Origin of the sequence: Rickettsia endosymbiont of Cardiosporidium cionae (assembly GCF_015476335.1) — a bacterium.
Lineage (GTDB): Bacteria > Pseudomonadota > Alphaproteobacteria > Rickettsiales > Rickettsiaceae > JADHZC01.
Genome location: NZ_JADAQY010000001.1, coordinates 173,015 through 230,685 on the forward strand (window position 1 = coordinate 173,015; position 57,671 = coordinate 230,685).

A 57,671-nucleotide genomic window follows, 5' to 3' on the forward strand; every position below is an offset into this window, starting at 1 on the left:
ATTTGGTAATTGCTAAATGGTTTTTCGTAGGGGAGTTATCAATAAATTGGGCTATATATATAGATGAGTTAACTGCAATTATGTTTTTACTAATCAATTCTGTATCATTTGTTGTACATATATATTCAATCGGGTATATGAAAAATGATAAATATTTAGGCAAATTCTTGTCTTTTTTATCACTTTTTACATTTTTTATGTTATTTTTGGTATGCGCTGATAATTTTTTACAATTATTTTTAGGTTGGGAGTCAGTAGGTTTATGCTCTTATCTATTGATAGGATATGATTTTTATAAAAAATCTTCTAATAAAGCATCTATTAAAGCATTTATAGTCAATAGAATTGCTGATTTTGCTTTTATAATAGCATTAATAATAATTTACATTTATTTTAGATCATTAGACTTTCAGTATATATTTAATAATGTAACTGAAATGCAAGGATCTTATATATATTTTTTATCCTATAAATTTTACCTATTAGATGTAATATGTTTATTACTCCTAATTGCATGTATGGGAAAATCTGCACAAATATTTATGCATGTGTGGCTACCTGATGCTATGGCAGGCCCAACACCTGTATCTGCCTTAATCCATGCTGCTACCATGGTAACTGCCGGAGTGTTTTTAATTGTTAAATCCTCTTACTTATTTGAATATTCAGAATTTGTACTATACATTACTAGTATAGTCGGTTCTATTACGTGTATATTTGGCGCTTTAGTTGCGATATTTCAAAATGATATTAAAAAAATAATAGCATATTCCACATGTAGTCAACTAGGATATATGTTTCTTGCTTGTGGAGCATCTGCATATCGTGCTGCAATTTTTCATCTAGTTTCACATGGTTTTTTTAAAGCATTACTATTTTTATCTGCTGGCAATGTTATACATGCCTGTCATGAACAAGATGTTCTTAAAATGGGGGGGCTAAGATCTAGTATGAATATTACTTATACAAATTTTGTCATTGCTTCATTATCCATTATGGGTATATTCCCCATGTCTGGTTTTTATTCAAAAGATATGATTTTAGAACATAGTTTTGTAGCAAATAATAATTTTGCAAAAATATCATTTATTATAGGTATCATTGCAGCAATATTTACTGCCATTTATTCTATGAAGATTATAATTTTAGTATTCCACGGTAAAACTAAAATGGATCCACAAAAATTCAATGATATATCAGAAGTACCAAAAATTATGAATTTACCATTGATTATGTTATTACTGGGATCATCATTATTTGGTATGATGTCATTTTACTTTTTAGGGATAGATAAACAATCAGGATATTTTTTAAACTCTATCTTTATTAAAAATGATCATCATCTTAAATTTGATGAAATAGATATTATAATCAAATCACTACCTTTAATTTCTGGTATAGTAGGCATGATTATAGGAATTTTATTATATAAGAACAATCTCAACATTACCCTAGCTAAAAGATTTCGCGTTTTATCATATATAATAGAAAATAAAATGTTCTTTGATGAATTATATCAGATATTGATTATTAAAACTGTTTACATTGTGAGTAAATTAATGCATAAAATTGATAAAGAATTAATAGATAGATTTGGACCAGGAGGCATACAATGCTTGACTTGTTACTTTAGTAAACTGGTTTCAAGAATTCAAACAGGTTATATATTTCATTATGTTTTTTATATTGTGTTTTCAATTTTGCTATTTATATCTTTATTAATATTAAAATATTTAGCAATAATCGATTTTTAGCTATTGGTTACAACATGACAGATTTACCAATTCTATCTATAACAATTCTAATACCTATTGTTAGTGCTGCTTATATTGGGGTATTCATATCACAGAGTAAATCTCGCAATAGAGAAACATACGCTATTTACGTAACGATACTTAGTAATATCCTTACATTAATAACCACCATATATTTATTGATTAAATTTGACTTTAAAGAAACCACTTATCAATTTGTTGAGAAATATACATGGATTAACTCTATAGGACTAGATTTTTATATAGGGATAGATGGGCTATCAATATTTTTTGTTTTTTTAACAGCTTTATTAACTTTAATATCAGTAGTATTCAGCTTATTTGTTTCCAGGCAGTATATAAAAGAATTTCTTTTATGCTTTTTAGTTTTAGAATCCTTTTGTATAGGAACTTTTGTATCTTTAAATTTATTATTATTTTATATTTTCTTTGAAATTCTCCTTATTCCTATGTATCTTATTATAGGAATCTGGGGAGGAGAAAACCGAGTATATGCTGCAAAAAAATTTTTTATATATAGCTTTTTTGGATCTATATTTTTACTATTCAGTATAATATGCCTCTACATTAAAACTAACAGCCTGAATATTCCTGAATTATACATTCTAGCACCTAATCTTTCAATACATCTACAAAGTGTTTTATGGTCTGCGATGTTTTTATCTTTTGCTATAAAGATCCCTATTTTTCCATTACACACATGGCTATCAGATGCTCATGTAGAGGCTCCAACAGAAGGCTCCATAATGTTGGCAGGTATCTTATTGAAAATAGGGGGCTATGCAATGATAAGAATATTATTACCCATATTTTTTAAGGTATCACTAGGTTTAGGCAATGTTTTATTATGGATTAGTGCCTTTACTATTGTATATGCTGCACTAATTGCTATTCATCAGAGTGATATGAAAAAGATGATTGCTTATTCTTCAATAGTACATATGGGATATGTAACAGGAGGTATATTTAGTTTTAATGAAAGAGCCATTACAGGGGCAATATTTCAAATGATTAGTCATACTATAATATCTGCATCATTATTTCTAATAATAGGTATTTTATATGTAAGGGGTGGCAGCAAGAAAATCACTGCATATGGAGGAGTAGCTAATAGCATGCCTGTATTGGCCACTTTATTTATGGTTGTAACACTAGCATCTATAGGGTTACCTGGTTTAAGCGGTTTTATAGGAGAATTTTTAATTATTTTAGGAATGTATGAAGAAAACAACATAGCAGCTATAGTATCCGCTATAGGTATAATACTAACTGCTATATATATGTTAAACTTATATAGAAAATTAATGCTGGCTACTGATAATCAACATCAATTTCCTGATTTATATCGGAATGAACAGTTTGCACTTATATCCTTAACTATACTAATTTTGTTAATTGGTATTTGTCCTAATATAATTTTAAAATTTATCAAAAATTCAGTGATAATATTATTAAACATGAATGAAATACTTTAATTAATGTTGATCACTTTAATTTTAAATTGTGTAATTTCATGATATATGAACAATTTTTGTGTATATTACCGGAAATATTGTTATTAATATTTGCGCTATCTGTACAAATCACTTCACTATTTTATCCAAAATATTCTAGAGCTATATTAAGCATTAGTATTCAACTACTAGCACTGATAGTAGTTTATATATGTTTTTTTTATAAATGCAGTTATGGAGTAATTTTTGAAGGCTCATTTTTAGTTACTTCTAATATTTTAACAATAAAATCTATAATATTATTTCTGCTTTTAATTACGATAATTTCATATTCAGAATTCACGAAAATTTCTGGAGATAACATAAAAATAGAGTATGTTACGTTATTGCTGCTTTCAAGCTTAGGAGTGATTATTAGTATTTCTGCCTATAACCTATTGCTATTATTTTGTGGTATTGAATTACAGGCCTTATCTGGATATGTATTAGCTTCTTCTAACATTAAAAAATTAAAATCCGTTGAGGCTGGCTTGAAATATTTTGTATTAGGGTCTTTTATGAGCTGTATAATGCTATTTGGTATATCATTTATATTTGGGTTCAGTAGTAGTATAAAATATGACGAGATATATCTTTGCTTAAATAGTAGTAAATCTATCAATATAGGGCTAGTTTTTGGTATAACATTGGTTTTAATATCAATTTTATTTAAGTTTTCTGCGGCTCCTTTTCATTTTTGGACACCAGATGTATATGAAGCATCACCAATAATTTCTGTAATATATTTTTCATCTATTACCAAACTTGGGTTACTGATTGTATTAATTAATTTTATAAATTTGCTAATAACTTCTCACATTGCAGACATAGTTATGGGATTTATTAAATTATCATCTATTTTTTCTATGCTGATAGGTTCATTAGGCGCAATACAACAAAGATCTATAAAAAGGGTAATAGCCTATAGTACAATCCTAAATATAGGATATATATTAATGGCTATCTCTTTAAATTCTGCTATAGCTCAAAAATTTGCATTAAATTATATAATAATATATATAATCAGTACTACTGCTTTATTCATTTGCTTAATCTCGGTACTAGGTAAAAATATTGAGGAAGCAACTTTTGATGATTTAAACAATATCTTTAAACAAAAAAAAGTTATATCATTATCTATACTAATAATAATATTTTCAATAGTAGGTATCCCGCCATTATCCGGTTTTTTTGTAAAATATTACATATTTTATAGTGCGCTTGCAGAAGGAGAAATTACCATTATAATTTTTGCTATTATTGCTAATATAATTTCTGTATATTTTTATCTAAAACTATTGTCAAACGTTTATTTTTTAAATACAGATAAAGAATTGCCATCCATGTCTCAAAGCAAAATATTTAATATCTTTATATTATGTTCCGTATTAATATTGTTATTTGCAGGATTTTGGGTTTCATTCAATATACATTGATTAATAGCTTCAATAATATTAACAACTTAAGATTAAATAGATTTTTATCAATACTGAATATTGTTGTTTTATTTAATATTTGTGTTATATATTAATTGGTATATGTATGAACATATCGCTCTTTGGTTATTGGCTGAATTGGTCTTAGCCTTAGTATTTCTATTTCTATAGAAATACTATACTATCTTCTGCATTTGCAAGGTTAGGGGTTTATTTTGATAAGATGTTATGTTGTATTCCAGCGTTTGTGTTGAATTTAATATATTTTTAAATTATTCCACAATAAAAATACAGAATTAATATATTATCTAACTAAGGTACAAGAATCTTAAATTGCTATTTTGAATATCACTAATAGATTTAAATAATAAAATAAAAATGAGTAATATCGGAAATATAGAAATATTAAGTACAGTAGAGAGTGTATCAAGAGATAAGGGCATACCCAAGGTACAACTAATTGAATCTATAGCTCAGGCTATTGAGGCAGCAGCCTATAAAAAATATGGAAATGAATATAATCTTAAGGCTCATATCAACCATAATACAGGAGAGATTAAATTGGTACGTTTACTAGAGATAGTAGAAAATATTAATGATACATGCAAACAAATTTCTCTTCAAGAATCTTTAATGAAAAATCCTAATTCTAAATTGGGAGATATTCTTACTGAAGAAATACCATTTTTTGATTTTGGCAGAACAGCAGCACAAGCTGCAAAAAATGTAATAACAGATAAAATTAAAGAGATAGAACGTATACGTCAATATGAAGATTTCAAGCATAGAAAAGGAGATATAGTAAACGGTATTGTTAAAAGAGTAGAATTTGGAAACATAATCGTGGACTTAGGAAGAGCAGAAGCAATATTAAAAAAAGCTCAACAAATCCCTGGAGAAAAATACAAAATTAATGATAAAATAAAGGCATATTTATATGATGTTAGTCTTGAATCTAGTGGATTCCAAATATTCTTATCTAGGACAGATAATGAATTCTTAGCAAAATTGCTTAAAATGGAAGTTACAGAAATTTATGACGGCGTTGTTGAAATAAAAGCTATATCGCGAGATCCTGGCTCAAAGGCAAAAATATCTGTATTTTCTAGAGATACTCATATAGATCCATTATCCTCATGTATAGGCATTAAAGGGAAAAGAATCAAATCTGTTATTAACGAACTAAATGGTGAAAAAATCGATATAGTCACTTGGGATAACGATCTAGCTCGTTATATCATAAATTCAATGAAACCAGCTGTGGTAACAAAAATCATATTTCATGAAGACAAAAAATATGCTGAAACAGTAGTAGCAAGCGATCAATTAAGTATAGCAATAGGGCGCCAGGGACAAAATGTTAGGCTTGCTTCAAAATTAACCGGTTGTGATATAGATGTAATCACTGAAGAAGCAGAATCGAAAAAATCCACTGAGGAATTCAAGGCATTGACTGATCTATTTGTTAATGAACTTAAAATAGATTCTACTATAGCTCAGCTTTTAATCTCCCAAGGATACAATAAAATTGATTACATAGCATGGGCATCAGATGATGACTTCCTATCGATTTCTGAATTATTTGATAAAGAATTGATAAATAAAATTAGATCAAAAGCTACCAATTGCTTAGAAATAAAGCATAATCAGATACTTGATACATTAGAAAAATTAGGAGTAGAACAAGAATTAATAGATGCATTACATGATATTGATCCAGAATATATTTTGAAAATCGCAGAATACGGTATTAAGAATATAGAGGATATTAGTACTATGACTGTGAAAGCATTCAGAGATATTATACCAAAAAAAGTGATGCATTATAATGAAATAAAAGAGTTAATTAACCGTGCAAAACAGCAAGTTAATTAAAGTTAAACAAAGAGATACAATAGCTGTGCTGTGTATTTTTTATACTAATATAATATTTATAATTGTTTAGTTGTGTTAATGGATAAGGATAAAAATTCTACTGAAGACCGAAAGAAACTTACTTTGGGTAGCCATAAATTATCTTTAAATAAGAAGAATATGCTTAGTTCTAGGCTGATTTCTTCAGATTCTAAAGATAAAATGGTGATAAAGATTGCTAAAAAAGTTCAGGAATCAAAAGATATAGATTTTTATAATAAAAACAAAATAACTGATATAGAAGCAGAAAAAAATGATCTAGGGGTTTTAGCACTGCATAGAGCACAGCTAGCTAAAAAAAATATTACATCCAGCGATGAAACCTCCAATAAAGATAAAAATATATTAGAACTAGATTATTTAAATAAGCATGAATCCACAATTTTAGGAAAAAAATCTATATTAATTACAGAAGATAGTAATAGTATAACTAAAACTGATATTGATACCCCTAAGGAGATAGATAATCAAAACTTACCTTCAAATGACAAAATACAGCACAATAAAGATATATCAGAACCACCTATAGAAGCTAGTGGTAAAACAGCAAAATCTCAAAAATTATTGGATAGTAATTCTTTAGCAGATGAATTAATAGTTCAGGATAAAATTAAAACTAAAACTAAGAAATTAAAAAAGTCTCATATCATTAATATGATTGACGAAGAATCTGGAGATTTAGTAGAAAAACCCAAATCTATATCTAAATATATCAGAAGAAAAGCAAAACTTCGTAATAAAAATCAAGTAAATCCTAATTATAAACCATCTAAAATATATCGAGAAGTTATAATACCAGAACAAATAACTGTTAGTGATCTTGCTGACAGAATGTCAGAATTATCAGCAGATTTAATAAAAGAATTATTAAAACTTGGAATCACAGCAGACAATAATTACGTATTAAATGCAGAGACTGCAGAATTAATAGTATTAACATTTAAACATAAACCTAAAATAGTTTTATCATCCGATATAGAAAATATTCTGATAGAAGAAAAGGATAATGAAAACGATCTTATACCAAGAGCCCCCATTGTTACAGTCATGGGGCATGTTGATCACGGAAAAACTTCTTTGTTAGATGCACTAAAATCTACTAATGTTGCCTCAAGTGAATCCGGTGGCATAACTCAGCATATAGGGGCATACACTGTAGAATTGGCTGATAATAAAGTTATTACTTTCATTGATACTCCAGGCCATGAAGCATTTACAGATATGAGATTAAAAGGCTCATTAGCTACAGATATAGTTGTTTTAGTAATAGCATCTGATGATACAGTACGCCCTCAAACTATTGAAGCTATAAATCATGCAAAATCTGCAAATGTACCAATAATTGTAGCTATCAATAAAATTGATAAAGATAATGCCAATATTGAACATATTAAAACTGAATTATTGAATTATGAAGTGATATCAGAAGACTATGGTGGAGATATTTTAATGATCCCTGTTTCTGCAATAAAACGTATAAATCTAGATAAACTGGAAGAAGCTATTTTAATGTTAGCAGAAATACAGGAATTAAAAGCTAACCCAAGTACAATTGCTTCAGGTGTGGTTATAGAATCCAGGATGGATGAAAAAACTGGTATCTCTAGTACATTAGTAGTACAAAGAGGAACTTTAAAAAAAGGAGATATAGTATTAGCTGGCCAAAGCTATGGACGTATTAAGAATATAAAAAACGATAAAAATACTGTAATAAAATCAGTTACTCCTTCTTTAGTATGTGAAGTTTTTGGATTAAATACTTTACCAGATGCAGGAGATAAATTTAATGTAGTAAAAACTGAAAAACAAGCACGTGATATAATTGCATATAGATCAAAGCAAAAAAATATTACTACACCTCCTGTGCACAAAATCGATAACTCTTCTGATATAAATCAATTATTTATACAAACAGCATTTAACAAGAAAGTAAAAATATTACCTATAATTCTAAAAGTAGATGTTAATGGTTCATTAAATGCAATGAAATATTGCATTAACAATATTAACACACCAGGGATAGAAATAAAAATTCTATATGCAAACGTTGGCCCTATTAATTCATCAGACATAACTTTTGCATCTGTATCAAAAGCTATAATAATAGGATTTAACGTTAAAACTAATACTGAAGCTCTAATGAAAGCAACACAGTATAATATAAAAATTGTTGATTCTCCTATCATCTACAGGCTAATAGATGAGTTGAAATCTGTGATAAGCGAAATGCTAGATCCTATAAAAAGTGAAAAATACTTAGGTAGAGCAAAAATTATAGAGGTATTCACAATTTCTAAAATTGGTAAAATTGCAGGAAGTTATATTATAGACGGAGTTATAAAGCTAAATTCTAAAATAAAAATTTTACATAACAACACAGTACTACATGAAGATACAATAATAGGACTAAAACATTTTAAAGAAGATGTAAAAGAAGTAAAATCTGGCATGGAATGCGGTATATTTCTAAAAAATACTCATGATTTTACAATAGGTGATATCATTGAAGCAGTAGAAGTAATTGAAACACGTGCAGTTATAGAATGATCTTTATAATATTTTATTACTAATATACAATATTTGTTTAATACCAATGACTGATCTATATAAGCAAGATAACAAGATTGTGAATAATATCAAATTTGCTATAGTTTATTGTATACAAAAGGGAAAGAAAATCGATCCTAGATTATACAATATGCCTATCACTATTACAGATATCAGCTTTACTAAAAAATCTAATACTGTACGATGCTATTTTATGGGATTTAACACAAAATTTTCAGACGATGAACTGTTAGAAGCGTTAAATAATTCAAAAAACCAAATCAGATTCACCGTAAGTAAATTACTGAAAACTAAGACTTTTCCTAGCATAATTTTTATACATGATAATAGATTTCAGAATTTGTTTAAAATTTCCTCGGTATTATCTAAATTGGAAGCAAACTCTTAAATCTTTCAAAATTACTAAATATACTTAACATATGTTATATAATTTGAACTATAGATTATCTTTACCTACAAATATACACTTCATTGTAATAAAATTATAGACATATCTTATATATAGGTACATAATATACCGTATATGCAAAGGAATTTGTAGTTTGTTTAACTAAATTTCACAGTTTTTGATTTTGTTGTGTATTACTAATAAACCCATAACAGGGTAGGGTGTTGTGCATGAAATTTATAGAATATATTAGTTAGTAAAAAATCCATAGAATATTAATAAATTTTAAATTCTTGTAGATAAGCAAATTGATTACTCTTTTATCTTTTAATATTAAAGACAAGACTGCTTTTATTAGAAAGAACGACATGTTCAAGATGTTACACCTAAATGATGCAGAAGATTATTTATCTAGGTTAAATCAATGTTTAGTAATAAAAATTTTCTATCGGTATTATAATAATATGAGATTAATATTTATTTAATATATATGAGTCATACTCCAGTATTACTAAATGAAATACTAAAATTTATGAATCCGCAAGATAACAAAAAATATCTAGACTGTACTTTTGGATCTGGTAGCTGCACTAAAGCGATATTACATTCTGCTCAGTGTAAAGTAACAGCAATAGATAGAGACCCGTATATCAATAAATACGTACAAAATATCCAATCAGAATTTAAAGAAAGATTTCACTTCATAAATGGTAATTTTGCTCACATTAAAGACTTGGTAGCAAATAACAAATTTGATGGTGTAGTAATAGATTTAGGTATGTCATCTATGCAAATAGATTCAAATAATAGAGGATTTTCATTTTCTAAAGATAGTTTTTTAGATATGAGAATGAGCAATCAAGGTAAAACTGCATTCGAATTTGTTAATAATGCTAAAGAAGAAGAATTAGCTAATATTATCTATCAATACGGAGAAGAGGTACAATCCAAAGCGATAGCTAAAAATATTGTTACAATGAGAAAAACGACTCCTATCAGAACTACACTAGAACTTGCAAAGATCATTAGGGATTCTATGCATTATACTAAAACTAAAATAAATCCTGTAACTAAAACTTTTCAAGCAATTAGAATCCATATAAATGATGAATTACTAAATTTAAAATTATGTTTAAATAATCTTAGTGATGTTCTTAATAGTGATAGTAAAATATTAATAATTTCATTTCATTCTCTAGAAGATAAAATAGTAAAAGATTTTTTTAAAGCAAATGCTATCCGGAATATTAAAAAGTATAACATTGATAATCCATCAGAATATGATTCTGGTAAATGGCTACAAATATTAACTAAAAAACCTATTATTGCTACAAAAAGTGAAGTATCTGCAAATATTAGGTCTAGATCTGCAAAATTAAGAGTTGCACAAACATTAAGTTAAAAATAATATGCTTAGTAAAAAAATATTACTAATAATATCTATCACCACTTCAGTAATCATGTCATACATGATTTTTTTTATTAAGAGTGAAGTTATGACAATAAAGCAAGAGATTTCTATAATTAATCAGCAAATATTAAGTGAAAAAGATACAATCAATATCTTAAATGCTGAACTTTCCTACTTAATTACTCCAGAAAGATTAAGAAGATTATCAAACAAATATTTAGCATTATCTGCCCCTAATAATTTATCACAGATAATATCCGATCCTCTATCTAATAATCATATAGTAACCAAAAATTATAGGCATATTGCAAATAAGCAAAATAAAAAATGGAGATATAAATATCCTAAAGATACATCAAAATTATGTATATCAAATAAACAAAATACTAAGAAATGTATTCAATAAAAATTAGATTGATTGTGATAATTATTGTTTTTATTTTATGCTTCTTAACCATATCATTCAGATTAGTATGGCTAGTATTTTCGAACCCATTATTACAAACTTCTAATAATATTACAAAAAAATATGAAATTAATAACAGATTGAGTATAGTAGACAGAAATTCTGTACTACTCGCAACCAACATACCTGTATCTTCTGTATTTGCTAATCCTAAGAAAATAATTAATCATGAATTTACTGCAAATAAAATTGCTAATACACTATCAGATCCAGATAAAAATACAATTTTACATAATATTAGACAAAATAAAAAATTCACTTGGATTAAAAGAGATATAACCTTAAAAGAAAAAGAAATATTATCAAATCTTGCATTACCAGGTATTGAATTTGAAAATAGTAGAAAAAGAATTTATATCTATGGAAACATTATACCACATGTTATAGGATATTTAGGACGCGATCTCGATGCTTTAGCTGGAGTTGAAAAATATTTTAATAACTATCTTTCTAATAAAAAAAATATCGATACTAATAACCAAGATTCTCAATTACAATTATCTATTGATATAAGAATACAAAATATTTTAAATCAAGAACTTAATAATGTAATAAAAAAATTTGATGCAGCAGCAGCAGTCGGGATAATAGCCAACCCTAATAATGGAGAAATACTTGCTATGGTGAGTAAACCAGACTTTGATCCTAATAATTTTGTATATCATAAAAACTCTAACCAATTTTTTAATATTGCCACTCAAGGTGTATACGAAATTGGATCATGTATGAAAGCCATTACTCTATCTATAGCTATTGACACAGAAGCTGTAACTATTCACGACGTATATAACTTAGATAATATAGAAATAGATGGTTACATAATTAAGGATTATAGAGCATTTAAAGGGTGGAATACTATTCCAGAAATATTTGTAAAATCCAGTAATATTGGTATCAGCTATATTGCTTTAGATACTGGTAAAGATAATCTTTATCAATATCTTGAACAGCTTGGCTTGCTTTCTAAATTACAAATAGAATTACCAGAAATTAGTTCACCAATTTATATTAAATATAATAAATGTACTGCACTTAATCTTATCACTATGTCTTATGGTTACGGCATTGCTCAGAGTCCCTTACATTTTGTTAGATCTATGATTCCCGTAATAAATGGAGGGATACTATATCCTATGACAATTATTAAAAATGGTAATAATAATATTGCTGGAAAAAGGTTATTTAAGGAATCTACATCAAATGATATGCGCAAATTAATGAGATTAGTAGTATCACGTGGAACAGGGAAAAAAGCTGATATTAAAGGGTATTATGTAGGAGGTAAAACTGGTACTGCACACTGTGCTAATAATAAAAAATATGACAAAAATAGACTGATATCTTCATTTGTAGGAGCAATGCCCATGCATGATCCACAATATATAATATATATAGGAATATTTGAACCAAAAATCACTGAATTTTCTGGAAATTACCTAAGTGGAGGGTTTGTTGCAGCACCAGCAGCTAAAAATATTTTTGAACAAATTATCGCAATAAAAGGAATACAACCTTTAGATGATAATTATCCTACAATACAAAATTTATTAGATATCAATTATAGTACTAATAGTAATTAGTTAGTATACAATATTGAATAAGAAATTGAATAAATGCAATATTATGTGTAATATAAAGAACCAACTAAGAAAAATTTTTAGTAATTCTAAAATTAATTCTTTAGCAGAAAAAATTGAGCTGCTAAAAGCAGGAGATGTTTTTTTTGCAATCAATGGAGTTAATACTGACGGCAATAATTACATAGATAAAGCTTTACAACTTGGAGCTTCCATTATTTTTACAGATAATATTCATAATCAGGATATTAAAAAAAATATTCTTTATGTAGAAAATATAAGATTAGTATACGCCATTGCTGCAGGCATGTTTTATCCTGGATATCCAAAATATTTGGTAGCGGTCACTGGTACTGATGGTAAAACTTCTGTTACATCATATGTAAGACAAATTTTACAATTACTCAATGTAAATAGCTGTGCTATAAATACTTTAGGTGTTGAACATAACTTAAATATCCAAAATCTAAAATTTTCTAATTATCCACTTTTATCACCTGTAAAATTAAGACAGTCATTAAATATATTATATAAAAATAATATTAATTATCTATCTCTTGAAGCTAGTAGCCATGCGATCCACCAAAAAAGATTTGGAGAATTAAAGATGACTACAGCAGCATTTACTAGCTTTTCTCAAGATCATTTAGATTACCATAATAGTATGGAGGATTATTTAGCTACTAAACTTAATTTTCTTACAAATAATCTGATGGATGGTGGAAAACTAGTACTAAACTCTGATATATCACGTATAGAACAGATTAAATCTTTCTTGGACAATAAAAAAATTAGATACAATACCGTAGGTACAAAAGGAGATATCAGTATTACTAATATAGAATCTAATTTATCAGAGCAAAGTGTCACATTCACTTACAATGGCAGATCTTATAACACGAAAATTAATATCATAGGTAGATTTCAAGCTTACAATATATTGATAGCTGCAAAATTAGTTAATAATCTTGGATTTGATTTTCATAATATTTTATCTACTTTTAATATGTTATTACCAGTAACTGGCAGATTACAAAATATTACATCTAATATTAATAATAATAAAAAATTTAATATATTTGTAGATTATGCTCATACTCCAGCAGCACTACAAGCTGTACTATTAGATTTAAAAAAATATTTAGTTAATAAAGGAAAACTAAAAGTATTATTCGGCTGTGGAGGTGATAGAGATAAATCAAAGAGATGTGTTATGGGGAAAATAGCATCCCAGATAGCTGATTTAGTAATAGTAACTAATGATAATCCACGCTTTGAAGACTGTAAAACGATCAGGGAAGAAATTATTGATGGTATCAATAATAAATCTATTGTTAAAGAGTTTGATAATAGAAGAAATGCAATAATAGATACTGTAAAAAATCTCAATAATAACGATATCTTATTGATTGCAGGGAAAGGACATGAAAAATATCAAATCATTGGAAATAATAAAATTGACTTTGATGAAATATCAATAGTAAAAGAGGTGTTATCTAAATATTGTTTATAACAAAAATCATTAATAGCATCTATTTTATACACATGCAATTAATATACAATTAATATTGTATATCGCGATATACCAAAAATGCTGTAATAGCTTTTGCTTTAACTCATGAAATTATTAAGTTTGATCAACTTTTATACAATATATCTAGAATAAAAATCTACCAAAATATTTTTCACTTCATCTGGATTATTAACTTTATTAATAGTAGCTCTAAATATTGCAGAATCCTTTAATCCAGAGCTATACCAAGCCAGGTGTTTTCTAGCAATCTTAAGACCTACATCACTACCATGATATTCTATCATGGCATTATAATGATCTAAAACTATTCTAAATTGTTGATGTAATGTAGGATCTGGTTTAGAATGGCCTGTTTTAATAAAATGATCAATTTGCGATAATAGCCACGGCTTACCATAACATCCTCTACCTATCATAACACCAGCTGCCTTAGAAAGAGACAAAGCCCTTTTGGCAGTATCAAAGCACTTTATATCTCCATTGATAATTACAGGTATAGTTTTGACTTGTTCTACTACATTTTTAACAAAAGCCCAATCAGCAACACCAGAAAAAAATTGTGATCTAGTACGTGCATGAACAGTTATCATCTTAATACCAGAATTTTCAGCAATTTTTGACAATTTTACTACATTTTTATTATTCTCATCCCATCCCAATCTCATTTTTAATGTTACTGGTATATTTACTGCTTTTACAGTATTTTCAAATATCTCTGTAGCTAATTTTTCATCCTTCATTAGTGCTGAACCTGCATAACCATTGGTAATCTTTTTTGCAGGACACCCAAAATTTAAATCGATAATTTTTGCCCCTGCATCCTGATTAAGCTTTGCAGCTTCAGATATTATCTTTGCTTCACAACCAGCTAATTGTACACAGGCAGCTGAATCTTCTTCTTTTATTATAGCGGCCTTTTTTAAAGCTTTTGAAGCATTATTTATCATAGCTCTACTTGCAACCATTTCAGAAACTACTAAACCTGCCCCAATTTTTTTTACTAACATTCTGTAAGGTAAATCTGTTATGCCAGACATAGGAGCCAATATCACAGGGCTAGAAAGTACTAAATTTGCAATTCTAATCACATAATTCCCAATTTTCTTATATGCTCTATATTTTTTAATCTATACGCATATTATATTACAAAACCAAATATAGCTATTAATAAAATTTATATATCCGAATAATATTATATATGATAAACTGGTTTATTAGACTGGTTGTATCAAGATTTTTTATGAGTTTATGTCAGATAATTTTTTGAAGAATAATATTATAAAAATTAGTGTACTACATTATACGACTTTGGCTACCACCATATGTGTTTTCATATCTGTTTACTATATTGAATATATTAAACAGATTGCTTCATGCGTTTTATGTATCTACCAGAGAATACCGTATATAGCTTTACTAATATTTTCTATACAAATATTAGCAAAATATTATAATGGAAAGATCAGTGTTAGCAAAAAACAAACTATAGATAATGTGATACTACTACATATCTGTGTAATATTGGTACTAATATCCGCTATAATGCTTGCAGGATACCATTTAGCTGTAGAGCAGGGCATAATTAACCATTCTTGCGGATCTATGTTGATCAATCATAATTTATTCCAGACAAAAAATATATTAGAAAATATATTAGAAGAAAGACAGATTATTAGTTGTAATATACCCGGATTATTTATTTTTGGTTTATCTTTAACAGCTTGGAATTTTATTATAAATCTACTACTAGTTATACCATATATATATATTACTTATCACTTGTATAATAAAAAATATAAATAATAAATATTTGAGATGCCTAAGCCATTTTTTAATGTTCAAAATAAATTAGAAAAAATAATCCGAGTGAATCATGCAGGAGAATTTGGAGCTCAGAAAATTTATTTAGGACAACTACAAAATATTAAAGGAAAAGAAAATCAAGAAACCATTCAGCATATGTTAGAACAAGAAATACAGCATCTTGAGTATTTTAGATCACAAATAGAACTACAAAAAGTTAGACCAACTATTATGATAGGGATTTGGTCAAAAATAGGTTACTATGCAGGGATGATTACTGGAGCATTAGGTGTAAAATTATCAATGATTCTAACAGAATCGGTAGAGAGTGTTATTGAAAAACACTATAAATCACAATTAAATTCATTAAATACATTACATTTAAAAAATTCAGAACTCTATTCTAAAATAAAAATATTTAGAGAGGAAGAAATAGAACATAAAGATTTGTCACTAGAATTTAATACTGAAAAAAGTCTGATTTTTAGTATGTTAAGTAAATTTATAGAAAAATCTTGTAATGTAGCAATATTTATTAGTAAGAATTTTTAATATATTAAAATCAATAATTTTAGGATAAAACATATGAAATTATTTTTAATGAGACATGCAGATGCCAAATGTTTAGATAATAATAAAGCAGATTCTGAACGTATATTAACAAAAAATGGTGTATTAGAAGCTACTCAGGCTGGAAATTTTCTAAAAAATTATTCACTAGATAAAATACTGGTTTCTTATATAACAAGAGCATTACAAACATATTCTGTAATAACTTACGTAACAGGAGATATAAATACAGAAATAGTTAAAAGTTTATATAGCAATGATTTGAAAAATATAGTAGAGCTTATTAAAAAACAGAATGATAAAAATAAGCACATATTAATTATAGGGCATAACCCTAGTATACATTATTTTGTACAGATATTATCAGATAAGTATTCTAAATATTACAGCATTTTAAATACTATGATGCCAAATTCAAGGATTGTAGCAGTAAATTTGTTTATAGATAGTTGGGTTGATTTTTCTTTAGAAGTAAAAAGAGAAATAATAACAGTATTCACTCCTAAAGTTCAAAAATGTACATAGAATTTTCTAATATCTTACCTTCAAAAACTACATTTAGATAACTAATATAATTGAAATTAAATGGAAAAACAAATTGTAGATGTATTACAAAATCTTAAATCCTGGCCCTTTATCGAAGCAAAAAAAATATTACTGCGTATAAAAAATACTGTTCCAGATAAAGGTTATGTTTTGTTTGAGACAGGTTATGGACCTTCTGGATTGCCTCATATCGGGACATTCACTGAAGTACTCAGAACTACCATGGTAATGGAAGCATTTAAAAAAATTTCTGATATACCCACTAAACTAGTATGCTTTTCTGATGATTTAGATGCCTTAAGAAAGGTTCCTGATAATTTACCAAATCAGGATATGTTAACTAGCAAATTAGGGTTACCACTCACATCTATACCTGATCCCTTTGAAAAAAAGGGCAGCTACGGAGAATATATGAATGCTAAGCTTTGTAATTTTCTAGATCATTTTGGATTTGAATATGTATTTTACAGCGCTACAGAACTTTATAATTCTGGTGAATTTGATAAAATGATACTCGTAGTACTAGAAAAATATGAACAAATTATGAATATCATGTTACCTACACTAAGAGAAGAAAGGAGAAAAACATATTCACCGTTCATGCCTATATGCCCAAAAACCGGGTTGGTATTACAGGTTAAAACAGAACATATTGATTATAATAATAAAACTATATTATATAAAGATAATAATGGAGAATTAATAGAAACACAAGTAACTAAAGGAAAATGTAAATTACAATGGAAAGTAGATTTCGCAATGAGATGGGCTCATCTTGCGGTAGATTATGAAATCTATGGTAAAGAACATAGACCGAACACATTAATATATCAAAACTTATGCAAATTACTAGGAGGAGTTCCACCTATATTGCTATTTTACGAATTATTTCTAGATAGTAATGGAGAGAAAATTTCAAAATCTAAAGGTAACAGCATAGCTCTAGAACAACTAATAAAATACGCCCCAGTTGAAGCTATATCTTTATTCGTATACCATTCTCCTAATAGAGCAAAAAAAATAGACTGGAGTATAATACCAAAATCTATTGACGAATATTTATTACTAAATGAACAATTTCACGGTACAAATACTGATTTAGTACAAAAATTAGATAATCCAATATTTCATGTACACAAAAATAATATACCAAAAGTAAATTCTTTTGGTCTTAGTTTTAGCTTATTATTAAATTTAATTTCTGCCTGCAATATTTCTGATAAAAATATCCTATGGAATTATATTAGCAAATATAATAGTAAAGTAACAAAAAGCAATGGTGATTATATTAGTAAATTACTTGATGTAGCAATTAGTTTTTATTTTGATATTATTAAAGATCAAAATAAATCTTATATTGCAGATGATAAAACAAAAACTGTGTTATATAAAATTGCTAACAGCCTTGCTACTTTAGAAAACAAAACAGTCACTGCGGAGTATATCCAAAATATAATATATGATATAGGTATGAATAGCGATTACCCAAAACTTTCAGAATATTTCAAAGCATTATACAGAATTTTACTTGGGCAAGATATGGGCCCCAGATTCGGATCTCTTATCCTATTGTTAGGGATAAATAATACAATAGAATTAATAAATTCTAAGCTAAAAATCTAGGCTAAAAGATAGATAATTAATCATAAATTAAGTTATACAAAAATATTATAGAGTATGAATTATACGAAAGTCATTTCTGATGTTTTTGTATTTATATTTTCCATAATATACATTATATATTTATTATACTGATGTTAAATAACATCAAATAACCTTGGTATTAGCAAGATTTTAATATAAAACCAGATTACAAATTTTTTTAGGAACTATTATAATTTTTTTAATTTTCGGTCCATCAACAAGGTGTTTTTTAACTATATCAAGATTTAAAACAGTTTGCTTTATTACTTCCTCTGTAGAACTAATATCGAAATTACAAGTTGTTCTTAACTTTCCATTAATTTGTACTGCCAAAACATATAAATTAGATTTTATTTTAACTGGATCATATTTTGGCCATAATTGATCTGTAAGATAACTACTACTACCAGTCAATTGCCATAATTCTTCTGTGATATGTGGCACAAAGGGATTCAAAAGCTGTATCAAGATTTTAATAGACTGCTTTAATAGATCCCTACTGACATCAAGCTTTACCAATGATTCAGAAATAGAGTTAAATAATATACGAATTTGTGCCAAGGCTTTATTTAAATGTATATTTTCTATATATTCTGTAACATTCTTTATTGTTAAATTAACTATAGAATCTAATTGTTTATCACTAATATTTTGCGTTGATAAAGTTTTATCAAAAAAAATGATATTGGTAATATTAAATAATTTTTGTATAAATTTTTGTATTGCCACTACTGATTTTTGTGACCATAAGATATCGTTATTTATAGGAGTATCTGATAATAAAAACATTCTTACTACATCTGCTCCATATTGATTAATGGTGGAATCTAAATCTATAACATTAAGTTTGGATTTACTCATTTTTTCTATTTTGCCCTCTATAACTCTTAATCCTGACTTAATATGCACTAACTCTCCATTATGCTTTACTACATCTGAAGGATACACCCAATTATTATTAGAATCCTTATAAGTATTAGATAATACCATTCCTTGAGTAGTCAAAGATATAAAAGGTTCTCTTACCTTAATATACCCAATATCACACATTACCTTAGTAAAAAATCTCGAATATAAAAGATGTAACACTGCATGCTCTATACCGCCTATATATTTATCTACAGGGAACCAATAATCTACCTCTGATGTATCTAGCATAGAATTATGTTGAGGAGAACAAAACCTTAGAAAATACCATGAGGAATCAAAAAAAGTATCAAATGTATCAGTTTCACGTCTAGCATTTTTATCATAGCATTTAGGACAACTTACATATTTCCATGAAGGATGGTTATCAAGCGGATTACCATGACCATCCAACTTAATATCATAAGGGAGCTCAACTGGTAAATCCTTAATTGGTACTGGGACAATTCCACAAAAATCACAATATATAATAGGAATTGGTGTCCCCCAGTATCTCTGCCTTGAAACTAACCAATCACGCAGCTTATAATATGTAGCTTTTTTACCTATTCCTAATTCTTCTATTTTCTGTATTAATACGGATCTAGCTTCAATTAAAGATAATTTATTGATAAAACCAGAATTTATTAAATAAGAATTGTCATCATCATATTTAACAAAAGGCAATGTTAAAGGATCATTATCACTATCAATAGCAGAAATTACTTGTTTGATATCTATATTAAGATCACCCAATTTATTGATAATACATGCTAATTCATAATCCCTTGTATCATGTGCAGAGCAACCAAAAATAGCTCCAGTACCGTAATCCATCAACACATAATTTGCAATCATAATTGGTAGTTTTATACTATTATCAAAAGGATGTATAGCATATAGCCCAGTAAATACTGCATTTACTTGCTGTTTATTAGCATGGTTCATTTCCAACAATTCTTTCATGGTATCTTTTATAAATTGATCTATAATAGATTTGATGACACCGTCCGATTGTTCATAGACTTGTTGAATAAATGGGTGATTATAAGCTATAGCTACAAAGCTGGCTCCAAATATTGTTTCTGGCTTAGTAGAAAACACTTTAACTGTTTTTCCAGAAAATTTTTCTATATTAAATTCTAATTCAACCCCTTCTGACTTCCCTATCCAGTTTTTTTGCATATTTTTAACATTATCAGGCCATTGTGTTAACGTTTCAAGATCTACTAATAATTCTTCTGCATAATCAGTAATCTTAACTAACCACTGTTTTAAGTGTTTTTTTTCTACTCTAACTCCTGATCTCCACCCCATACCATCTACTACTTGCTCATTAGCAAGTACTGTATTATCTACAGGATCCCAATTCACTAAGACATATTTTTGATATGCCAAGCCTCTTTTGTATAATTCCAAGAAAAATTCCTGCTCGTATTGATAATAATCACTATCAGAGGTAGATAGCTCCCTACTCCAATCATATGAAAGCCCTATTTTTTTTAATTGTGACTTCATAGATTCAATATTACTATAGGTCCATCCTTTAGGGTGAGATTGATTCAAAATAGCAGCATTTTCTGCAGGTAATCCAAATGCATCCCAGCCCATAGGATATAATACGTTATACCCGCAAGATCTCATAAATCTTGCTATTACGTCACCGATTGCATAATTCCTCACATGTCCTACATGAATTTTCCCTGAAGGGTAAGGAAACATTTCTAAAATATAAGATTTTTTCTTACTAAAATCTCTACTAGCCTTAAAAGCATTATTGTATTGCCACAACTTCTGCCATTTTTCTTCAATAGACTTAATATCTAAACTCATACAACTAAATATTTAATAGATCTGAATTAAGCAATACAGCTTAAAAGAATTTATTTATAAAACAGTATAACCCACTGTTATAAAGTATAATTATAAGCAATAATACTGACTTAAAATCATAAAAAACAAATAGTAGAAATCACTATTTAGTTTGTTGATTTATCAGTGTCCTTATCTTTATCAGTGTCCTTATCTTTATCTTTAGCGACTTTACTGATTAGTTTATTTAAATCAATCAATGAACCGGTAGAATCAAAAAAACTCTCTATTGGGGATTTAGGATATTCACTGCCAAAGCTGGTAAAACTACCAAGAGCAAAACATCCTACAAAAAAAACGTAAAAGAAAAATTTATACATAACAATAAAGTAAAAAATTAAAATAAACAAAAATACACAGCAGATTGCTATCACCTATAAATGAAATTGCATTTCACTTAAATATTTATAACCAAAATTAAAAATTTGTTATTTATAAACAAATATTATATATTTATCTATCTAGAAATCTAGAAAAGAATGTATTTTTGTTGTATAAAAATCGATATTCAAGAATTTGTTACTACAACTACATAATGAGATATACTAATTAGCATTAATTTTTATTATTAAACAGTCTTAAAGATGCTCAAAAACTACTTTACAAAAAAATATAACTTTGATGAATATCAAAACGAAATCAAAGACTTTTGGCAACAAAATAAACTGTATGAATGGGATCCAAACAATACTGATAAAGATAAGACATATATAGTAGATACCCCACCCCCTAATGTATCAGGAAAGCTACATATAGGGCATGTTTATAGCTATTCACATAGTGATTTCATAGTAAGATATAAACGTATGCAGGGCATGAATGTGTTTTATCCTATGGGATATGACGATAACGGGTTACCAACAGAACGTTTAGTAGAAAAGGTAAAACAAATTAAGGCATCAAAAGTAGATACATCAGAATTTATTAAAAATTGTAAGGAAGTCATTATAGAAGAAGAAAAGAAATTTTATAATATTTTTAATAAAATTGGATTATCCCTTGATTGGCAAAATGAATATAAAACAATCAGTCCTTTGGCTAAAAAAATATCACAAATGTCCTTTCTAGACTTAGTGAAAAAACAGCAAGTCTATAGAGCAACTCAACCAATACTATGGGATACAATTGATCAAACAGCTTTATCTCAAGCAGAAATAGTAGAAAAAGAAGAATCTACATTGATGAATTATATAACATTCCAAACTACATATAATATAGATATAGTAATAGCAACTACCAGACCAGAGTTGCTACCTGCATGTGCTGCAATATTTATTCATCCAGATGATAATAGATTCAAACATTTAATTGGATATGAAGCTATTACTCCATTATTCAAAGTAAAAATACCTATCTTATCAGACGAGTTAGTGGAACAAAATAAAGGTACAGGAATTGTAATGTGCTGTAGCTTTGGAGATCAACTAGATCTAATTTGGTATAGGAAACATAATTTAATAAGTCAACAAATTATCAATAAATACGGTATAATAGAAGAATTACAGTTTAATTCTAATTCATTAGATCCAGCAATTGCCCAAAAATATATGAAACCACTTGCAGGACTTAAGGTATTGGAAGCAAGGGATCAGATTATTAAATTACTATACAACAGTAACTTAATAGTAAAACAAGAAAAAATAATTCATAAACTCAAAGTAGCAGAAAGATCAGGAGGAACCTTAGAATTTTTGAATACACCACAGTGGTTCCTAAAAACTATAGCTCATAAGGAGGCTATTTTAAAAAAAATTGATGAGATTAACTGGTATCCACAAGAAATGAAAGTTAAATTACAAACTTGGGTTAAATCTTTATCTTGGGATTGGTGCATTAGTAGACAAAGATATTTTGGAGTCAATTTTCCTGTGTGGTATTCAAAAAGAACAGGAGAAGCTAATAAAGTAATATTTGCGGAAATGAATCAGTTGCCGATAGACCCCAGCTATGATTTACCTTCAGGTTATACCAGAGAAGAAGTAATAGCAGATGTACACGTCATGGATACTTGGGCTACTAGCTCTTTATCTCCTCAAATAAATTCACATGGAGTTTCTAGCAATATCTTTATTGATAAAGAACGTCACCAAAAGATATTTCCAGCTGATTTAAGAGTACAGGCGCATGATATAATCAGAACATGGGCATTTTATACGATATTAAAATCCTACTTACATCAAGAATCCATTCCATGGAAAAATATCGTAATAAGCGGTTGGTGTTTAGCAGAGGATAAAAGTAAGATGTCAAAATCTAAGGGCAATATCATTACTCCTGATAAATTACTTGAGGATTTCGGAGCTGATCCAATAAGATATTGGGCAGCAAAACCAAAATTAGGTTCAGATGCAACTTACTCCCTAGATACAATAAAAATTGGTAAAAAACTAGTAAATAAATTATGGAATGCAGCATCTTTAATCAATAGCTATATTATTAATATAAATCAAGAATTTGATCTGACATTATTAATACAGAATATTTATTGTGAAATTGACAAATATTTAATATTTAAATTACAAAAATTAATACAAGATACCACTGAAGAATTTGAAAAATTTCAGTATTCATCAGCTCTAAATTTGGTAGAACATTTTTTTTGGCAAATATTTTGTGATCAATATTTAGAAATTACTAAAATAAGATCTTACAACCAAAATAACTCAAATATACTAGCAGCTAAAAGTGCTGTATGTACCCTCCTCTACTCTTTTGAAATATTACTTAAATTATTTGCACCATTTCTCCCTTATATTACTGAAATAATATACCAAAAATTATTTAGTAAAAATCTTGAATCAATACATGCTAAAAACACATGGCCTGAAAATGAAACAATTATAACTTTTAAAGAAATAAAATTAGTAGAATCTGAGTATTTAATCAAAATATTAGAATTAGTTCGTAAATTAAGATCAAAACTTAATTTATCTATGAATAGTCTGATAAAAAAAATTCAAATATTTGATAACAAAAATCATGATATCTCAATGACGGATGACTTACTATCAGATTTACAAAATGTTACTTCCAGCAGTAATATAGAATTTATACATGATACTCCAAATATAGAAATAAAAAACGAGAAAGCTTTTATTACAGAAGATAATATGCATATAAAATTCATTTTTTAGATATGACTAAAAATTACTTTCAGTTATTTGATTTAGAGAATTTGTTTGATATAGATAGAGAAAAACTAAACAAAAAATATAAAGAATTGCAGAAACAATATCACCCAGATCAAATACAAAAAAAACCTCAGCAAAAAATAGATACCACCATTACATCATCATACATTAACAATGCTTATAATATATTGAAGGATAACTACCTTAGAGCAAAATATTTACTCGAAATTAGTGGATACGCATTAGATGATTCATCTTTAAATAATAGATTGACTAATGATGAATTGGAGTCTATCTTGAATGAGTTTGAGTATATAGATACCAATGAAAATAAAATCCTACTACAATATAAATTAAATGAATATCTTAATAATAAAGAGTTATTATTGAATGAGCTTGCAAGATTATTTACTCTCACTAGAGATTTCAGTAAAGCACAATATCTTACAATAAGGCTTAATTTTATTAATAAAATGATTGCAAAAACTAAAGATAAAATCAATCAATGAGAATAAAAATAAAATAATATGCAAATACTAGATATTGAAGATAAAATTAATCAGGGGTTAGTAGATAAAAATATAGTAGCTATTGATTTTGGTACATCCAATTCTTTAGCAGCTATAGCTAAAAATGATAAAGTGATAATAATAAAAGACCATTTAGAAAGAGAAATTATTCCTTCTATTATCACACTAAATAACAGTAAAGTAATTATTGGAGATAGAGATCAAAAAAAATTTACTATAAGATCTATTAAAAGATTATTAGCAAAATCTTATGCAGAAATATTGGAAAATCCATTACTAAAAAATAATATTACTAATGATTTAACAATCAAGAATGAAAAACTTCCTAAAATTTGTTGGATAAATAATCAATATACTGATTTTACTACCATTGCTGCTAATATTTTTGCCTATTTAAAAGCATCTGCAGAACTACAGCTAAACTCTAAAATAATATATTCAGTAGTATCAGTACCAGCTTACTTCAACGATAATGCAAAAGGACAAATATTGTTAGCTGCAAAAATTGCTGGATTTGAAGTTATCAGATTAATAATGGAACCAACAGCTGCTGCATATGCATATAACTTCCATAAGCTAAAAAATGGACAATATTTAGTTTATGACCTAGGAGGAGGAACATTTGATATATCAATATTACAAATGGAAAATGATGTATTGCAAGTGCTAGCTGTAAAAGGAGATAACATGATTGGAGGAGATAATATTGATCAAATATTGCTTGAATATTTATTGCAAGAAAAAAAGATTTCTAAAAACACTAGTGGATTACTAAATATTATTAAAAATATTAAGGAATTACTTTCAAAGGATATTAAAGTAGATTTCATTATTGATAGTATAAATTATGTTATATCCAGAGAAGAATTTGAACAAATCATAATGAGTCTTATATTAAAGACTATTAAAATAGTTCAAGATTTAATAATAGAAACACAGATATCTAAATTTGATGGTATAATTTTAGTTGGAGGTTCAAGTAAAATTCCTTTAATATCTACAGAATTAAAAAAAATATTACAAGATACTACGATATATTCTTACATTGATCCAGATAAAGCGGTAGTAATTGGAGCTGCATTACAAGCGCAAAATTTATCTGAGCCCAATAAAGATTTTACAAACCGAGCTTTACTAATAGATGTAGTACCATTATCACTGGGTATAGAACTTTATGGAGGAATTACTGAAAAAATTATTCCGCGTAATTCCCCTATCCCATGTACAGTAATGAAAGAATTTACAACTTATGTTGACAATCAATCTGCAATAAAAATACATATACTACAAGGAGAAAGTGAAATGGTAGAAAATTGTAGATCATTAGCATTATTTGAGTTAAATAATCTTTCACAATCAAAAGCAGGAGAATTAAGATTAGAAGTGACTTTTACTATTGATGTAAATGGAATTTTGTCTGTTACAGCTAGAGAAAAACACTCATCTAAACTTCATAACATAGATATTAAACCCAGTTATGGCTTAAATCAATGTGATATCGAAACTGATATACAAAATGCCTATAAAAATTTGCATATAGATTTTAAATCCAAAATGCTTGTAGAAACCAAAATAAATGCAAGATATCTAATAAATGACATCCAAAGATTTTTACAAAAAAAATCTGATCCCTTAATAAATGATCAACAAAATGAAATTCTAAATGTTATAAAATTATTAGAACAACATATAGAACTCAACAAGTATAATGAGATAATTTTCTATACTCAAAAATTACGAGACTTAGTATCTCAGCTAATAAAAAATTAGCATTTATTTATAATAAAGTAAATATCATGTCAGAGGAAAAAATTAGAGTAACTTTTATTACAAAAAAAAATGAAGAAAAAACAGTAGATGCTATGGTAGGATTATCAATTTTAGAAGTAGCACATATGAATGATATAGATCTAGAAGGAGCATGTGAGGGATCATTAGCATGTGCTACATGCCATGTAATTCTAGAAGAAGAAACTTATAATAATCTAACACCGCCAGAAGAAGAAGAAGAAGATATGCTAGACTTAGCATTTGGGCTAACTCAGACCTCAAGATTAGGATGCCAAATTATTCTGACTAAAGAGCTTGATGGTATAAAAATTAGGTTGCCTGCTTTAACAAGGAATATTAATATATAGAATATTAATCACTGAATAATGAAATAAATGAATTGTTTACATATCTTTACCATTATAAGATTCATTTCACATGTTTGATAACTCATTTAGTGAAATACCTGAACTGATCTATAAAGGATTAAATCAAGCCCAAATTGATGCTATTTTTCATACTGAAGGGCCTTTACTGGTGCTAGCAGCTGCAGGAACAGGTAAGACTACTGTTCTTACCAATAGAATTGCATACATCATTTATAAAAAATTAGCATTTCCACAAAATATTTTAGCTGTAACCTTCACTAATAAAGCAAGTAAAGAAATGCAATATAGGTTATCAAAATTTGGTATCATTAAAGATTTTTGTTCATATACATTTCATTCAATAGCTAATAAGATTTTAAGATCTTATATCAATAACTTAGAACTAAAAATAGATAATAATTTTAGTATCATTGGCATATCGGAACAAATAAGCTGCATTAAAAAACTGATGATTGATAGCAATATCAATATACAACTCTACCATCCAAAAATCATTAATTCAATTATTGCAGGTTGGAAAGATAGAGATCTATCAGAAACAGATACAAAAAATCTAGACTCAACCGTATCGCAAATTGCACAAAATATTTATCCAAAATATCAAAATATATTAAAAAACTCCAATTTGCTAGATTTTGGTGACCTATTAATATATTGTTTGGAACTATTTAGAAATAAACCAAAAATATTATCTTATTTTCAACAAAAATTTCAGTATATTTTAATAGATGAGTACCAAGATACAAATATTGTACAGTATAATATAGCCAAAATGATAGGAACTAAAAATAGCAATATCTGTTGCGTTGGAGATGATGATCAATCCATTTATACTTGGAGAGGAGCAGAACCAAGTTATATATTAAAATTTGGGCAAGATTTTCCAGATGCTAGAATTATTAAATTGGAACAAAATTATAGGTCAACAAAATTTATTTTAAATGCTGCATCCAATATAATACAAAATAATAAATCCAGGCACGACAAAGCGTTATGGACAAAAAAACAATATGGAGAGAAAATTAAAATTATTGGATGTACAAATGAAGTCGATGAATCATTTTGTATAGCAAAGATTATATCAAAAACTATGGGAGATAAAAAATATAACGCATACCAAATTGCGGTATTGGTAAGGGCTAGCTTCCAAACCAGAGCACTAGAAGAAACATTTGTTGAATGTAAAATACCATACAAAATAGTAGGTGGAGTAAAATTTTATGAAAGAGCTGAAATTAAAGATATTATCTCTTATATACAACTTGCTATAAATTATAATAATGACATAGCATTCGAAAGGATTATCAACATTCCTAAGAGATCTATAGGAAATTCAACAATTAAAAAAATTAGAGATTTTTCTTCTATTAATAATCTTTCGATGTTTTGTTCTATAGAAGAAATGTTTAATAAGGGATATTTTAAAAGCAAACTCCAAAAATATATTTCAGAATTTATTCAACTAATACAAAAAATAAAAAATCAATATAATGATATTGAAATTAAACCTATTAAAGTCACTAATGATTTATTAATAGAATCCGGATATCTTGAATATATTAAGAAATCCGATGATATAAACTCAACATCAAAAATTGAAAATATCGAAGAAATGTTAAAAGTAATTGATGAATTTGATAATATTTATCAATTTATAGAACATATTTCTCTTTTCACAGATACAGATCTAACAACCGATATATTAGGTACTGTAACAGTGATGACAATGCACGCCGCTAAAGGGTTAGAATTTGATCTAGTATTTCTAGCAGGTTGGGAAGAATTGATTTTTCCACATAAAAAAGCTTTAAATACAAAATATAATCAAGAAAAAGCACTAGAAGAAGAACGAAGGCTAGCATATGTAGCAATTACTAGAGCTAAAAAAAATTTATATATTACATATACTCAAAATAGAAAAATATTTGGTGAAACAATACAACTACTACCTTCAAGATTTATACAGGAAATTTCTGACCAAGATGCAGATTTTCACTCTTCTGATGAATATCTATATGAAGTATTAAACTTCAAAAAGCCACAATATAGTGACTATTATAATGATTTAAGAAGTAGAAAAAAACATAAAAATCACTTGCAATACGGTTTGACTGAACCAACTCCAGCAATATTAGAAGAAAAAAATGCTGGAAAAAAAGTTAAACATCCTAAATTTGGCAACGGCATTATAGTAAAACGATCTGGACAAAATTTAGATATTGTATTCGAAAAGATTGGCTTTAAAACCATTAAAGAAAGTTTTGTAACACTAATATAAAATCTGATAGATCATCTGTGTTGGAAAGTTTAATAATAGAAATTACACAAACTAATTAGATCTGTAATGTATAACCAACTAAAAAATTTTATTATATTATGTGTTCATGGATGAAAATAAATTTTATTTAGTGAATAAATATTTACAATCCATACAATGAGTATTGTAACAAATGCTACTAATAAATAAGAAATCAAAGAATCAAATGTACTTGAAGGTATAAAAAAGAATATAGATGCTTGAATAAAAGCTCCCAAACCCTTCCCCAATTTTAATCCTATAATTTCTGCAGCAGCCTTACCTTTAGTTTTTAACTCCAATGATAATGGTATATAGAGCATTTCTTTAGTAGAATCAAATAATGAATATTTACTAGATTTACTTAATATATTTTGTATTGCACCTACTATTACAGCTAAATAAATCAATATCAATTTATTTTCGACTTCAGTAAAATACTGTTCAAAAATAATCAAAATAAAGAATAAAGAACCTGTAACTCCTATAACTATGGGAGTGATTAATGCTGAAGTTATCCACTTAAAATGTCTTAAAATATTACTACCTATTATCATAAAAAAAATAGAAGAAAACCCCATATATATATTAAAATTACCCATAAAATTTGTATAATCAATACCATTATTATAAATAATTTTAATTTTATTCTTCCAAGGCCCCTCCAGGATATTAATTATCAATCCATAACAAATAATGAGCAGTGAAATATTAAATAAATATTTGGTTTTTAATATTAAATATAAGCTATCCTTAAAAGATAATTTTGTCCTAGTTATCGCAATATCTTTTTTTATAGAGTAATTACTGCTCTTAGAAATAACATAACTATTAATATATTTATAAATAATCATAATTAATATATTGAGTATTATTACTGTATAAATAATAGGACGCAATACATTTTCGTAATAACAGATCCTATGTAATTTTAAATCAATTTTTCCTACTATAAGTTCATGATTAACATAATTATTGGAGAATAATACTAAACAATATCCTGATAAAATTAATCCTATACTACCAATTATATTTAAATGTGGATAAAATCTTTTTGATGTTTCTATATCAAAAATATGATTTGCATATTGCCAAAATAGTAAATTAATAATCACTGCATTCCATAGTTCTGCAAATACGTAAAAAACAGCATATGTCCATTTTTCAAGAATTAAGATGGTCCACCTAAAATTAGGATAGCAAGCTAATAGAGAACTTATTTTTTCTTGGCTTGGATGATAAATATCTTGATTAGGGTATAAAACATATATAAATATGAAAAATACCAATATAAAAAATGATATCATTATATAAAACATACTTGCATAACTAAAAATATTACTCATTCTAATGTAAAATAATGTAAAAATCACAGTAGTTGGCAATACCAAAAAAAGTTTTAAAAAGCTTATAGCTTCTGAGCCTATAGAAGTAACAATCAGACTATCTTTAATAGAACGCAATGAAGAAAAGCAGAAAAGCATGGATATCATCATCATTGCCATTGGCATAAATAATCTTAGTTCATGTTTATATATAGGCCACAGTAAATCTCTGATAGTAAGCATAAAATCAGACAAGGATTTTTTAGACATTAATTAATTATTAATTTTTATATTGATTGATAATTCTATATGAATATTAAACTCTATATTTTTTTTGAGTCTTTATAATTGTAGAATGTTGAAAATTCTGGTTGGTACAATAAATTAACACTACCAACGGCTCCGTTACGATGCTTAGCTATAATAATTTCAGCAGTATTGTGATATTTTTCCATTTTATCAAGCCATTTTTCATGATCTTCTGTACTACAATTTGGTTCAGAAATATTTTTATTATAATAGCACTCCCTATAGATAAACAATACTACATCGGCATCTTGTTCAATTGCTCCTGAATCCCTAAGATCAGAAAGCATGGGGCGTTTATCTTGCCTTTGCTCTACAGACCTTGAAAGTTGAGATAATACAATAATAGGGATAGAAAGATCTTTAGCTATAGCTTTTAATCCTTGAGTAATATCAGAAATTTCTAACACTCTGCTATTATAAGATGTGTTACTTTGCATTAATTGTAAGTAATCTATAACTAAAAATCTTAAATTATACTGACGTTTAAACTTTTTTACCTTAGCTCTTAAAGAATTAATTGATAATGATCCTGTATCATCTATAAAAAATGGTGTATCTCTAATTCCTACTGAAGATTTAGTTAAAATATTAAAATCTGATTCATTGATTTTACCATTACGTAAATTATCAGAATTAATTTGAGTAGATATCGATAAAATTTTAGTAGCAATTTGAATTAAGGACATTTCTAGTGAAAAAAAAACTACTGATGGCAATGCAGAATCTTGAGTATCTTGAGTATCTTGGACTAGCTCCTTACAGGCATTTAATGCTAAATTAAGAGCAAAAGAAGTTTTTCCCATACCTGGCCTACCGGCAAGTACTATAAGATCAGAATCATGAAATCCAGATAAAATAGCATCAAGCACTGCAAACCCTGTAGAAATACCAGAAATATGCTTAGAATCAGACATAGCCTTAGTAATATTATCCAGAGCTTTATTTACCGCTACATCTATAGATTGCAATTGCTTGAAATTTGTTCCTGTACTAGCTAAATTATATAGCACATTTTCGGCTTTAGCTAGTTGATCTAAAGCTGAATCCTCTAAAGTAGAATTATAAGCGTCATTCACTATTTCTTCCCCTACAGATATCAGACTCCTTTTAATTGCTAAATCATATATTATTTTAGCATAATCATAAGGATTAATTACTAACATAGCAGATGTAGTCAATTTTAATAGATATTCAGAACCATTCACTAACTGATATAGTGGATCCTTACTTAAAAAAGATTGAAGAGTAATATCTGTTACTAACAATTCTTGTTGAAGAATTTTTTGTATCGCTGTATAAATTTTTTGGTGTATTTTTTCAAAAAAATGTTCTGCAACTAAAAAGTGACTTACCTTATATAGCAAATCTGACCTTATAATAATAGCTCCGAGTAGCATCTGCTCTGCTTGTAAATTATAAGGTAGAACTCTTTGTAACTCATTAACTTTAAATTGTTCAGAACCCACTACAATAACCCAATAAATATTTACTTAACTCTACTCTACATTAAACAATATTTGTTATAAACAAATATATATTTATATAGTATAAATATATCTTGATTACTCACAAGAGCGAATCAATTTTTCTGCTTCTAATGCTGCCATACAACCTGTAGCTGCAGCAGTAACAGCTTGTCTATATATTTTATCCTGCACATCACCAGCTGCGAAAACATATTTCATACTAGTTTTTGTAGAGTCGGGTTCAGTTACAATATATCCCTCCTTGTCTAAAAGCAACTGATCACTGAATAAAGATGTATTAGGGGAATGCCCTATGGCAATAAACACTCCTTCACAATCTATACTACTCAACTTGTTATCGTTAACATTACGTAGTTTTATACCATTAACAGCTTTTGGTTCATCTGTACCAAATATTTCTTCTACAACATTATCCCATATAACCTTAATTTTTTTATTATTAAATAGCCTTTGTTGTAAAATCTGATCAGCCCTCAATTGCTCTCGCCTATGAATCAAATAAACATAGCTGGCATGATTTGTCAAATACAGTGCTTCTTCTACTGCGGTATTACCCCCTCCTATTACTGATACAATTTTATTTTTAAAAAAAAACGCATCACAAGTAGCACACCCCGAAACACCGAACCCCTGAAATACAGATTCAGATTCTATTCCAAGCCATTTTGCTTGTGCGCCAGTAGCAATAACAATAGCTTTAGCTTGATACACTGCCCCCCATGTACCATGAGCTATTCTGGTTTTTAAATCAATTTTAGATATTTCATCATCTATAATTTCTGCTCCTACTGTGATAGCTTGAGATTTCATTTCTTTCATTAACCAAGGCCCCTGGATAACATTAGAAAAACCCGGATAATTTTCTACATCTGTAGTAAGATTTAACTGTCCACCAGCTTCCATACCACTAATTACTATAGTTGATAAGCATGATCTTGTACTATAAATCGCTGCAGAAAGTCCAGCTGGGCCAGAACCTAATACCAGTATATCTGTGTTTATAACGGATTTTGTCATAATCAATCATCTAATAACATTTAATTTATGATACCGGTTAATTTCAAAGTATCAATGAGGGACCAATTATAAAACAGTTTTACAATTTACTCAAACAGAAAATACCAGGTTTTTTATTAAATTATTAGAATGTAATGAGACATTATAGGCATATATATTAAAGCAAATAATAGTGATAATAAAATGGTACTAGCAACTTTTTCAGGAAATAATTTATAAATTGAAGAAATAACAATTATATTAGTAGCCATAGGTGAAATAGATAATAGATGTAATGCATTATAATAATCATTCCCATATATCCCAAATATATATTTATCCAACATAATTACAACACCAAACACTAAAGGAAAGACAATAAATTTACTAGAGAATGCTGCTATAACAAATTTTATATCCAAAACAAATTTTGAAAGTCTAGAAAGAGCAAGCCCTATCATAATCATACCTAAAATAGAGAATGCTCCTTTCATATTTTTAGAAAACTCAGATAAAAAATCTGGAAGGCGAATACCCAATATGCTAAATGTACAACCAATAAAAAATGCATTTAAAATAGGTAATTTTAATACCCGAATCAAACTATCTTTTATACTACTAAAATTTCTTACGCAAAAATAATACCCTATAGATGCCTCATATAGCGCGATACCTATTAATCCAAAAGTATATATACTCAAAGTGTAGCTATTAAACAATTCAGAAGCAATTGGTAACACCACATAACCACTGTTTCCAGTACCTGCAGATAAGGCAAGTATAGATCTATGTTCATCCTGCCAGATTTTACCATAAAAGAAAAAGCTAGATACACCAATAATGCTACAGATAGAAAAGGTAATTAATATAATACTTAAATCATTTAGTTTTAATGATACACTGCTAGGAATTGTAAAAAATACTATAGGAGCAATAAAGAAAAATAAAAGCGAAGCTATGGACTCCTTCTCTACATTATAAAATTTACCTGCACAATACCCAATCAGTACGTTTAGTAACGATGACATAACTTTTAAGAAAACAATATAAAAAATCATAGTAGTAAAATATTCAAATCATTTAAGTGCAGATTTAACCATAGATCATTCTACATTAAAATATACAAAAATAAATCTACAAAAGACAAGAATTAACTATTGATACTAATTGACACTTAGCGCTAATTAAATTAATATCCATTACATTGAAAAATAATAAGTTGACGGAAATATGAACAATACACTCACTATTAATGCCCAGTTACGTAAAAATTTTGGTACTGGTGCTGCCAGAGCATTGAGGAATCAGTCTATGATACCAGCAATTATTTATGGAAATAAACATAAAAACATCCCTATATCAATCAGTGCTCAAGATATCAATCTTGAGTGTTATAAACCATATTTTATGTCTAAAATAATCCATATTAACCTGGATGAGACTAATTATAAAGTTTTAGTACAATCAATAAAATTTCATCCTATAAAAGACTTGGTAATACATATAGATTTTATAATACTTGGTAATAACACACAAAAAATCTATATTCCTATTCTGTTCAAAAATAAAGAAAATTCTGTAGGAATTAAAAGAGGAGGATACTTTAATACAATTCGTAGAAAATTACTATGTGAATGTGATGTAAAAAATTTACAAAACAAAATAGAATTAGACGTATCTAGTTTTTCTGGTGAAAAATCTATTAAAGCTGGGGATATAATACTGCCAAACGGAGTGAAATTACTAGAGCCGAAAAATACTGTTATAGCCTCAATAATAACTAAAAAAGGTAAATCTGAATCAGTAGAAGAGACTCAAACCACTGACTCTAATTAAATCAGCAATTAAAAATTTTCAATGCAAATGATTTTAGGATTGGGAAATCCTGGTAAATGTTATGCAAATACTCGTCATAATGTTGGCTTTATATTAGTAGACAAATTAGCTAATTTTTATAATTTTGAATGGTATAATAAAAAAAAACTTAAAGCTAACATAGCTTATAATAAAAAGTATCACTATATTTTATGTAAATCTTGTACTTACATGAATATGACAGGAAATTCAGTATATTTAATTATCAATTACTATAAAATAGTTACAAAAGATATATTAGTTATCCATGATGATATTGATTTAGATTTTTTAACATTGAGAACAAAAATTGGAGGAAGTCATGCAGGACATAATGGATTAAAATCTATAGATAATATTTTAGAAAATAGAAATTATCATAGATTACGCATAGGGATAGGTAGACCTGATCAAAATAAAAACCTAGATATATCAGAATATGTACTGAGTAATTTTACCAATTCTGAAATAACAAAAATTGACAATAAATTTGGTACAATATTTAGCAATAATGATATCTTAAATAACGATATCGAATTATTAAAAGAGAAATTGTTATCTTAATTTAATAAGTAATATTTATTTTCAAAAATATTCATTTTATCAATTAAATAATCAATTAAATATATAGAAAATATGCCTTTAAAATGTGGTATTGTAGGGCTACCTAATGTTGGTAAATCTACATTATTTAATGCCTTAACTGCTAGCAACACTGCTGCAATGGCTGATTATCCATTTTGCACCATTGATCCAAATCATGGATTAGTAAAAATTCCTGACGGTAAACTAGATATAATAGCTAAAATCGCTAATGCAAAATTGACTAAATATTCTTATATAGAATTTGTAGATATAGCCGGCCTAGTAAAGGGAGCAAGTAAAGGAGAAGGGTTAGGTAACCAATTTCTTGGGCATATTAGGTCAGTAGATGCAATAATACATGTAATCAAATGTTTTAATGATATTAATACAATCAATAATACAGAAGACTTGAATCCCATAAATGATGTGGAAACTATAGAAACAGAATTATTGATCGCAGATCTAGATTTAATTGAAAAGCAAATCTTAATTTTAGAAAAAAAAATTAATTCTGGAATAAAATCACAACAAAAAGATCTTACAATACTAAAACAATGTGCAAATGCTATAGATAAAGGTATAGAGATCAAAAATCTACAATTCAATGCAGAAGATAAAAAAATTCTAGATAATATTTCACTCCTCACTACAAAACCCTCAATATATGTATGTAATGTTCATGAAAATGATATAATCAATGGTAATAATTACTCAAGATCTATTGAATCCATTGCTAAGAAAAAAAATATAAAATGTTTAATTATTTCTTCCAAATTAGAACAAGAAATTTCTGAACTAGAAGATCTAAATGAAAAATTGGAATTTATAAAAGCAACAGGCATAGAAAAAAACGGCCTAGAACAAATTACTACTTCTGTTTATCAACTACTCAAATTACAATCTTTTTATACAGTAGGAAAAAAAGAGGCAAAAGCATGGAGCTTTAAAATAGGTACTACTGCACATAAAGCAGCAGGGATAATACATACTGATTTTGAAAGAGGTTTTATTAAGGTAGAAGTAATTGATTATCAAGATTATCTTAATATAGGTGATGAAAAAAAAATCAAAGAATTAGGAAAATTACGGGTAGAAGGCAAAAATTACATAATGCAAGATTCTGATATAGTATATTTCAGATTCAATGTATAAATTCTAAATCCAAATATCTTATAAACTAACTAAATTAATTAACTATCTGCATAGAATACGCCACTGATTTTTAGTAATACATTATCTTCACTACATGTAAATCAAAAAAAACACTAATAGATACTATCGCTCTATATTAACAGCTATAGCATATGGTTATTATGAATCATTCGGGCAATATTCATATAATCTTCTGGAGAAAGATTTTCTCCTCTAATCTTTGGATTAATATTTAACTCAGCTAAGACTGATTTTATTTGACTTCCTAAAATGGATAGCGAAGTTTGAATCATTTTTCTTCTTTGTTGAAATGCAGCATTAGTAACTTTAGATAAAGTACTCAAAAGATCTATGTCAGAATTTTCTGATTTAGCATCAAATTTTAATACTGAAGAATGTATCTGAGGAATTGGATAAAAAGCCTCTGGAGAAATGTCAAAAATTTTTCTTACATCATATAATGTTTGAACAATAACAGATATCCTGCCATATTGTTTTGTAGACGTTTTAGATAATAATCTTTCGGCCAATTCCTTCTGTAATGTTAAAACCAAACTCCTTATAGGATATTTTAGATACATAAATTTAATTATCAACGCTGTACTAATGTGATAAGGCAAATTAGATATCACAGTAACATTATGATTTTTTTGACATATTAAATTCCAGTCAATCTTTAACGCATCTGAATATAGAGTCTGAATATTATCATATTTTGAAGAAATTATTTCTAATATTTGAGTAAATCTTTTATCCACCTCAATTGTTGTTAATTTATGAGGTTCAAGTGCTAAGATAGACTTAGTTAAATTACCTATAGCAGGCCCTATTTCAATAACATGAGTTCTACTATCAATATCACTACTAAACGCAATTTTATCACATATATTTTGATCTAAAAGAAAATTCTGACTATATTTTTTTAAAGGAATTATCTGATATTTTTTCAATATCTCCTTAATACTAGATTCTAACATCCATTACGAAGTAAATTGATTAATGATAAATAACTAATGAATCAAATGTGACTTTACTTTACTAATTCTAGTGATAAATTAGACATTCTATAAATTTTGTCCATCTTATATGCGATATCTAAATTATGTGTTACCATAATTACGGAAGCATTATACTTATGCACTTGCCTTAAAAAAAGATCAAAAACAATTGCAGCATTATCTCTATCAAGGTTACCTGTAGGCTCGTCGGCCAATATCAATCTAGGAGAGTTAATTAACGCTCTTAATACCGCTATTCTCTGTTGTTGACCAGCAGATAATTCTCCTGGTAAGTTGTACAATATACCTTCTAGACCTATTTCTTTTAATAATGATATTGCTTTATGAAATGCTATTTCTTTACTTATACCCTGAATTAAAAGGGGCATTGCAACATTTTCATAACTATTAAATTCTGGTAACAAATAATGATATTGGTATATTAATCCAAATTTTTTTAACCTCGTATCAGCAAAATTCTCTTTATTTTTGTAAGAAATTATTTCTCCATCAACATATATTGATCCTGAATCAAATACTTCAAGCAGGGATAATATATTTATTAAACTAGATTTCCCTATTCCAGATTCTCCTATTATTGCAATAGTTTCTCCTTTATGGATTGCTAAATTTAGTTTTTTAAATAATGTAACAGTAAAAGAGGCCTGAATGTAACTCTTAGAAATATCCTCAGCTTTTAAAAAAATATCATTCATATCTCACTAAATCTATAGGACGTAATTTAACAGCTCTATATGCCGGGTATATACTAGCAACAAAAGATAAAATAGCAGTGCTCGAGGCTATAGTAGCTACATCTTTAATACGTAAAACAGAAGGTAACCTATACAAGAAATAAATAGCAGGTTCAAAAATTTTTATACCCGCAACATATTCTAATAAAGACTTAATATTTTGTATATTATATGAAAATAAACACCCTAAAATTATACCAAATAATATTCCTATAATACTAACTAACATACCGTTAAATATAAAAATCAATATAATTTGAGTATTAGAAGCTCCTATTTTACGCAACATAGCGATATCCCTGATTTTATCTTTTACTATCATAAAAAGTATAGAAGATATATTAAAACTTGCAATTAATATAATTAACATTAATATAAAGAACATAGTTGTTCTTTCTAGATCTAACGCATCTAAAAATTGTTTATGTTCTTTTGTCCAGTCAGTTAAATAAAGGTTTAAACCTAGCATATTAAGTTTATTGGATAATATCCTAGATATTTCTGGAGCATATTCAGAATCATAAATCTTAATTTCTAATAAATTAATATATTCTCTATCGAAAGAAAATAGCTGTCTGACAGCATTTAGTGGCATTAATATAGTTTGAGAATCATATTCATATAATCCACTAGAAAATACTGCTACTACTTCAAAATTTTTAGCCCTCGGCATACTACCAAATACTGTAGAAATTGCTTTAGGTACTAGTAACTTGATATGTGAGCCTACACTAACACCTAATAATCTCGCTAATCCTATACCAACAGCCACAGAATCATTACCTGTATAGTTAGAGAAAGAACCAGCAGTAACATTGGATAAAATGACTTTTTTATTGGCAATATTTTCAATATCCAACCCCCTAATAACGGCTCCAGTATTAGCTCTATTCCCTATAACGAATGTATTTTCTAAAATTGTTGGCGTAACACTCTCTATGCAATTGTTACTTAATAACATATTATGTATATTGTTATAATTTGTTATCTTTTTATCAATATTTCTATTGTATACGTATATGTCTCCGTTAATACCGACTATATTACGCACCAATTCAACGTGAAATCCGTTCATGACAGACATCACAATAATAAGCGTAGCAACTCCGAGAGTTATACCTAAAAATGATATAACAGATACAACAGAAATGAATTTTTCCCTTTTATTAGATATAAAATACCTTAAAGCAATCATAAAAGATACTTTATATCTATGTAATGCCATTATCTAATTATTATTAAAATTGACAACCATGACTATAATACATAACATATCTATATATAAGTGATATAATGTAATATTTATGAACTAACTAATGCAACAATTTTTTTAGCTGCATGCTGATAATTAATATACTCTGATATATAAGTAGATCTATTTTTTATTTCCACTAAATCATTCTCTGCCTTACTTGCAGATACAATAACTTGCCATGGAGAACCTATCAAATCATGGGTATTCAACTTATATCCCATAGTTTTATCAGTATCATCATATATAACATCTATTTTAGATTCAAGCAATCTGTTATATATATAATTGGATATCGAATTGGTTTTAACATCGTTAACATTGATATTAATAAGAGATATTTTAAAAGGAGCAACACTCATTGGCCAAATAATACCCCTTGAATCGTTATTTGCTTCAATAATGGCTGCAACAAGGCGAGTAATACCAATACCATAAGAACCCATCAATAAATATATCTTCTGACCTAACCTGTTATTGATAGTAGCATTCATTAATCTGGAATATTTTTCTCCAAAACTAAATATATGACCTACTTCTATAGATTTTGAATTTATGACCCTACTCTTATCACAATTAATATCTGATATATCATGCACTTCATCAGTGGCAGCATATGGTAATTTATCAATAGACATAGAAGAAAATTCTTGCATAGAAATTTCTTCTATGTCTTTATTATAATAGATCATAGTTTCTCCACTATTGCTAACAATATGGAATTCATGACTTAGTGATCCTCCTATTTCACCCGAAGATGCTCTAACAGCTATTACTTTAACGCCAATCGTATCAAAAATTTGCATATAAGATTGAAAAAATAAATTATAAGTTTTAATACAAGACTCAAAATTTTCATCAATAGAATAAGCATCCTGCATTAAAAATTCCCTTGAACGCAAAACTCCAAATCTGGGCCTAATTTCATCACGAAATTTCCACTGAATCTGATACAATATTTTAGGCACATCACGATAAGAATTGACGTATTTTCTAAAAATATCTGTAAATACCTCCTCTGCTGTAGGAGCAAGCAACATATTGTATCCATGCCTATCCTGAAACTTCAACATCTCCTTACCATAACTACTGTATCTATCTGATTCTTTCCAGAGAGCAGCGTCATGCACATAAGGAGTCAAAATCTCAGAAGCAAATGAATCCAGATGATTATTTATAATAAATTTTATATTATTGATTACCTTCAAACCTAAAGGCAACCAACTATAAATGCCAGACATACTTGGGCAAATCATACCAGATTTCACCATTAATTTATGAGAATTAATCTCTAGGTTTTTTGGAATTTCTTTCCGAACAGGTAAAAAATATTTCGATAATAACATGAATAAAAAATTTCAAATAAATGAGCAAATTGCTACTTAACTTTCAGAAATAGGAGATAATAACATATAAATTTGTTTACCTTCAATTTTAGAAGAATGATCCAACCGAGAAACATCACTAAGCTCTTTTACAATTTTATCAAATAATTCATACCCTCTCTCTTTATGCAGTATTTCTCTACCCTTAAACCACAAAGATACCCTAACTTTATCACCATTTTCTAAAAAATGTCTTATTCTCAAGAGTTTAACATCAAAATCCCCTACCCCTATATTGACCCTAAACTTCATTTCTTTTAATACATTTTTTTTTCTTTTTTTCTTTGCTAAATTATCCCTTTTTCTTAATTCATACCTATATTTTATAAAATCGGCAATTTTACAAACAGGTGGAGATGACTTAGGTACGATTTCTATAAGATCCAGGCCTAACTGCCTAGCACGAGCTATAGCATCAGCAATAGGGAGATCTCCTACCATTTTGCCATCATTATCTATCACTCTTACCACATTAGAGTTAATACTCTTATTAACTCTAAAAAACTTTTCATTTTTTTTTGTATCAGCTACAATAAGAACCTCTATTTTAAAATTAAACTTACTAAATAAATAATAGTAACTCCATAAATAAAATACCATCGGGTATTCTAACAGCAGATTACGTTATTTACAACGTAAATAATTTATGATATTAGATATATTTACAGCATTGCTCAAAGCTTAACCTAGGAAGTTTAGAAATTTTATGTGTTTTTGAATAAGTTGAGTAACCTAAATTACATAGTAATTCTGACTTATATGAAGTATCTCCTAGAAATAGCTCATTAACTTTATTGTGATTAAAGCCTGATAAAGGACCACAATCAACTCCTAAAGATTTTGCTACTATCATAAAATAAGCTGATTGCAGTACAGTATTCCTAATAGCTGTATCTAAGGTAATAACTTTGGATGATTTAAAATATGACTGAAGAAAACTATTATTAGGGTTCAAATAATCCATATTTTCAGTAAATTCAGTATCATATGCAAATATTGCGGTCACAGGAGCTGAGTTTATCTTCTCTATGTTTCCCTTACTCACACATGTTATGAGTTTAGATTTAGCCTCCTTAGATACAATAAAAAAAACCCTAAAAGGGGAAGAATTACCAGAAGTAGGACCGTATTTCATAATATTATATATTTTTTTTAATACTGAATTTTCTAAAGGTTCATCACTAAAGTTATAGCAAGTATTAGAATAAAAAACCTCTTCTATATTACGCATATCTCTACCAAAATTGAACAAATTTATAATTTAATTAACAATAATTTTAAGATCATTAATTTAAATCAAATTTTTTACATTAGATAAAAAAACTCTTGCCCTATCAGAAGATGGGTTACTAAAAAAATCTTCAGCTCTCTGATCTGAAAGGATCCTACCATTGTTCAGAAATATAATACGATCTGCTATAATTTTTGCAAATTTTATATGGTGAGTAACAACAATAATTTGCATTTTATTTTTTAAACCATTTATAATGTGCACTATATCCTTAATCATTTCAGAATCGAGAGCAGAGGTAGGTTCATCAAACAACATGATTTTTGGATCCATCATCAATGCTCTGCATATTGCTACTCTTTGCTTTTGCCCTCCTGATAAATTTTGTGGTATTATGTATTTTTTAGTTTTCAAAGCAAATTGTTCTAATAGATGATCTGATCGCATTACTGCTTCTTTTTTTGATATTTTTAAAACTTGTATTGGAGCATAAGTTAAATTATCTACTACATTCATATTATCGAATAAATAAAATTGCTGAAATACCATACCAATTTTATTGCTTAATTTATAGGCATTTTTTTTATACAAAACCTCACCATCTATTAATATTTTTCCATTATCAGGAACTTCCAAATAATTAATACATCTGATTAAAGTAGATTTACCACTACCTGAAGATCCGATTATAACTATTGTTTCTTTTTTATCCAGAACCAAATTAATATCATTCAATACTAAATTTTGGTTGAATGTCTTAAAGACTTTCCTGAATTCAATCATTTTATAGATAATGTAAGTATTTTATACAAATCAAAATACAGATAACTAAATTGTAATGAACTAATATTTATTTTATTATTAATAACTTTTCCAAAATTTTTGTAAAGACTGTAATGATTAATATCAATATATAATATATGCTACCTGCAATGATCAATGGCTCAAAATATGAATATGTTTCTGCGGAAATCATTTGTGCTCTCCTCATTATATCCATACCCCCTATCACAGAAATCAGCGCAGATTCCTTTAATAAAGTACTAAACTCATTCACTAAAGCAGGGAAGACATTTCTCAAAGCCTGAGGTAAAATAATATCTTTCATATAAGAATTAAATTTTATTCCCAAAGCTTTTATAGCATCAAATTGTCCTTTATCTACAGAATTTATACCACTTCTTACAATTTCAGATATATATGCTCCTGAATTTAAAGAAAAAGCAACCACAGTAGACCAAAATACAGAAATAGTTATACCAACACCAGGTAATATAAAATATATTACACTAAGTTGTAAAAGTACAGGAGTGCCTCGAAAAATAGATACATATATAATAGTGAAATATTTTAATATACGGTGATCCTGAAACCTCATAACAGCAATTACCAGACCTATAATTAATCCAAATATCATTGAAATCACACTACAAGGTATAGTAAGATACACTCCTTCTAGTATAAAATATATATTTTGTACTAACTGTTCTGAACACTCTAACATGAGCCACTAATTACAAACTATAAATTTCTACTTATTAAACAACTACTAAGTAGTTTATTATAAAAATTACTTTATACAATACTAAATAATATTGCATTGTAAAGCCTTAAATAAATCTAATATATGCAATCTTAATCTTGATTTAATAAGTAATAACATGAACAATAAAACAACAAAAAATGATACTATAACCAGATCTATATTATTTATTATTATAGGAATTCTATTAGGAGTTGCTTATAAAGAGATAAAGTATAAATATAATTGGATTGAAATTGAAAATACTGCTACAGATAATATTAAATTATGCTTCACTCCACCATCTGGATGCAGCAATTTAATTGTACAAGAGCTAGCAAAAGCAAAAAAAACAATATATATGCAAGCATATGTACTTACCCTAGATATTATTATAAATCAACTAATTGATGCTTATCAAAGAGGATTGGATGTGAATATATTATTGGATTATAGTCATTATCGTAATAATAGCAGAGCATATAAAATGTTGAAATCAACTGGGGTAAAAGTAAATTTCGATAAAATGAATGGCATAGCCCATAACAAAGTTATCATTATAGATGAAACAAAAGTAATCACTGGTTCATTTAACTTCAGTTACGCTGCAGATACTAAAAATGCAGAAAACGTAATAATGATAAATAATCCTAATATAGCTAACCAATATCTTGATAATTGGTTTAATAGAAAAGTCGCGAGTCTAAAAGGATTAGAAAGATATAAAAATAAGAAAGACTTAGAAAAAAAGATACGTGATAATGAAAATAAAAATTTTTTTCTACAATTATATAATAATTTCTTAGAAACATACCAAATGCTAATAGATTATGTAGAAAATGTTCGAATCTGGTAGTGTGGTATTTAGTAATATCGCATTAAATATAAAAAATCTTTATAAGAAGATAATTTTTAATGGCAAATTATTTTTTAAATCACTATAATTGCAGAACTATATTTTGAAATAATATTTAAATATTAATGACTTATACATAAAATGGTGAATTTTTATGAACATTCATGAATATCAAGCTAAGGCAATATTCAAAAAATATGGAATTCCTGTATTGCCAGGAATAGCTATATTTAATAAAACTGAAATCGATGACAAAATTAGAGATTTTAAGAATGAATCTGCATATGTTATAAAAGCACAGATCCATGCAGGTGGTAGAGGGAAATCTGGTGGGATAAAAATAGCAAAAAATGTTAATGAAGCTATCTCATATGCAAATGAAATGCATGGTAAGAAATTAGTCACTCCACAAACCGGAGATGAAGGAAAAATTGTCAATAGAATATATGTTGAATCTGGATGTAATATTATAAGTGAATATTACCTAACAGTAGTAGTGAACACATCTCGTTCAACTATAACCTTTATTGCGTCTCAAGAAGGAGGAATGGATATAGAAGAAGTATCAAAAATTCATCCTGAAAAGATTATAACAATATCAATAGACCAAAGTGATGCTCTACAGGATTTTCATTGCAGAGCTCTAGCATTTAAAATCAATATGCAGGGTAATCAGATACGACAGTTTAGAGATATCATGCAGGCCCTATACAAAATGGCTATAGATACAAATGCAACACAAATTGAAATCAATCCTCTAGTTTTAACACAGGATAATCAGCTGATTGCATTAGATGCAAAAATGAATTTTGATGATAATGCATTATTTAAACATCCAGAAATTTTAAGTCTAAGGGACGAATCTGAAGAGGATCCACTAGAATTAAAAGCCTCAAAATACGGTTTAAGCTATATCAAAATGCACGGTAATATAGGCTGTATGGTAAATGGAGCAGGATTAGCAATGGCTACTATGGATATAATAAAATTATATGGAGCTACACCAGCAAATTTTCTTGATGTAGGGGGAGGGGCAGATACTGCAAAAGTTACAGAAGCATTTAAAATTATATTATCAGATAATTCTGTAAAAGCGATCTTAGTGAATATTTTTGGTGGCATCATGCATTGTGATATTATAGCAAATGGTATAATAAATGCTGCAAATCAAGTAAAACTTAAAATACCTCTTGTAGTTAGATTAGCTGGAACAAACATAGAGTTAGGTAAAGAATTACTACTCAATTCTAAAATAAATATGGATGTCGTAGATAATTTATCAGAAGCAGCATCCTCTGTAATAAAAGCAATCAATCATTAAAATTATTCTATAAATATGTCTATACTAATCGATAAAAATACTAAAGTAATTTGTCAGGGTTTTACTGGATCTCATGGAACATTTCATTCAAAACAAGCAATAGAATACGGTACCAAACTCCTAGGAGGGGTAACACCAGGTAAAGCCGGACAAATACATCTTGGATTACCAGTATATAATACTGTAGAAGAGGCAGTGCATCAAACAAATGCAACTGCTACAGTAATATATGTACCTCCAGCATTTGCTGCAGATTCTATACTTGAAGCAATAGATGCAAAATTAGAACTAATAATATGCATTACAGAAGGTATACCTATATTAGATATGCTAAAAGTAAAAAATGCACTAAAACACTCGAAATCTAGGCTAGTAGGGCCAAATTGCCCTGGCATTATAACTCCCAAAGAGTGTAAAATAGGTATCATGCCGGGATATATCCATAGAAAAGGTAGTATAGGTGTAGTATCTAGATCAGGTACACTCACATATGAAGCTGTTGACCAAATAACAAAAATTGGCTTAGGCCAATCTACTTGTGTGGGTATAGGTGGAGATCCTATTAATGGAACAAATTTCATTGATTGTTTAGAAATGTTTTTTAAAGACGAAGAAACCAGTGCAGTAGTAATGATTGGGGAAATTGGGGGTTCAGCCGAGGAAGAAGCAGCAGAGTTTATTAAAAAATCAATACATAAAAAACCTACTATAGCTTTTATCGCAGGTACTACAGCACCTAAAGGAAAAAGAATGGGACATGCAGGAGCAATAATAGACGGAAATAAAGGCTCTGCAGAAAATAAGTTAGAAAAACTCAAATCTGCAGGAGTAGTAATTGTAGAGTCACCCGCTGATATAGGAAACTCCATACATAAGATAATTAAAAAGTTATAAGATTATGAATGTTGATCTGGAGCACTACAACCGAGCGCTTGCGCTGATGTATCATCACTGTCGTGAAGTAAATCTTGCTGTTCTGGATTTTTATCTTCTAGCACCTGCGTAAAAGATATATCTCCTCCAAAGATATTCTCTTGTGATTGATCAGTTGTGGTTGTTCTTGTTGAATTTGGACTACTTGGTACTAGAGTAGTGACATTAAGCGGTTCTGCAGGAGCAGACTGCTGTGCTTGACTCTCATCTCTTTGTTCTACAGGAGCAGACTGCTGTGCTTGATTCTCATCTCTTTGTTCTGCAGGAGCAGACTGCTGTTCCTGATTCTCATCTCTTTGTTCTGCAGGAGTAGACTGCTGTGCTTGATTCTCATCTCTTTGTTCTGCAGGAACAGACTGCTGTGCTTGATTCTCATCTCTTTGTTCTGCAGGAGCAGACTGCTGTGCTTGATTCTCATCTCTTTGTTCTGCAGGAGCAGACTGCTGTTCCTGATTCTCATCTCTTTGTTCTGCAGGAGCAGACTGCTGTGCTTGATTCTCATCTCTTTGTTCTGCAGGAGCAGACTGCTGTGCTTGACTCTCATCTCTTTGTTCTGTAGCAGTAGTGACATTAAGCAAATCTAGCAATACAACTCTATCTGGTTCTGCAGGAGCAGACCGCGGTGCTTCATTCTCATCTCTTTGTTCTGCAGGAGCAGACTGCTGTGCTTGACTCTCATCTCTTTGTTCTGTAGCAGTATTGACATTAATAAAATTCGGAAATACAAATCTATGTTGTTCTACAGTAGCAGACTGCTGTGCTTGACTTTCATCTCTTTGTACTGCAGGAGCAGACTGCTGTGCTTGACTTTCATCTCTTTGTACTGCAGGAGCAGACTGCTGTGCTTGACTTTCATCTCTTTGTTCTGTAGCAGAATTAACATTACTAAAATTCGGAAATACAAATCCACAGTTTGATAAAAAAGTATTAACAACTACTGGTACTGCAGTGTCAACTTGCGGTTCTAGATTCTCATCTCTTTGTTCTGCAGGATTAGAGTGCTGTGCTTGATTTTCATCTCTTTGTTCTGTAGCAGAATTAACATCACTAAAATTCGGAAATACAAATCTATGTTGTTCTACAGGAGTATTGACATTAATAAAATTCGGAAATACAAATCTATGTTGTTCTACAGTAGCAGACTGCTGTGCTTGACTTTCATCTCTTTGTACTACAGTAGCAGACTGCAGTTCTTGATTTTCATCTCTTTGTTCTGCAGGAGTAGACTGCAGTTCTTGATTTTCATCTCTTTGTAGTACAGGAGTATTGACATCACTAAAATTCGGAAATACAAATCTATGTTGTTCTACAGGAGTATTGACATTAATAAAATTCGGAAATACAAATCTATGTTGTTCTACAGTAGCAGACTGCTGTGCTTGACTTTCATCTCTTTGTACTACAGTAGCAGACTGCAGTTCTTGATTTTCATCTCTTTGTTCTGCAGGAGTAGACTGCAGTTCTTGATTTTCATCTCTTTGTAGTACAGGAGTATTGACATCACTAAAATTCGGAAATACAAATCTATGTTGTTCTACAGGAGTATTGACATTAATAAAATTCGGAAATACAAATCTATGTTGTTCTACAGTAGCAGACTGCTGTGCTTGACTTTCATCTCTTTGTACTACAGTAGCAGACTGCTGTGCTTGACTCTCATCTCTTTGTACTACAGTAGCAGACTGCTGTGCTTCATTCTCATCTCTTTGTACTACAGTAGCAGACTGCAGTTCTTGATTTTCATCTCTTTGTTCTGTAGCAGTATTGACATCACTAAAATTCGGAAATACAAATCCACAGTTTGATGAAAAAGTATTAACAACTACTGGTACTGCAGTGTCAACTTGCGGTTCTAGATTCTCATCTCTTTGTACTGCGGTATCAACTTGCGGTTCTAGATTCTCACCTCTGTGTAGTACAGTAGCATTATTTTCAGGAGCATCATTTTCAGGATCATCATTGCTTTCTTGCTGCGCAGCAGCATCAACTGTTGCGGTAGATAAATCACTGTTAACAGAAGAAGTTATATTCAATACCCCCCTACCTATTGGAGCTAACAAAGAAACAATAAAATCAAAACACCTATGAATACCACTTACTATCCTACCAACCACGGTTGGTTGATTTTGTTGCGTTGTACTATAAATTGAATCAGTGTTAATACTATTCAAATAAAGCATACGATTATGTATAACAACACTTATTGGCAATATCTCGTAGTTAAAAGGGGATACTGGAAAATATAGTATATCCGCACCATTTTGTATCCTCCAATGACTCTGCATCAAGAATGTTCTAAGTTGTGATACCCATAAAGGTGTATTATTAACTGAAGCATCAGCAATACCAGTTTCAGCATTGGCAACACGATCATTGGTAGCAGCATTGGCAACACGATCATTGGTAGCATCATTGCTAGCATCATTGGCAACACGATCATTGGTAGCATCATTGCTAGCATCATTGGTAGCACGATCATTGGTAGCACGATCATTGGTAGCACGATCATTGGTAGCACGATCATTGGTAGCACGATCATTGGTAGCACGATCATTGGTAGCACGATCATTGGTAGCACGATCATTGGTAGCACGATCGTCCTCAACATTAAATGTTGTATTAATTTTATTGGAACTATTATTAAAAAATCTTTTATTCATATATATAACATCTTAAAATACAGTAAATACAACAATTATATTAATATATATTAATTATATTTACAAGATTTATCATTAATAAATCTTAATATTTAATACATTATTTAGGTGTCTCCTAAACAAATATTGACATTATATACTAAAGCCTAGCCCCCTTAGATTTATTATTATTAGGAGATCTACTACCCACCATATCAGCTGATGGCTTTTTCGAAGCTTCTGTTATATTGTTTTTTACTACACTAATTAAATCATTTGAAACTACCATTTCTTTATTACTATTTTTTGCTACTTCTCTCTGTAAAAATTGATAATGTGATTTAGTAATAGGCAAAGTAACAACTTCTTGTTTGCTATCATTATTAGTAATTTCTACATACCCACATGCATCTTCGCTATCACCTGCAAATTTCATAGTAATTGGAGCTTTAATTGAAGATACTTTACCTAATTCATTATATTCTACTGAGAAATACAATCCTGTAGCCTTGTCTAACTCATTACCATTTTTATCGCAAGCAACAAATAATAAACTAACATCCTCCCCTCCTTCAGCAGGGAATTTTACATTCCTATGTAATACATCACTGCCATTAATTTTTGTAGAATTATAACTTTTTTCAATTAATGTTTTTTTCCCATTTTCATGATCTTTAGGATGAGAAATTTCATATGATATAGGATCTTTTGTAGGTTCAGGGTTCCAGTCTAATCTCTGTAAATCATCCTCGTGTGATTCTATAAAATTATTAAATGATTTTGTATATTCTGCCTGTATTTTCTCTTTAAGATTAGCATCAGTATTTACTGCATCAATTTTATCGATTAATTCCCCTAAATTAGGAGAATTCTTATCACTATTAGTTAATATAATTTCTTTTACAACATTATAAGAAAGCTTATCTACTTCAGGATCTTCATCAGTAAATTTACAAAATGTTTTACGACATGAAATATCTGAAAAATCTTTAAATTTAGTGAGATCAATATCTCGAAAAACATCCTGATTATTAAATTTCTTATCAAATTCTTGATTATCTGAAACAAGATGATCCCAATGTTCTAATATTCCAGATTTGAGAAGATCAAATTGCTTTAAATAATTTTTCTCTAACTCTGATTTAAGTTTAGGATCACGTATAGCAAAATTAGCAAATGTTCTACTATCAGAATTATCTAATGTCTGATCAACTTCTTGTTTTGGTTCGGTTGTTTTTTCTAATGTTAATCCCTTGATATCAATTCCTGCCGCTTCTTTTTCTTTTACTACTTCTACTTTTTGTGTTTCTTGTGCCTGTGTGTGAGTTCCTATAGCTGTTGCTGGTTGCTGGAGATTAACTTCTTCTGCTTTTGCTAAATCCAGTATTGGATTTACTTTTGCTGCTGCTCGTGTATTTGCTTCTACTTCTGCTTTTGCTTCTTCTCCTCTTTCTTTTATAGCTTGTTTACTTGCCTCTTTTTCTGCTGTATTAAACATATTTGCTACCGAACTTAATGCTTCTTCTTCTCTTTCTTGTATAGCTTGTTTACTTGCCTCTTTTTCTGCTGTATTAAACATATTTGCTACTGAGCTTAATGCTTCTTCTCCTCTTTCTTGTATAGCTTGTTCATTTGCCTCTTTTTCTGCTGTATTAAACATATTTGCTACTGAACTTAATGCTTCTTCTGCTCTTTCTTTTATAGCTTGTTCATTTGCCTCTTTTTCTGCTGTATTAAACATATTTGCTACTGAACTTAATGCTTCTTCTGCTCTTTCTTCTGCAGTGATATCATTCTCATTTTTTGTTTCTGTATCAGCACCAAACCAAGTCCGAGGATTATACCATACCATAACACACCTAATATTCTTTATTATTACTTAATCTATTAATGATTTTTTAATATATTATCTATAATAAACATATTTTGATTAAAATGCAATATCTTCAATATTTTAGTATCAACTATTTTTCTGTATTGTATGAATTATACTACATAGTGTATTGAATCTACAGATAGTAGAAAAAACATCTAAAATTTATACAGTAATATTGTATAAATAAGTTAGTTATAACTGTTATAGATATTTTTATATATTACTGAATCTCTAATTAATTCTTGATGGTTACCAGAGGCAACTATTCCTCCTTTGTTTAGAACCAAAATGTAATCTGCATAATTTATTGTTGAAGACCTATGAGCTATTAATATTATTGTTTTATCAGGCAAATTACTTTTAATATTATTTAATATAATTTGTTCATTAGCATTATCAAGAGCATTGGTAGCTTCATCTAATAATAAAACTTCCGGATTATATAATAATGCTCTAGCTATTGCTATACGCTGTTTTTGTCCAGCAGAAATTTTTATACCTCTTTGCCCTACTTTTGTATCCAGACCGTGAGGTAATTTATCAGAAAATTCATCGATATTACAAATTTTTGATACATGTAATACATCTTTTTCATTTGCTTCTGGCCTAGAAAAGATAATATTATCTCTTATAGTACCAGAAAAAATCATAGAATCCTGAGGTACATAAGCTATTTTGCTTCTAAGAAAATTAATATCTAGATCTGCTATATTTTTATTTCCCAACTTAATTACTCCAGATTGTGGTTTATAAAACCCTAATAACAAATATATCAAAGTGGTTTTGCCAGAACCAGAGAATCCTACTATAGCATTAACTAGCCCAGGATTAATGGATAATGATAAATTATTAAATATTTGATTATTGGATCTAGATACATATGTAAAATTCACATTTTCAAATATAACAGCAACAGAACTTATTCTATTATATTTTGTAGTAGCAATATCAATATTTGAATTATGGTGATAATAATTTTTCAAATTTACAATTCTATCCATTGAATGTAAAGATTCCTGAATACTATGAAATAACTCTGCTATCCCAGCAGCATTAAACCCTACAATAAGGGTATAATATATAAATGATACCATGTCTCCAGCTTGAAGTTTTTGATCTGAAATTTCGATACTACCTATCCATATAACCAATATCACAACCATAGATATCGCAAAAATAGCCAACGCAAAAAACAATGATCTCACCTTCAATCTTACTTTAGCATTTGTGAGAATAGTAGTTAATATATTATTAAATTTTTTAATAGCATTTTGTTGCTGATTGAATGCATATAAACTCCTGATAGATAACAATGTTTCTTCAGTATTACATACTAAAATATCTTGAGCTGAGTTGAATTCTTGTGATAATTTTTTAACTTTTTTACTCAATTTTAGTAGAGGAAACAGTAACAGTAATATACTTAATAATGAAATACAAGCTAACTTAAAATTAGATATAAACATTAATATCAATCCTCCAATTAGCATTAAAAAATTTCTAATGAAAAATGATAAAGAATTTATAATAAACTGTCTTACAGATTCTGTATCGTTATTTAAACATGAAATGACATTACCTATCTTCAATTCTTCAAACAATACAATATCTAAATTCATTAAAGAATTGTATAAATCAGTTTTTATATCAGTAATGATCTTAATACTAACAAAATTGATAAAATAAGATCTATAAAAGCTACCTATAGTAAATACTACAATACATAAGATAATATTTATTACAGATCTATTAATAATATCTTGCCTATTATGTTTTAGACCTTCGTCAATCAATACAGAAAAAAATTTCCCCATTATCAGAGTAGCAATAACCACAGATATCAATGCAATAAAAACTACCACTAAATCTTTTCTATATTTTTTAAAATATTGCACTAAATGCTGAAAACTACTAAACACAAAGTCAGACTATTAATCGTTTAAAAATGATATTATGAAAATAATGCTATATTAAATTCTATAACTTAAATTGCTCTTGCATTATTTTAGTTTCAAAACTAAAGTTTGGATTAAATAATAACTCAATATACTTTAGACTATTTGAACTAATAGATACTTCCTTAATATCTAAGAATTCTTTAAAATCCGCCACCACGCTTGTAGGCCTTTTTTCTGGTTCTAAATTTTTAAGGTTGATAACCAATTTATTAGAAATAAGTGCTCCCTTCCACCTTCGTGGCCTGAATGGACATATAGGCGTAATACAAAGTAATTTTGATTCTATAGGTACTATATGCCCACCGGCAGACAAATTATAAGCGCTACTGCCTGCAGAAGTAGCTACTAATATCCCATCTGCAAACAACTCCTGCATTACCACTGAATTATCTATACTAATAACAATTTTTGCTGTTTGGTTACTCTGTCTAGACATTACAATATCATTAATAGCCAAAGAGTGATATATGTTATTAGATGTATCTTTAGCTATTATTTCTAAAGGATATAAATAAGTTGATTTAGCATTTTGTAAATCATATAAAAAACTTTCTTTATAAAAATCATTCATCAAAAACCCTATTGTACCAGTATTAATACCATAAAATGGTATATTTAGATGCATATATTGATGTAAGCCACGAAGAAATTCTCCATCCCCACCTATAATAACAATTATGTCAGCATTTTCTGGTTCTACCGGACAAATAAAAGACTTCAAGATATCAGATATCTGGCCTGACCTATAATGCTTACTTTGAACAATGGCAATATTATTAGTATCATATATCATATTATTTATCAGTAATTAATCATTCAGCAAAGTCTATTACGGACATTTTTAATGTTTCTATTTCGTTTCGAATTTCTATTGCGTTTTCAAAATCAAGATTTGTTGCAGCTTTTTTCATCTTAATCTGTAATTTATTTATATATTTTTGTATATTTTTGATATTAATATTCTTTTTACCTAATATTTTATTCTCTGATTTTGATATATTAGTCATTTTATTAAAATGGTCTAACTCATAAATTTTATTCTCTACAGTTTTAGGGATAATAGAATTTAATTGATTATACTCTTTTTGAATTTTTCTTCTATAATTAGTGATATCAATAGCTTTTTTAATAGATTCTGTTAGATTATCTGCATAAAGTATTACTTTTCCATTAGCATTTCTTGAAGCTCTACCTATAGTTTGTACTAAAGATACTTCAGAACGCAAAAAACCTTCTTTATCAGCATCCAATATTGCAACGAGCATACATTCTGGAATACTTAATCCTTCTCTTAATAAATTAACTCCAACTACTATATCAATCACTCCTTCTTTTAAATCTTTAATAATCTGTACTCTCTCAAGAGTTTTTATGTTAGAGTGTAAATATTCTACTTTTTTCCCTAACTCTTTTAGATAATCTGTAATATCCTCAGCATTTTTTTTTGTTAAAGTAGTAACGAGTACCCTTTGATTTAACGATACAATATGATCAATTTCGTATAGAAGATCCTCTACTTGGTTTTTTGCTGGTTTAACAATACATTCCGGGTCAAGTAATCCAGTAGGACGTATAATTAAATCTACGATATGTTTACCAGATAAATCTAATTCGAACACACTCGGAGTAGCAGATACAAAAACTGTCTGAGGTCTGTATTCTAACCATTCTTCAAATTTTAAAGGCCTGTTATCAAGAGCCGAAGGCAACCTAAATCCATGATCTACAAGCGATGATTTTCTAGCTCGATCTCCATTATACATTGATCTTATCTGAGGTATCATCACATGACTTTCATCTACAAATAACAATGCATCTTCTGGGAGATATTCAAACAATGTAGGAGGAGGCTGCCCTACACTTCTGCCTGTTAAAAATCTCGAATAATTTTCTATTCCCTTACAATTACCAGTAGTAGATAACATCTCTATGTCATAATTAGTTCTCTGAACTAACCTTGTTTTTTCTAAAATTCTATTTTCTTTCTCTAAGATTGCACTATATTCTCGTAATTCTTTTTTGATTTCGATAACAGCATTATCTATAGTAGATTTTGGTGTAACAAAATGTGAATTACCATATATCACAACCATGTCTAGCGATTTAATTGTATTGCCTGTTAATGGATCAAATTCATAAATTTGTTCAAGCTGATCTAAAGAAAAAACCAATCTCCAAGCAATATTAGAATAGTGCGAAGGAAATATATCAATAACATTACCTCTAACTCTAAAACACCCTCTCTGAAAGGCAACATCATTACGGGTATATTGCAAATTTACAAAATTTGAAAGCAAAGATTCTCTTTTATAAGATTTAAACTTTTCTAATGTAATTCTCATTTTCAAATACAGGTCTGGGGAACCAATCCCGTATATGCAAGATACTGATGAAACAATAATTACATCTCTGCGCTCCAATAAAGATCTAGTAGCAGAATGGCGCAACAAATCTATATATTCATTTATCGAAGCATCTTTTTCAATATAAGTATCTGTTTTGGCTATATAAGCTTCTGGCTGATAATAATCATAATATGATACAAAATACTCAACTGCATTATTAGGAAATAAGTACTTCAATTCTTGATAGATCTGTGCAGCTAAAGTTTTATTATGCACCATTATCAAAGAAGGCCTATTAAGTTTAGCTATAATCTGAGCCATGACAAATGTTTTACCAGAACCTGTAATGCCCCATATCATCTGATTTTTAGTATTTTTTGTAATAGAGTCTACAATATAATTAATAGCCTTTGGTTGATCTCCTGATGGGCCATAATCAGATTTTAGATCAAACATTTGTACTGACATTGAAATAATTTATTTATTTAATCAATAGATCAATACTTAAAATATTCATAAACAAGTTGCAATAAGTTTAAAATTCAGTTAACATTAATTTGTATATTATTTTATAAACACTTGTACAAACATCAATTATATAAGTAATTTATGCAAAAAGAAATCATAATCTACACTACTGATCTTTGCCCGTACTGTATTAAAGCTAAAGAACTTTTCAATAGCCAAAAAATGCAATACAAAGAAATTTTAGCTTCAGATGAACAAACGAGAAATGAAATGTTAAACAAATCCAATGGCAGAAAGACTGTACCTCAAATATTCATTGGAAATGAGCATATAGGCGGATTTGATGAATTATACAGACTATACAAGGAGTATAAACTAGAAAAATTAGTGAATTGTTAACATAAC

General features: G+C 28.4%; 45 protein-coding genes and 1 pseudogene (1 of these 46 cut by a window edge). 26 read left to right on the forward strand and 20 right to left on the reverse strand.

The genetic code is table 11. The features are described from left to right. From nuoL to IHI24_RS00745, 10 genes are all read left to right on the forward strand, one after another. Nucleotides 1–1,754, forward strand: the 3' portion of a protein-coding gene (nuoL, locus tag IHI24_RS00700; protein WP_194966152.1) for an NADH-quinone oxidoreductase subunit L. The gene continues 178 nt to the left of window position 1, outside the view; only the last 1,754 of its 1,932 coding nucleotides appear in the window; the start codon falls outside the window, past its left edge; the stop codon is at nucleotides 1,752–1,754. Nucleotides 1,755–1,768: 14 nt separating this feature from the next. Continuing rightward, on the forward strand, nucleotides 1,769–3,250 hold the full coding sequence (locus IHI24_RS00705; protein WP_194966153.1) for a complex I subunit 4 family protein: 1,482 nt from the start codon (nucleotides 1,769–1,771) through the stop codon (nucleotides 3,248–3,250). A gap of 38 nt (nucleotides 3,251–3,288) precedes the next feature. Beyond that, nucleotides 3,289–4,704: an NADH-quinone oxidoreductase subunit N gene (locus IHI24_RS00710; RefSeq protein ID WP_194966154.1), complete on the forward strand. Its 1,416-nt coding sequence runs from the start codon at nucleotides 3,289–3,291 to the stop codon at nucleotides 4,702–4,704. Between the two features lie 378 nt (nucleotides 4,705–5,082). Next, nucleotides 5,083–6,579 (forward strand): transcription termination factor NusA, encoded by a 1,497-nt coding sequence (nusA, locus tag IHI24_RS00715; RefSeq protein WP_194966155.1) that lies wholly within the window; start codon nucleotides 5,083–5,085, stop codon nucleotides 6,577–6,579. A 78-nt stretch (nucleotides 6,580–6,657) separates the two neighbouring features. Continuing rightward, the gene (gene infB, locus IHI24_RS00720) at nucleotides 6,658–9,165 is read left to right on the forward strand and encodes a translation initiation factor IF-2 (RefSeq protein WP_194966156.1); all 2,508 of its coding nucleotides are present in this window, start codon (nucleotides 6,658–6,660) and stop codon (nucleotides 9,163–9,165) included. A gap of 46 nt (nucleotides 9,166–9,211) precedes the next feature. Next, entirely contained in the window at nucleotides 9,212–9,574 is a 363-nt protein-coding gene (locus tag IHI24_RS00725) for a ribosome-binding factor A (protein WP_194966157.1), read from the forward strand. Between the two features lie 484 nt (nucleotides 9,575–10,058). After that, nucleotides 10,059–10,976, forward strand: a complete 918-nt coding sequence (gene rsmH / locus IHI24_RS00730) for a 16S rRNA (cytosine(1402)-N(4))-methyltransferase RsmH (RefSeq protein ID WP_194966252.1) — start codon at nucleotides 10,059–10,061, stop codon at nucleotides 10,974–10,976. Between the two features lie 7 nt (nucleotides 10,977–10,983). After that, complete coding sequence (gene ftsL / locus IHI24_RS00735) at nucleotides 10,984–11,391, forward strand: cell division protein FtsL (RefSeq protein WP_194966158.1); 408 nt, start codon at nucleotides 10,984–10,986, stop codon at nucleotides 11,389–11,391. Next, nucleotides 11,379–13,031 carry a peptidoglycan D,D-transpeptidase FtsI family protein gene (locus tag IHI24_RS00740; RefSeq protein WP_194966159.1) on the forward strand — a complete coding sequence of 551 codons (1,653 nt, stop codon included), beginning with the start codon at nucleotides 11,379–11,381 and terminating at the stop codon, nucleotides 13,029–13,031. Before ftsL ends, IHI24_RS00740 begins: the two co-directional genes overlap by 13 nt. Before the next feature lie 43 nt (nucleotides 13,032–13,074). Beyond that, nucleotides 13,075–14,541, forward strand: a complete 1,467-nt coding sequence (locus IHI24_RS00745) for a UDP-N-acetylmuramoyl-L-alanyl-D-glutamate--2,6-diaminopimelate ligase (protein WP_194966160.1) — start codon at nucleotides 13,075–13,077, stop codon at nucleotides 14,539–14,541. Between the two features lie 131 nt (nucleotides 14,542–14,672). Here the strand turns inward: IHI24_RS00745 and dusB are convergent, their stop codons facing one another. Continuing rightward, nucleotides 14,673–15,650, reverse strand: a complete 978-nt coding sequence (dusB, locus tag IHI24_RS00750) for a tRNA dihydrouridine synthase DusB (RefSeq protein WP_194966161.1) — start codon at nucleotides 15,648–15,650, stop codon at nucleotides 14,673–14,675. Between the two features lie 160 nt (nucleotides 15,651–15,810). Here dusB and IHI24_RS00755 point away from each other — a divergent pair, with 160 nt between their 5' ends. The 4 genes from IHI24_RS00755 to IHI24_RS00770 are packed head-to-tail and all read left to right on the forward strand — an operon-like array spanning nucleotide 15,811 to nucleotide 19,104. Beyond that, nucleotides 15,811–16,365, forward strand: a complete 555-nt coding sequence (locus IHI24_RS00755) for a disulfide bond formation protein B (RefSeq protein WP_194966162.1) — start codon at nucleotides 15,811–15,813, stop codon at nucleotides 16,363–16,365. A gap of 12 nt (nucleotides 16,366–16,377) precedes the next feature. Further along, on the forward strand, nucleotides 16,378–16,917 hold the full coding sequence (locus tag IHI24_RS00760) for a demethoxyubiquinone hydroxylase family protein (protein ID WP_194966163.1): 540 nt from the start codon (nucleotides 16,378–16,380) through the stop codon (nucleotides 16,915–16,917). A gap of 33 nt (nucleotides 16,918–16,950) precedes the next feature. Beyond that, a complete protein-coding gene (locus tag IHI24_RS00765) occupies nucleotides 16,951–17,460 on the forward strand; it encodes a SixA phosphatase family protein (protein ID WP_194966164.1) in 510 nt (169 codons plus the stop codon). Nucleotides 17,461–17,520: 60 nt separating this feature from the next. Beyond that, a complete protein-coding gene (locus IHI24_RS00770; RefSeq protein ID WP_194966165.1) occupies nucleotides 17,521–19,104 on the forward strand; it encodes a lysine--tRNA ligase in 1,584 nt (527 codons plus the stop codon). Nucleotides 19,105–19,275: 171 nt separating this feature from the next. On the opposite strand, the gene leuS is transcribed toward IHI24_RS00770, so the two are convergent. Together leuS and IHI24_RS00780 are read right to left on the reverse strand one after the other, a co-directional pair. After that, on the reverse strand, nucleotides 19,276–21,852 hold the full coding sequence (gene leuS, locus IHI24_RS00775; protein WP_194966253.1) for a leucine--tRNA ligase: 2,577 nt from the start codon (nucleotides 21,850–21,852) through the stop codon (nucleotides 19,276–19,278). A 158-nt stretch (nucleotides 21,853–22,010) separates the two neighbouring features. Beyond that, nucleotides 22,011–22,223, reverse strand: coding sequence for a hypothetical protein (locus tag IHI24_RS00780; RefSeq protein WP_194966166.1), 213 nt, complete (start codon nucleotides 22,221–22,223; stop codon nucleotides 22,011–22,013). A gap of 264 nt (nucleotides 22,224–22,487) precedes the next feature. Between IHI24_RS00780 and IHI24_RS00785 the strand changes: the two genes are divergently transcribed. The 5 genes and pseudogenes from IHI24_RS00785 to IHI24_RS00805 form a co-directional block, all read left to right on the forward strand. Then, a complete protein-coding gene (locus IHI24_RS00785) occupies nucleotides 22,488–25,037 on the forward strand; it encodes a valine--tRNA ligase (RefSeq protein WP_194966167.1) in 2,550 nt (849 codons plus the stop codon). Between the two features lie 2 nt (nucleotides 25,038–25,039). Continuing rightward, nucleotides 25,040–25,543: a Fe-S protein assembly co-chaperone HscB gene (gene hscB, locus IHI24_RS00790; RefSeq protein WP_194966168.1), complete on the forward strand. Its 504-nt coding sequence runs from the start codon at nucleotides 25,040–25,042 to the stop codon at nucleotides 25,541–25,543. Between the two features lie 18 nt (nucleotides 25,544–25,561). Beyond that, nucleotides 25,562–27,334 (forward strand): Hsp70 family protein, encoded by a 1,773-nt coding sequence (locus tag IHI24_RS00795; protein ID WP_194966169.1) that lies wholly within the window; start codon nucleotides 25,562–25,564, stop codon nucleotides 27,332–27,334. Between the two features lie 26 nt (nucleotides 27,335–27,360). Further along, on the forward strand, nucleotides 27,361–27,702 hold the full coding sequence (locus tag IHI24_RS00800) for a ferredoxin family 2Fe-2S iron-sulfur cluster binding protein (protein WP_194966170.1): 342 nt from the start codon (nucleotides 27,361–27,363) through the stop codon (nucleotides 27,700–27,702). Between the two features lie 70 nt (nucleotides 27,703–27,772). After that, nucleotides 27,773–29,704, forward strand: a pseudogene (locus IHI24_RS00805) (ATP-dependent helicase); the annotation flags it as partial. A gap of 401 nt (nucleotides 29,705–30,105) precedes the next feature. Here the strand turns inward: IHI24_RS00805 and IHI24_RS00810 are convergent. The 4 genes from IHI24_RS00810 to IHI24_RS00825 all read right to left on the reverse strand — a co-directional run bounded on the left by IHI24_RS00810 (nucleotide 30,106) and on the right by IHI24_RS00825 (nucleotide 35,194). Then, complete coding sequence (locus IHI24_RS00810; RefSeq protein ID WP_228777134.1) at nucleotides 30,106–31,614, reverse strand: Npt1/Npt2 family nucleotide transporter; 1,509 nt, start codon at nucleotides 31,612–31,614, stop codon at nucleotides 30,106–30,108. Between the two features lie 53 nt (nucleotides 31,615–31,667). Further along, nucleotides 31,668–33,119 (reverse strand): replicative DNA helicase, encoded by a 1,452-nt coding sequence (locus IHI24_RS00815; RefSeq protein ID WP_228777135.1) that lies wholly within the window; start codon nucleotides 33,117–33,119, stop codon nucleotides 31,668–31,670. 96 nt (nucleotides 33,120–33,215) lie between these two features. Further along, the gene (trxB, locus tag IHI24_RS00820) at nucleotides 33,216–34,157 is read right to left on the reverse strand and encodes a thioredoxin-disulfide reductase (protein WP_194966172.1); all 942 of its coding nucleotides are present in this window, start codon (nucleotides 34,155–34,157) and stop codon (nucleotides 33,216–33,218) included. A gap of 116 nt (nucleotides 34,158–34,273) precedes the next feature. After that, nucleotides 34,274–35,194, reverse strand: coding sequence for an AEC family transporter (locus IHI24_RS00825; RefSeq protein WP_194966173.1), 921 nt, complete (start codon nucleotides 35,192–35,194; stop codon nucleotides 34,274–34,276). Nucleotides 35,195–35,366: 172 nt separating this feature from the next. Here IHI24_RS00825 and IHI24_RS00830 point away from each other — a divergent pair, with 172 nt between their 5' ends. From IHI24_RS00830 to ychF, 3 genes are all read left to right on the forward strand, one after another. Next, a complete protein-coding gene (locus tag IHI24_RS00830) occupies nucleotides 35,367–35,972 on the forward strand; it encodes a 50S ribosomal protein L25/general stress protein Ctc (RefSeq protein WP_194966174.1) in 606 nt (201 codons plus the stop codon). Between the two features lie 27 nt (nucleotides 35,973–35,999). Further along, on the forward strand, nucleotides 36,000–36,554 hold the full coding sequence (pth, locus tag IHI24_RS00835) for an aminoacyl-tRNA hydrolase (RefSeq protein ID WP_194966175.1): 555 nt from the start codon (nucleotides 36,000–36,002) through the stop codon (nucleotides 36,552–36,554). Nucleotides 36,555–36,626: 72 nt separating this feature from the next. Continuing rightward, nucleotides 36,627–37,727, forward strand: a complete 1,101-nt coding sequence (ychF, locus tag IHI24_RS00840) for a redox-regulated ATPase YchF (protein ID WP_194966176.1) — start codon at nucleotides 36,627–36,629, stop codon at nucleotides 37,725–37,727. 143 nt (nucleotides 37,728–37,870) lie between these two features. On the opposite strand, the gene rsmA is transcribed toward ychF, so the two are convergent. The 8 genes from rsmA to IHI24_RS00880 all read right to left on the reverse strand — a co-directional run bounded on the left by rsmA (nucleotide 37,871) and on the right by IHI24_RS00880 (nucleotide 44,852). Then, nucleotides 37,871–38,704 carry a 16S rRNA (adenine(1518)-N(6)/adenine(1519)-N(6))-dimethyltransferase RsmA gene (gene rsmA / locus IHI24_RS00845; RefSeq protein ID WP_194966177.1) on the reverse strand — a complete coding sequence of 278 codons (834 nt, stop codon included), beginning with the start codon at nucleotides 38,702–38,704 and terminating at the stop codon, nucleotides 37,871–37,873. A 53-nt stretch (nucleotides 38,705–38,757) separates the two neighbouring features. Next, complete coding sequence (locus tag IHI24_RS00850) at nucleotides 38,758–39,441, reverse strand: ABC transporter ATP-binding protein (RefSeq protein WP_194966178.1); 684 nt, start codon at nucleotides 39,439–39,441, stop codon at nucleotides 38,758–38,760. Continuing rightward, complete coding sequence (locus tag IHI24_RS00855) at nucleotides 39,434–40,675, reverse strand: lipoprotein-releasing ABC transporter permease subunit (RefSeq protein ID WP_228777136.1); 1,242 nt, start codon at nucleotides 40,673–40,675, stop codon at nucleotides 39,434–39,436. Before IHI24_RS00855 ends, IHI24_RS00850 begins: the two co-directional genes overlap by 8 nt. Nucleotides 40,676–40,782: 107 nt before the next feature. After that, a complete protein-coding gene (proS, locus tag IHI24_RS00860; RefSeq protein WP_194966180.1) occupies nucleotides 40,783–42,078 on the reverse strand; it encodes a proline--tRNA ligase in 1,296 nt (431 codons plus the stop codon). A 36-nt stretch (nucleotides 42,079–42,114) separates the two neighbouring features. Further along, nucleotides 42,115–42,717 (reverse strand): translation initiation factor IF-3, encoded by a 603-nt coding sequence (infC, locus tag IHI24_RS00865; RefSeq protein WP_194966181.1) that lies wholly within the window; start codon nucleotides 42,715–42,717, stop codon nucleotides 42,115–42,117. Nucleotides 42,718–42,769: 52 nt separating this feature from the next. Next, nucleotides 42,770–43,348, reverse strand: a complete 579-nt coding sequence (locus tag IHI24_RS00870; protein WP_194966182.1) for a malonic semialdehyde reductase — start codon at nucleotides 43,346–43,348, stop codon at nucleotides 42,770–42,772. Between the two features lie 60 nt (nucleotides 43,349–43,408). Continuing rightward, nucleotides 43,409–44,131, reverse strand: a complete 723-nt coding sequence (locus tag IHI24_RS00875) for an amino acid ABC transporter ATP-binding protein (RefSeq protein ID WP_194966183.1) — start codon at nucleotides 44,129–44,131, stop codon at nucleotides 43,409–43,411. A 67-nt stretch (nucleotides 44,132–44,198) separates the two neighbouring features. After that, a complete protein-coding gene (locus IHI24_RS00880) occupies nucleotides 44,199–44,852 on the reverse strand; it encodes an amino acid ABC transporter permease (protein ID WP_194966184.1) in 654 nt (217 codons plus the stop codon). A 157-nt stretch (nucleotides 44,853–45,009) separates the two neighbouring features. On the opposite strand from IHI24_RS00880, the gene IHI24_RS00885 reads away from it, so the two are divergent. The 3 genes from IHI24_RS00885 (at nucleotide 45,010) to sucD (ending at nucleotide 47,941) form a co-directional block, all read left to right on the forward strand. Next, a complete protein-coding gene (locus IHI24_RS00885) occupies nucleotides 45,010–45,726 on the forward strand; it encodes a phospholipase D-like domain-containing protein (RefSeq protein ID WP_194966185.1) in 717 nt (238 codons plus the stop codon). Nucleotides 45,727–45,880: 154 nt separating this feature from the next. Beyond that, on the forward strand, nucleotides 45,881–47,047 hold the full coding sequence (sucC, locus tag IHI24_RS00890) for an ADP-forming succinate--CoA ligase subunit beta (protein WP_194966186.1): 1,167 nt from the start codon (nucleotides 45,881–45,883) through the stop codon (nucleotides 47,045–47,047). Between the two features lie 15 nt (nucleotides 47,048–47,062). Further along, nucleotides 47,063–47,941, forward strand: coding sequence for a succinate--CoA ligase subunit alpha (sucD, locus tag IHI24_RS00895; RefSeq protein WP_194966187.1), 879 nt, complete (start codon nucleotides 47,063–47,065; stop codon nucleotides 47,939–47,941). Between the two features lie 2 nt (nucleotides 47,942–47,943). Here the strand turns inward: sucD and IHI24_RS00900 are convergent, their stop codons facing one another. The 5 genes from IHI24_RS00900 to uvrB all read right to left on the reverse strand — a co-directional run bounded on the left by IHI24_RS00900 (nucleotide 47,944) and on the right by uvrB (nucleotide 57,266). Continuing rightward, on the reverse strand, nucleotides 47,944–50,640 hold the full coding sequence (locus tag IHI24_RS00900) for a hypothetical protein (RefSeq protein ID WP_194966188.1): 2,697 nt from the start codon (nucleotides 50,638–50,640) through the stop codon (nucleotides 47,944–47,946). 139 nt (nucleotides 50,641–50,779) lie between these two features. Then, complete coding sequence (locus IHI24_RS00905) at nucleotides 50,780–52,471, reverse strand: Sca4 family protein (protein ID WP_194966189.1); 1,692 nt, start codon at nucleotides 52,469–52,471, stop codon at nucleotides 50,780–50,782. Between the two features lie 212 nt (nucleotides 52,472–52,683). Next, nucleotides 52,684–54,414, reverse strand: a complete 1,731-nt coding sequence (locus IHI24_RS00910) for an ABC transporter ATP-binding protein (RefSeq protein WP_194966190.1) — start codon at nucleotides 54,412–54,414, stop codon at nucleotides 52,684–52,686. Between the two features lie 58 nt (nucleotides 54,415–54,472). Then, nucleotides 54,473–55,246: an NAD kinase gene (locus IHI24_RS00915; protein WP_194966191.1), complete on the reverse strand. Its 774-nt coding sequence runs from the start codon at nucleotides 55,244–55,246 to the stop codon at nucleotides 54,473–54,475. Between the two features lie 19 nt (nucleotides 55,247–55,265). Next, nucleotides 55,266–57,266, reverse strand: coding sequence for an excinuclease ABC subunit UvrB (gene uvrB, locus IHI24_RS00920; protein WP_194966192.1), 2,001 nt, complete (start codon nucleotides 57,264–57,266; stop codon nucleotides 55,266–55,268). Nucleotides 57,267–57,407: 141 nt separating this feature from the next. On the opposite strand from uvrB, the gene grxC reads away from it, so the two are divergent. After that, nucleotides 57,408–57,665 carry a glutaredoxin 3 gene (grxC, locus tag IHI24_RS00925; protein ID WP_194966193.1) on the forward strand — a complete coding sequence of 86 codons (258 nt, stop codon included), beginning with the start codon at nucleotides 57,408–57,410 and terminating at the stop codon, nucleotides 57,663–57,665. Nucleotides 57,666–57,671 lie beyond the last annotated feature (6 nt).

Excerpts from the sequence above, each read along its gene's own strand:
- IHI24_RS00755 (WP_194966162.1), top strand. The coding sequence starts at position 15,811 with ATGTCAGATAATTTTTTGAAGAATAATATTATAAAAATTAGTGTACTA.
- IHI24_RS00725 (WP_194966157.1), top strand. The coding sequence starts at position 9,212 with ATGACTGATCTATATAAGCAAGATAACAAGATTGTGAATAATATCAAA.
- IHI24_RS00765 (WP_194966164.1), top strand. The coding sequence starts at position 16,951 with ATGAAATTATTTTTAATGAGACATGCAGATGCCAAATGTTTAGATAAT.
- IHI24_RS00870 (WP_194966182.1), bottom strand. The coding sequence starts at position 43,348 with ATGCGTAATATAGAAGAGGTTTTTTATTCTAATACTTGCTATAACTTT.
- IHI24_RS00905 (WP_194966189.1), bottom strand. The coding sequence starts at position 52,471 with ATGGTATGGTATAATCCTCGGACTTGGTTTGGTGCTGATACAGAAACA.
- IHI24_RS00795 (WP_194966169.1), top strand. The coding sequence starts at position 25,562 with ATGCAAATACTAGATATTGAAGATAAAATTAATCAGGGGTTAGTAGAT.
- trxB (WP_194966172.1), bottom strand. The coding sequence starts at position 34,157 with ATGACAAAATCCGTTATAAACACAGATATACTGGTATTAGGTTCTGGC.
- IHI24_RS00900 (WP_194966188.1), bottom strand. The coding sequence starts at position 50,640 with ATGAATAAAAGATTTTTTAATAATAGTTCCAATAAAATTAATACAACA.
- sucD (WP_194966187.1), top strand. The coding sequence starts at position 47,063 with ATGTCTATACTAATCGATAAAAATACTAAAGTAATTTGTCAGGGTTTT.
- IHI24_RS00785 (WP_194966167.1), top strand. The coding sequence starts at position 22,488 with ATGCTCAAAAACTACTTTACAAAAAAATATAACTTTGATGAATATCAA.
- nusA (WP_194966155.1), top strand. The coding sequence starts at position 5,083 with ATGAGTAATATCGGAAATATAGAAATATTAAGTACAGTAGAGAGTGTA.
- IHI24_RS00830 (WP_194966174.1), top strand. The coding sequence starts at position 35,367 with ATGAACAATACACTCACTATTAATGCCCAGTTACGTAAAAATTTTGGT.
- IHI24_RS00745 (WP_194966160.1), top strand. The coding sequence starts at position 13,075 with ATGTGTAATATAAAGAACCAACTAAGAAAAATTTTTAGTAATTCTAAA.
- IHI24_RS00710 (WP_194966154.1), top strand. The coding sequence starts at position 3,289 with ATGATATATGAACAATTTTTGTGTATATTACCGGAAATATTGTTATTA.
- infC (WP_194966181.1), bottom strand. The coding sequence starts at position 42,717 with ATGGTATTTTATTTATGGAGTTACTATTATTTATTTAGTAAGTTTAAT.
- IHI24_RS00740 (WP_194966159.1), top strand. The coding sequence starts at position 11,379 with ATGTATTCAATAAAAATTAGATTGATTGTGATAATTATTGTTTTTATT.
- IHI24_RS00705 (WP_194966153.1), top strand. The coding sequence starts at position 1,769 with ATGACAGATTTACCAATTCTATCTATAACAATTCTAATACCTATTGTT.
- IHI24_RS00880 (WP_194966184.1), bottom strand. The coding sequence starts at position 44,852 with ATGTTAGAGTGTTCAGAACAGTTAGTACAAAATATATATTTTATACTA.
- pth (WP_194966175.1), top strand. The coding sequence starts at position 36,000 with ATGATTTTAGGATTGGGAAATCCTGGTAAATGTTATGCAAATACTCGT.
- grxC (WP_194966193.1), top strand. The coding sequence starts at position 57,408 with ATGCAAAAAGAAATCATAATCTACACTACTGATCTTTGCCCGTACTGT.
- IHI24_RS00770 (WP_194966165.1), top strand. The coding sequence starts at position 17,521 with ATGGAAAAACAAATTGTAGATGTATTACAAAATCTTAAATCCTGGCCC.
- uvrB (WP_194966192.1), bottom strand. The coding sequence starts at position 57,266 with ATGTCAGTACAAATGTTTGATCTAAAATCTGATTATGGCCCATCAGGA.
- IHI24_RS00800 (WP_194966170.1), top strand. The coding sequence starts at position 27,361 with ATGTCAGAGGAAAAAATTAGAGTAACTTTTATTACAAAAAAAAATGAA.
- IHI24_RS00760 (WP_194966163.1), top strand. The coding sequence starts at position 16,378 with ATGCCTAAGCCATTTTTTAATGTTCAAAATAAATTAGAAAAAATAATC.
- ychF (WP_194966176.1), top strand. The coding sequence starts at position 36,627 with ATGCCTTTAAAATGTGGTATTGTAGGGCTACCTAATGTTGGTAAATCT.
- proS (WP_194966180.1), bottom strand. The coding sequence starts at position 42,078 with ATGTTATTATCGAAATATTTTTTACCTGTTCGGAAAGAAATTCCAAAA.
- rsmA (WP_194966177.1), bottom strand. The coding sequence starts at position 38,704 with ATGTTAGAATCTAGTATTAAGGAGATATTGAAAAAATATCAGATAATT.
- IHI24_RS00780 (WP_194966166.1), bottom strand. The coding sequence starts at position 22,223 with ATGTATAAATTTTTCTTTTACGTTTTTTTTGTAGGATGTTTTGCTCTT.
- IHI24_RS00875 (WP_194966183.1), bottom strand. The coding sequence starts at position 44,131 with ATGATTGAATTCAGGAAAGTCTTTAAGACATTCAACCAAAATTTAGTA.
- sucC (WP_194966186.1), top strand. The coding sequence starts at position 45,881 with ATGAACATTCATGAATATCAAGCTAAGGCAATATTCAAAAAATATGGA.
- IHI24_RS00850 (WP_194966178.1), bottom strand. The coding sequence starts at position 39,441 with ATGAATGATATTTTTTTAAAAGCTGAGGATATTTCTAAGAGTTACATT.
- IHI24_RS00810 (WP_228777134.1), bottom strand. The coding sequence starts at position 31,614 with ATGTCTAAAAAATCCTTGTCTGATTTTATGCTTACTATCAGAGATTTA.
- IHI24_RS00855 (WP_228777136.1), bottom strand. The coding sequence starts at position 40,675 with ATGATTGCTTTAAGGTATTTTATATCTAATAAAAGGGAAAAATTCATT.
- hscB (WP_194966168.1), top strand. The coding sequence starts at position 25,040 with ATGACTAAAAATTACTTTCAGTTATTTGATTTAGAGAATTTGTTTGAT.
- IHI24_RS00885 (WP_194966185.1), top strand. The coding sequence starts at position 45,010 with ATGAACAATAAAACAACAAAAAATGATACTATAACCAGATCTATATTA.
- infB (WP_194966156.1), top strand. The coding sequence starts at position 6,658 with ATGGATAAGGATAAAAATTCTACTGAAGACCGAAAGAAACTTACTTTG.
- ftsL (WP_194966158.1), top strand. The coding sequence starts at position 10,984 with ATGCTTAGTAAAAAAATATTACTAATAATATCTATCACCACTTCAGTA.
- IHI24_RS00915 (WP_194966191.1), bottom strand. The coding sequence starts at position 55,246 with ATGATATATGATACTAATAATATTGCCATTGTTCAAAGTAAGCATTAT.
- IHI24_RS00825 (WP_194966173.1), bottom strand. The coding sequence starts at position 35,194 with ATGATTTTTTATATTGTTTTCTTAAAAGTTATGTCATCGTTACTAAAC.